This is a genomic window from Paenibacillus rhizoplanae (assembly GCF_042684125.1).
GTDB lineage: Bacteria > Bacillota > Bacilli > Paenibacillales > Paenibacillaceae > Paenibacillus_AQ > Paenibacillus_AQ rhizoplanae.
In genome coordinates, this window is record NZ_JBHUKY010000001.1 from 1 (window position 1) to 53345 (window position 53345).

Annotated in this window: 44 protein-coding genes; 13 read left to right on the forward strand and 31 right to left on the reverse strand. The window is 53.9% G+C overall.

Features of this window, described 5'->3' with window-relative positions; genetic code table 11:
* Positions 1 to 320: 320 nt before the first annotated feature.
* The gene (locus ACFSX3_RS00005) at positions 321 to 1106 is read right to left on the reverse strand and encodes a helix-turn-helix domain-containing protein (protein ID WP_036727103.1); all 786 of its coding nucleotides are present in this window, start codon (positions 1104 to 1106) and stop codon (positions 321 to 323) included.
* 224 nt (positions 1107 to 1330) lie between these two features.
* Here ACFSX3_RS00005 and ACFSX3_RS00010 point away from each other — a divergent pair, with 224 nt between their 5' ends.
* Together ACFSX3_RS00010 and ACFSX3_RS00015 are read left to right on the forward strand one after the other, a co-directional pair.
* The gene (locus tag ACFSX3_RS00010; RefSeq protein WP_209994564.1) at positions 1331 to 2632 is read left to right on the forward strand and encodes an aminotransferase class I/II-fold pyridoxal phosphate-dependent enzyme; all 1302 of its coding nucleotides are present in this window, start codon (positions 1331 to 1333) and stop codon (positions 2630 to 2632) included.
* Between the two features lie 158 nt (positions 2633 to 2790).
* Entirely contained in the window at positions 2791 to 2907 is a 117-nt protein-coding gene (locus tag ACFSX3_RS00015) for a YjcZ family sporulation protein (protein WP_209994562.1), read from the forward strand.
* A gap of 214 nt (positions 2908 to 3121) precedes the next feature.
* Here ACFSX3_RS00015 and ACFSX3_RS00020 read toward each other — a convergent pair whose 3' ends face one another.
* The 5 genes from ACFSX3_RS00020 to ACFSX3_RS00040 form a co-directional block, all read right to left on the reverse strand.
* Positions 3122 to 4342, reverse strand: coding sequence for an ABC transporter permease (locus tag ACFSX3_RS00020; protein ID WP_209994560.1), 1221 nt, complete (start codon positions 4340 to 4342; stop codon positions 3122 to 3124).
* A 1-nt stretch (position 4343) separates the two neighbouring features.
* The gene (locus ACFSX3_RS00025) at positions 4344 to 5090 is read right to left on the reverse strand and encodes an ABC transporter ATP-binding protein (protein ID WP_209994558.1); all 747 of its coding nucleotides are present in this window, start codon (positions 5088 to 5090) and stop codon (positions 4344 to 4346) included.
* A complete protein-coding gene (locus ACFSX3_RS00030; protein ID WP_209994557.1) occupies positions 5087 to 6577 on the reverse strand; it encodes a DEAD/DEAH box helicase in 1491 nt (496 codons plus the stop codon). The genes ACFSX3_RS00025 and ACFSX3_RS00030 overlap by 4 nt, the downstream gene beginning before the upstream one ends.
* 175 nt (positions 6578 to 6752) lie before the next feature.
* Positions 6753 to 7529, reverse strand: a complete 777-nt coding sequence (locus tag ACFSX3_RS00035) for an SDR family NAD(P)-dependent oxidoreductase (protein ID WP_209994555.1) — start codon at positions 7527 to 7529, stop codon at positions 6753 to 6755.
* 28 nt (positions 7530 to 7557) lie between these two features.
* Positions 7558 to 8013 (reverse strand): chemotaxis protein CheX, encoded by a 456-nt coding sequence (locus ACFSX3_RS00040; RefSeq protein WP_209994554.1) that lies wholly within the window; start codon positions 8011 to 8013, stop codon positions 7558 to 7560.
* A gap of 386 nt (positions 8014 to 8399) precedes the next feature.
* Here ACFSX3_RS00040 and ACFSX3_RS00045 point away from each other — a divergent pair, with 386 nt between their 5' ends.
* The gene (locus tag ACFSX3_RS00045) at positions 8400 to 9302 is read left to right on the forward strand and encodes a LysR family transcriptional regulator (RefSeq protein WP_209994552.1); all 903 of its coding nucleotides are present in this window, start codon (positions 8400 to 8402) and stop codon (positions 9300 to 9302) included.
* Between the two features lie 44 nt (positions 9303 to 9346).
* On the forward strand, positions 9347 to 10156 hold the full coding sequence (locus ACFSX3_RS00050; protein ID WP_209994550.1) for a histidinol-phosphatase: 810 nt from the start codon (positions 9347 to 9349) through the stop codon (positions 10154 to 10156).
* 127 nt (positions 10157 to 10283) lie between these two features.
* Here the strand turns inward: ACFSX3_RS00050 and ACFSX3_RS00055 are convergent, their stop codons facing one another.
* The 8 genes from ACFSX3_RS00055 to ACFSX3_RS00090 all read right to left on the reverse strand — a co-directional run bounded on the left by ACFSX3_RS00055 (position 10284) and on the right by ACFSX3_RS00090 (position 18208).
* Positions 10284 to 11024 carry an NADPH-dependent oxidoreductase gene (locus tag ACFSX3_RS00055; protein ID WP_379258597.1) on the reverse strand — a complete coding sequence of 247 codons (741 nt, stop codon included), beginning with the start codon at positions 11022 to 11024 and terminating at the stop codon, positions 10284 to 10286.
* A 343-nt stretch (positions 11025 to 11367) separates the two neighbouring features.
* Positions 11368 to 11910 (reverse strand): GNAT family N-acetyltransferase, encoded by a 543-nt coding sequence (locus ACFSX3_RS00060; protein ID WP_209994548.1) that lies wholly within the window; start codon positions 11908 to 11910, stop codon positions 11368 to 11370.
* Positions 11911 to 11961: 51 nt separating this feature from the next.
* A complete protein-coding gene (locus ACFSX3_RS00065) occupies positions 11962 to 12894 on the reverse strand; it encodes a metallophosphoesterase (protein ID WP_209994547.1) in 933 nt (310 codons plus the stop codon).
* Between the two features lie 58 nt (positions 12895 to 12952).
* On the reverse strand, positions 12953 to 13660 hold the full coding sequence (locus ACFSX3_RS00070) for a two pore domain potassium channel family protein (RefSeq protein WP_209994545.1): 708 nt from the start codon (positions 13658 to 13660) through the stop codon (positions 12953 to 12955).
* 99 nt (positions 13661 to 13759) lie between these two features.
* The gene (locus tag ACFSX3_RS00075) at positions 13760 to 14593 is read right to left on the reverse strand and encodes a DUF3891 family protein (RefSeq protein ID WP_379255206.1); all 834 of its coding nucleotides are present in this window, start codon (positions 14591 to 14593) and stop codon (positions 13760 to 13762) included.
* 273 nt (positions 14594 to 14866) lie between these two features.
* The gene (gene sdhB, locus ACFSX3_RS00080; protein WP_209994542.1) at positions 14867 to 15631 is read right to left on the reverse strand and encodes a succinate dehydrogenase iron-sulfur subunit; all 765 of its coding nucleotides are present in this window, start codon (positions 15629 to 15631) and stop codon (positions 14867 to 14869) included.
* Positions 15632 to 15669: 38 nt separating this feature from the next.
* Positions 15670 to 17412: a succinate dehydrogenase flavoprotein subunit gene (gene sdhA, locus ACFSX3_RS00085; RefSeq protein WP_209994540.1), complete on the reverse strand. Its 1743-nt coding sequence runs from the start codon at positions 17410 to 17412 to the stop codon at positions 15670 to 15672.
* 130 nt (positions 17413 to 17542) lie between these two features.
* Entirely contained in the window at positions 17543 to 18208 is a 666-nt protein-coding gene (locus ACFSX3_RS00090) for a succinate dehydrogenase cytochrome b558 subunit (protein WP_209994539.1), read from the reverse strand.
* A gap of 415 nt (positions 18209 to 18623) precedes the next feature.
* Between ACFSX3_RS00090 and ACFSX3_RS00095 the strand changes: the two genes are divergently transcribed.
* Positions 18624 to 19523, forward strand: coding sequence for a LysR family transcriptional regulator (locus ACFSX3_RS00095; RefSeq protein ID WP_209994537.1), 900 nt, complete (start codon positions 18624 to 18626; stop codon positions 19521 to 19523).
* A 114-nt stretch (positions 19524 to 19637) separates the two neighbouring features.
* On the opposite strand, the gene ACFSX3_RS00100 is transcribed toward ACFSX3_RS00095, so the two are convergent.
* The 6 genes from ACFSX3_RS00100 to ACFSX3_RS00125 all read right to left on the reverse strand — a co-directional run bounded on the left by ACFSX3_RS00100 (position 19638) and on the right by ACFSX3_RS00125 (position 28580).
* Positions 19638 to 21287, reverse strand: a complete 1650-nt coding sequence (locus ACFSX3_RS00100) for an ABC transporter substrate-binding protein (RefSeq protein ID WP_209994536.1) — start codon at positions 21285 to 21287, stop codon at positions 19638 to 19640.
* A gap of 66 nt (positions 21288 to 21353) precedes the next feature.
* The gene (locus tag ACFSX3_RS00105) at positions 21354 to 22253 is read right to left on the reverse strand and encodes a carbohydrate ABC transporter permease (protein WP_209994534.1); all 900 of its coding nucleotides are present in this window, start codon (positions 22251 to 22253) and stop codon (positions 21354 to 21356) included.
* 14 nt (positions 22254 to 22267) lie between these two features.
* Positions 22268 to 23227 carry an ABC transporter permease gene (locus ACFSX3_RS00110; protein ID WP_209994532.1) on the reverse strand — a complete coding sequence of 320 codons (960 nt, stop codon included), beginning with the start codon at positions 23225 to 23227 and terminating at the stop codon, positions 22268 to 22270.
* Positions 23228 to 24018: 791 nt separating this feature from the next.
* Positions 24019 to 26286: a helix-turn-helix domain-containing protein gene (locus ACFSX3_RS00115; RefSeq protein ID WP_209994531.1), complete on the reverse strand. Its 2268-nt coding sequence runs from the start codon at positions 26284 to 26286 to the stop codon at positions 24019 to 24021.
* 242 nt (positions 26287 to 26528) lie between these two features.
* A complete protein-coding gene (locus ACFSX3_RS00120; RefSeq protein ID WP_209994529.1) occupies positions 26529 to 27197 on the reverse strand; it encodes a potassium channel family protein in 669 nt (222 codons plus the stop codon).
* 12 nt (positions 27198 to 27209) lie between these two features.
* Positions 27210 to 28580, reverse strand: coding sequence for a TrkH family potassium uptake protein (locus ACFSX3_RS00125; protein ID WP_209994527.1), 1371 nt, complete (start codon positions 28578 to 28580; stop codon positions 27210 to 27212).
* A gap of 339 nt (positions 28581 to 28919) precedes the next feature.
* Here ACFSX3_RS00125 and ACFSX3_RS00130 point away from each other — a divergent pair, with 339 nt between their 5' ends.
* Positions 28920 to 30623, forward strand: a complete 1704-nt coding sequence (locus tag ACFSX3_RS00130) for a CPBP family intramembrane glutamic endopeptidase (RefSeq protein ID WP_209994526.1) — start codon at positions 28920 to 28922, stop codon at positions 30621 to 30623.
* A 90-nt stretch (positions 30624 to 30713) separates the two neighbouring features.
* Here ACFSX3_RS00130 and ACFSX3_RS00135 read toward each other — a convergent pair whose 3' ends face one another.
* From ACFSX3_RS00135 to ACFSX3_RS00150, 4 genes are all read right to left on the reverse strand, one after another.
* Positions 30714 to 35288: a discoidin domain-containing protein gene (locus ACFSX3_RS00135; RefSeq protein WP_379312475.1), complete on the reverse strand. Its 4575-nt coding sequence runs from the start codon at positions 35286 to 35288 to the stop codon at positions 30714 to 30716.
* Between the two features lie 365 nt (positions 35289 to 35653).
* Entirely contained in the window at positions 35654 to 37702 is a 2049-nt protein-coding gene (gene uvrC / locus ACFSX3_RS00140) for an excinuclease ABC subunit UvrC (RefSeq protein WP_209994524.1), read from the reverse strand.
* Positions 37703 to 37880: 178 nt separating this feature from the next.
* Positions 37881 to 38198, reverse strand: a complete 318-nt coding sequence (trxA, locus tag ACFSX3_RS00145; protein ID WP_036701616.1) for a thioredoxin — start codon at positions 38196 to 38198, stop codon at positions 37881 to 37883.
* A 240-nt stretch (positions 38199 to 38438) separates the two neighbouring features.
* Positions 38439 to 38885, reverse strand: coding sequence for a GNAT family N-acetyltransferase (locus tag ACFSX3_RS00150; protein ID WP_379255193.1), 447 nt, complete (start codon positions 38883 to 38885; stop codon positions 38439 to 38441).
* Between the two features lie 185 nt (positions 38886 to 39070).
* On the opposite strand from ACFSX3_RS00150, the gene ACFSX3_RS00155 reads away from it, so the two are divergent.
* Together ACFSX3_RS00155 and ACFSX3_RS00160 are read left to right on the forward strand one after the other, a co-directional pair.
* Positions 39071 to 39232 carry a YqzM family protein gene (locus ACFSX3_RS00155; RefSeq protein ID WP_173131770.1) on the forward strand — a complete coding sequence of 54 codons (162 nt, stop codon included), beginning with the start codon at positions 39071 to 39073 and terminating at the stop codon, positions 39230 to 39232.
* 207 nt (positions 39233 to 39439) lie between these two features.
* Entirely contained in the window at positions 39440 to 40813 is a 1374-nt protein-coding gene (locus tag ACFSX3_RS00160; protein ID WP_209994521.1) for a glycoside hydrolase family 43 protein, read from the forward strand.
* 104 nt (positions 40814 to 40917) lie between these two features.
* Here the strand turns inward: ACFSX3_RS00160 and dnaI are convergent, their stop codons facing one another.
* From dnaI to ACFSX3_RS00175, 3 genes are all read right to left on the reverse strand, one after another.
* Positions 40918 to 41877 (reverse strand): primosomal protein DnaI, encoded by a 960-nt coding sequence (dnaI, locus tag ACFSX3_RS00165; protein WP_209994519.1) that lies wholly within the window; start codon positions 41875 to 41877, stop codon positions 40918 to 40920.
* Between the two features lie 18 nt (positions 41878 to 41895).
* Positions 41896 to 43443 carry a helicase DnaB gene (locus ACFSX3_RS00170; protein WP_209994517.1) on the reverse strand — a complete coding sequence of 516 codons (1548 nt, stop codon included), beginning with the start codon at positions 43441 to 43443 and terminating at the stop codon, positions 41896 to 41898.
* Positions 43444 to 43633: 190 nt separating this feature from the next.
* A complete protein-coding gene (locus ACFSX3_RS00175) occupies positions 43634 to 43930 on the reverse strand; it encodes a YuiB family protein (protein ID WP_025707684.1) in 297 nt (98 codons plus the stop codon).
* Between the two features lie 270 nt (positions 43931 to 44200).
* Here ACFSX3_RS00175 and hemQ point away from each other — a divergent pair, with 270 nt between their 5' ends.
* Positions 44201 to 44959, forward strand: a complete 759-nt coding sequence (gene hemQ / locus ACFSX3_RS00180) for a hydrogen peroxide-dependent heme synthase (protein WP_209994516.1) — start codon at positions 44201 to 44203, stop codon at positions 44957 to 44959.
* 209 nt (positions 44960 to 45168) lie between these two features.
* Positions 45169 to 45219, forward strand: a complete 51-nt coding sequence (locus ACFSX3_RS00185; RefSeq protein WP_229521449.1) for a hypothetical protein — start codon at positions 45169 to 45171, stop codon at positions 45217 to 45219.
* 185 nt (positions 45220 to 45404) lie between these two features.
* On the opposite strand, the gene ACFSX3_RS00190 is transcribed toward ACFSX3_RS00185, so the two are convergent.
* Both ACFSX3_RS00190 and ACFSX3_RS00195 read right to left on the reverse strand, forming a co-directional pair.
* The gene (locus ACFSX3_RS00190; RefSeq protein WP_209994514.1) at positions 45405 to 45716 is read right to left on the reverse strand and encodes a hypothetical protein; all 312 of its coding nucleotides are present in this window, start codon (positions 45714 to 45716) and stop codon (positions 45405 to 45407) included.
* Between the two features lies 1 nt (position 45717).
* Entirely contained in the window at positions 45718 to 46911 is a 1194-nt protein-coding gene (locus ACFSX3_RS00195; RefSeq protein ID WP_173131751.1) for an NAD(P)/FAD-dependent oxidoreductase, read from the reverse strand.
* Positions 46912 to 47212: 301 nt separating this feature from the next.
* Here ACFSX3_RS00195 and ACFSX3_RS00200 point away from each other — a divergent pair, with 301 nt between their 5' ends.
* On the forward strand, positions 47213 to 48211 hold the full coding sequence (locus tag ACFSX3_RS00200) for an NAD(P)/FAD-dependent oxidoreductase (RefSeq protein ID WP_209994512.1): 999 nt from the start codon (positions 47213 to 47215) through the stop codon (positions 48209 to 48211).
* A gap of 128 nt (positions 48212 to 48339) precedes the next feature.
* On the opposite strand, the gene sda is transcribed toward ACFSX3_RS00200, so the two are convergent.
* A complete protein-coding gene (gene sda, locus ACFSX3_RS00205) occupies positions 48340 to 48483 on the reverse strand; it encodes a sporulation histidine kinase inhibitor Sda (RefSeq protein ID WP_173131749.1) in 144 nt (47 codons plus the stop codon).
* 327 nt (positions 48484 to 48810) lie between these two features.
* The gene (locus ACFSX3_RS00210) at positions 48811 to 49473 is read right to left on the reverse strand and encodes a YheC/YheD family protein (RefSeq protein ID WP_209994511.1); all 663 of its coding nucleotides are present in this window, start codon (positions 49471 to 49473) and stop codon (positions 48811 to 48813) included.
* 200 nt (positions 49474 to 49673) lie between these two features.
* Between ACFSX3_RS00210 and ACFSX3_RS00215 the strand changes: the two genes are divergently transcribed.
* Entirely contained in the window at positions 49674 to 49883 is a 210-nt protein-coding gene (locus tag ACFSX3_RS00215) for a hypothetical protein (RefSeq protein WP_209994508.1), read from the forward strand.
* A gap of 339 nt (positions 49884 to 50222) precedes the next feature.
* Entirely contained in the window at positions 50223 to 53018 is a 2796-nt protein-coding gene (locus tag ACFSX3_RS00220) for an O-antigen ligase family protein (RefSeq protein ID WP_209994506.1), read from the forward strand.
* Positions 53019 to 53345 lie beyond the last annotated feature (327 nt).

The window sequence follows — 53345 nt, forward strand, 5'->3', positions numbered from 1 at the left end:
TCATTGTACCGTTTTCGTTGTTCACCCATGGCAACACACCTCCGTGATCCTTATTATCCCTCCGTCCGTTAAGTGGCGTCTACTATCTATTCTAAACCCACAGATGCTCTTAAGTTAGCCCATACGCCTCCATTTCGGCCCCGATCAGCCTGATAACGGCCCCTGAGTCCGCAGCGGGTGGAATAAGTGCCTTTTCCGCAAAATAAGGTCCTCACGGTCCGCATAGCACACATTGGCACATCGAGCACCCATAGCACATCTAGCACATCTAGCACATGTAACACATCTACCACACTCAGCACGATACTCGCCCCGCCGCTTCAGCGGATCTCTGACGGGCTTTTCCCGGTATGCTGCTTGAATTGGCGGCTGAAAAAGAAGATATCCCGGTAGCCGAGCGCATCCGCCACCTCCGTGACGTTCATGCCTGCATACAGCAGCAGATGCTGAGCCCGTTCGATCCGTGCACGGATCACATAGGACTGGACCGAGGAGCCGGTGATCTCCTTGAACTTGATTGAGAAGTAGCGCGGGGACAGCCCTGCCCGGGCGGCCAGATCCTCTACCCGGTGCGCCGCCCCGGGATGCTGGCTGACATAGTTGGCGACCTCGTGGATCACCTCCGCCAGCTGGTTGCTGACATGGCGCTCGACCGGCCTCGCCTGATCCTGCCGCAGCAGATGAATCATGAGCTGCTTCAGAATCAGACGTCCCTCCTCCTCCGCCGCATAGGTCTGCACCAGGAACAGCCGGACATAACGGGCCAGCAGATGCTCGAATTCCACCGTCTCGCTCAGCTCATGGTAGAACGCCGGCACCTCGGTCACCTCCTCGGCAACATCGAAGTGAATATATGTAAGCACAAGCGGTTTTTGCGGATTATGTGTGGCGCTGGTGTAATCCCCCGGGCGGAACAGGAAGCAGCTTCCCTTCCCTACCTGATAGGGCACCCCGCCGCGCACAACCGTCCCCTCCCCGCTCCAGACGTAGAATAAATCGTAATTTTGCAGCGGCTTCTCTCTTTTTTGCCACTTCCAACCCGGTTCACAGACAATCTTCGCCAGGGCCGGGAGGATTACAAAAGAGGATGGCGATGCATGCAGCATATAGTTCCCTCCTAAACGTATAGCGTAAGCTTACTTTTCATAATACCTTGTCCGGTTCCCATTTGTACATCTTCTGCGCTCCTCATGGGGACGGGCTGCCGCTTCGATTCCAAAACTATTTATGAAAACGCAGCATTCCTCAGTGACGGCGGCAATCCGCGGTGTTATAATGTTAGGCAATGTTAGCGTATATATCCCAGAAGAATACCGGAAGGATGAAACTGATGAATCCACTGGCTGGACAATTGAATGACAGCATCAAGGCAGGCAATGAACATGTGTACGATATGCTCTCTAGTCTCGGTAAAGCAATCTATTTCCCCAAAGAGGGGATCCTGAGCCAATCCGCAGAAGCCACGGCTCATGCCAAGAAGTATAACGCCACCATCGGAATCGCTACCGAGAACGGGTTGCCGATGCACCTTGGTGTGATCCAGGATAAACTCTCCGCCTACAGTCCCAAAGACCTCTACGGCTACGCGCCTCCAGCAGGCAAGCCGGAGCTTCGCTCCGTATGGCGGGAGAAGATGCTGCGTGAGAATCCGTCGCTTGAAGGCAAGTCCTTCAGCAATCCTGTCGTAACGAATGCGCTGACCCACGGGCTTAGCATCGTTGCCGATCTGTTCGCAGAGCAAGGGGATGCCGTCATCTATCCGGACAAAAACTGGGAGAACTACGAGCTGACCTTCGGCATCCGCCGCCTGACCGAGACCGTTAATTATCCGCTGTTCACCGAGGATATGAATTTCAATAGTGAAGGTCTGCTGGATGCGCTGCTGTCCCAGAAGGACCGCGGCAAAGCCATCGTCCTGCTTAACTTCCCGAACAATCCGACCGGATATACACCGGGCATTAAGGAAGGCGAAGCCATCGTTGCCGCCATTCTGCGTGCCGCCGAAGAAGGCATCAATGTGGTCGTGGTCAGCGATGACGCCTATTTCGGACTCTTTTTCGAGGATTCAATCAAGGAATCGCTGTTCGGCAAGCTGGCGAATCTGCACCCGCGCGTGCTGGCGGTCAAGATTGACGGAGCCACCAAGGAAGAATTCGTCTGGGGCTTCCGCGTCGGCTTCATCACCTATGCTTCGGAGAACAAGGAGCTGCTGGCAGCCCTGGAGCAAAAAACACTGGGCATCATCCGGGCCACCATCTCCAGCGGAGCGCATCCATCGCAGACCTTTGTCCTGGACGCACTGAAGGCGCCGGAATTCGCCGCACAAAAGGAAGAGAAGTTCCAGATCATGAAAGGCCGGGCCAACAAAGTGAAGGCGCTGCTGGACAGCGGCAAATACGGCGATGACGTATGGACTTATTATCCGTTCAACTCCGGGTACTTCATGTGCCTGAAGCTCCTTACCGTACCTGCGGAAGAGCTGCGGCTTCACCTGATTCACACCTACGGCCTGGGAACCATCGCCCTTGGCGAGAGCGACCTGCGCATTGCCTTCTCCTGTATCGAGGAGGATCAGCTGGAAGATCTGTTTGATCTGGTCTATGCGGGTATCCGCGATTTGGAGAAAGCCTGATCATCAAGCTTTGACATAGGCAAGTAAGTAGCCCCGGAATCCCGGGGCTGATTTTTTTTGCCCGGTGCTATGGCATTGGCCCATACACGTTCTTCCCTCCGCACATACAATACGGTGTACTCAAGTACAACAAACTCACACGCGAAAGGGGAATGAACATGAGCGAAGAAGTTAGAGGCGGATACGGATACGGACACGGTGCATTCACAAGCACTGGAGCCATTCTGGTTCTTTTTATCCTGCTGGTTATCATCAGCCGTTCACTCTTTGTCTAACAGGGAGTGAGTCCCCTGGAGGGAGCCGCGCGCTCTCTCCGATCCACGTGTTATAGCATTCCCTGCTCCACCTGATATGAAGAGGGTACCTACCCCTTCTATACATGCTTGTCTTTGGAAAATGGCCTCAGACTCCGCATCCGCGAGAGCCTGAGGCCATTTGTTATAAGCGCACCCGCTTGCGGGTACGTATGGTCTGCTGCTGCAATCTGTTCTACAGATCGTCTTCATCCAGACGCGCTTCCTTGCGGGTGGAGCGGACCTTGAACAGATAGGCCAGCAGGAATCCGCAAGCGAAGGTGGCAAGCACCTCCAGCGGGCGCTGCCCTGCCTGAAGCAGGAGCGGTAATCCGGTCAGCAGCGCCAGGACCAGAAGGGCCCGGAATACAAACTGGATCGTTCCCTTGCCCTTGCTGCCCTCCGGCAGCGGGTAGACGGTCAGCCAGAACGATTCGCTGTGCAGCTTGCGCAGCGCCGTCAGCTGAATGCCCATCAGGAAGAGAAAGAATACATAGATGCCGCTGCCGAGATAGCTGCCTTGCATCATCCAGACCAGGAACAGGTCCAGCACAGCCATCCGCAGGACGATGCCGAAGACGTCGCCCCGGGCGAAGCTTTTGGTCAGGAGGAACCGGTACGCTGAATCCCGCTGCCAGCTTAGGCCACTGCCCCAACGCGACAGATAACGGCGGGCATAGACCCGCTGCTCGCGTCCCGGAACATCGACGAACCAGCCGAGGACCATCAGCGCCCGCGTTCCCTGGTTCTTCTCCATGGTGATCAGGCGTTCCCAAGGAACAGCGTGCCGGCCGGGGACGGCCAGCGCGGCCACATAGGCTGCGGCCAGAATCAGAATGAAGATCAGGGCGCGCATCGACGGCTGCCATAGCCATGCGGCTATCATTAGACCGCCCACTGCCCAGCGCAGCAGGTTATAGCCTGCCGCAGCGGGGCGGGAGAGCATCGCCGTCTCCCGCCATAATCCGTAGCTGGATAACAGCTTGACCAGTATCAGCACCAGCAGGGTGGCTAGCAGCCCCCTGGGAGACTCCTCGGTGCGTATGTACAGCGGCCATAATGTAATGAGGATAAAGGCCAGTCGCAGAATCTTCCACACATTGCCGCTGACCCAGGACGGGGCGAAATACTCTCTCATCCGGTGGCCCTGCGGCAGCAGGAAGATCGTATCCGGGGTCTGCAAATACGTCCGGAAGCTGCTGTGTACCGCCGCAGGAACCAGCAAGACGAACATAATCCAGCGGATCGGTATGTTAGGCGGAATATCGCGCAGCAGCGCCGTGTACCAGGCGGAGAAGATAATCAGCACCAGCAGGAACACCATGGCGACACCGCTCTGAATGATATATCCCATATAAGGGACCAGGCTTCCTGTGAACCGGCTGCGCCGCTGCCGGCGCAGCTCCTTCAAATCCATATCATTTCCCTCCCTGAACCAGCTCGTAAAACAGCTGCTCCAAATTCAAGCCCTGCAGCCCGGCCTTCGCGGTCATCTCGGCCAGCGTTCCCTCCGCGATCACCATTCCGCGATGCAGCACAATGAACCGGTCACAATAGTTCTCGATGGTGGAGAGAATATGCGAGCTGAGCAGAATCGACGCTCCGGACTTCTTCAGCTCCAGCATGAAATCCAGCAGGGAGCGGATACCCAGCGGGTCGAGTCCGAGGAACGGCTCGTCGATTACATACAGAGCCGGACGCGCCACAAACGCGCACATAATCATCACCTTCTGCTTCATACCCTTGGACAGATGGGAGGACAAGGTATCCATCTTGTCCTCCATATTGAAGAGTGCAGCCAGCTGGCTGGTGCGTGATTCATAATCACTGCGTTCCACGCCATACGCTCTGGCAGTGAATTCCACATGCTCACGGACCGTCAATTCCTCATAGAGCAAAGGGGATTCCGGCACAAAGGACAGCGCGCTGTGATAGCTCTCGGGATCGCTGCCCCGCGTCTTCCCTTGTACAGTAATCTCGCCCTTATGCGGGGACATCAGCCCCAGGATATGCTTCATCGTGGTGCTTTTGCCCGCACCGTTCAGTCCGATTAACCCGACCATCTCACCTGGCTGCACCTGCAGGCCGATATCATGCAGCACCGGCTTGTTCAGGCTGTATCCTCCGCTTAAACCCGTAATTTGCAATACGGGAGCTGTATTCATTGACCGTCACCTCTCGGGGTTTTGTCCTTGAGCCACTTCGGGGCTCCCTTATTCTTGCGGTTCTTGTCCCGCTCCGCCTGGCTGCGGGCCTTGCCTGCCGGCCCCGCCGCGCTGCGCGTGCTCGCGGCAATCCCCGGCCGCTGCTCGCGCCGCGCCGTGATCCCACCACCGCTGCCAGCCGCTGCGCCAGGCTGCCCGGCCGGCGCTTCGCCGCCCGTCCCTCCGCCTGCCGTTCCAGCCGCCGAGGTCCGCACTTGCGGCTTGCCGGTGCGCGGCGCTGCCATGCCGCCGCGCGGTTCAGCCCCTTCGCGGCGCTCCTTCGCGCCGCCGCTGCGCAGCTCGGCGCGCTCGCCTTCCGCCAGCGCCTTGCCGAAGGCCATCGCCCGCTCGTCCAGCTGGATATCCAGCTCGCGGGCGAATTTGCGCATGATGAACGTCTGCTGCTCCGTAACGATCGTTACGGATAAGCCGCGTTTGCCCATGCGCCCGGTCCGTCCGGCACGGTGGACATAGTGCTCGGAGTCAAAAGCAGGATCGAAGCTGATGACAAGCATCAGATTCTCAATGTCAAGGCCCCGGGCCGCTACGTCGCTGGCGACCAATACCTTGAGCTTGCCGTCCCGGAAGCGGGTCAGCACGTTTGCGCGCGTCACCTTGTCGGCATCGCCGTACAGCGCTGCGGCCGGAAGGCCCAGGTGGTTCAGCTTCGCTGTCACCTCGGCAATATCATCGGTTGCGTTCACGAAGACAAGCGCCCGGTCCGGCTTGTAATGGCGGATCACCCGGCGCAGCATATCGATCTTGTTCCGCTCCTCGCACACCACATAGTGATGCTCCAGGCTCTGGGCGGTCATCACGCCGGGATCGATGCCCACCTCTGCCGGATTCTTCATCTCCCGGTTCGCCAGTAGACGGGTCTCCGGTCCAATCGTGGCCGACAGCATAACCAGCTGCCGCGTACGCAGCGCGCTGCTGACGATCTTCGTCACTTCGCCCGCACCGCTAAGCTGGAACATCTGATCTGCCTCATCGAGAATAATCGTGCTCACCTCATGCATCTTGAGCTTGCGCAGTCCAATCAGCTCACGTATGCGTCCCGGGGTGCCGACCACCAGTTGCGGATGCTCCCGCAGCTTGTCAATCTGGCGCTTGATCGCCGCCCCGCCGATCAGTCCTATCGCCCGGATGCCCCGGTGTGCCCCGTAGCGCTCCGCTTCACGGAGGATTTGCATCGCCAGCTCCTGGGTTGGGGCCAGCACCAGCTTTTGCACCGATTTCGAGTCGGGGTTAATCCCTTGCAGCAGCGGCAGCAGATAAGCCAGTGTCTTGCCTGTTCCTGTCTGGGATGCGGCCAGAACATCTCTTCCTTCCAGCAGAAGCGGAATCGTCTGCTCCTGTACAGGGGATGGTTCGGTAATGCCGAATTCAGACAATCGGGCAGCAAGGTCTTCCTGGATGCCGATAGCCGCAAAAGAAGCTTTATTCATAATAGGGTTTCATCCTTTTCACTTAAGATAATATGTTCATTATATGCCAAAAAGGCCTCTCCACCAAATGGAAGGCCATAAAATCTAACTCCGAGCCGTATTTAATACGGTCACTCCATCCTGTATGCTCTAGGGGGACAAGTCGTTCACGCCACAGCCGGTAAATATGATCTGTTCATTTTTTGTTCATCAGGTTATAGGTCAGCTTGTCTGCCAGCCGCGGGAACAGGCCATAGAGCCGGATGCCGAAGCCCGCCAGACCGGGCAGGTCCACTTCCTCTTTGCCCTTGTCCATCAGCTTGACGATCTTCGCGGACACATGCTGCGGCGTCATCATGATCCGGCTTACGCTTCGTTCATAATTGCCTGAAGGGTCGGCGGTCTTGAAAAATTCGGTGGCGATAGGTCCGGGGTTCACAGCCGAGACAATAATACCGCTCCTCCGCAGCTCCTGGCGGAGCGCATTGGTGAAGCCGAGAACAGCATGTTTGGTGGCCGTGTAGGACACCGAGCGTGCGGTTCCGATTTTGCCGGCCATAGAAGCCACATTCACGATCTGACCGCTGCCGCGCGTAAGCATATGAGGAACGACAGCCTTGGTGCAGCGCACAATTCCCATATAGTTAACATCCATCATATCGGCGAACTCTTCAGACTCCATCTCTGTAAAAGCCGCAAACTTGCCGTAACCGGCATTATTGAGCAAAATGTCAATTCTTCCGTATTGCTCCAGGATCTCCCCGAAGGTACGCTCCACCGCCGCCTCATCGGTCACATCGCAAACGAACAGTCCATAAGCGCCCTGGATGCCCGCTGCAGTAGTCTGCAGCTTATCCTCCGAACGGGCCAGGAGTACGGGAACCGCCCCGCGCTCACTGAGCATTTGGGCCGTAAGTGCGCCAATTCCGCTGGAAGCGCCTGTAATCACCACAATCTTGCCTTGTAATGCCATGGAATAGATTCAACTCCCGATTATCCGCCTAAGAGATCATAACCTGAATATCCAGCTCCCCGATGCCCTCCATCAGAAGAGGAATACTTAGCGCTTTGCGCGGCAGTATGGACATGCTCTCCCACTTCATCAGCTTCGGCGGGGTAATGTCTACGGACACCCCTTGATTGGAGAGAATAGTACTGGCATTGCCGCTAATCATATTGCCAAGCTCCGATATGGCACTCTGCCCCATCTCATCCATCTCCGTAATCACATAACCGCCCATCATGGCCGACACCATCTTAAGTGCCACCGGTTCGGCAATCCCGAAGATAATATTCCCGGTGAGCTGACCTGTCATTCCCACTTGAATCCATATATGATTATCGATCAGTTCAATATCCTTAATCCCCAGCATACCGGTGGACGGCGAGACTTGGATCACCTGTTCAATTACAATGCGCGCAGACTCTAGAAACGGATTGATTACTTCTGCTTTCATGAAAGTGCTGTCCCCCTCGACCAGTCTTTAGTCATATACCAAAAGTCCTAAGCAATAAAATTTATTATACTTCATATATCGGCATTATTCACCAAAAATTAATGGTCTTGTCGAATGATTTCTGAAGATAGTTTGGACGGCAACATTGCCCTCCCGGGAGGAATCTCCTATAATTTAATCAATAAACGTAAGATCTGCGGCGTCACACCCTCCGAGTGCAGCACTCACAGCGACCCTTTTACCCGTCTACCTTGTCAGAATCCGCAGCCTGCAGACTCTCATTCAGGAAGCAGACATGTGCGTATACGTCTTTCGGAAAGCTGCGGCTTTCCCTATTTGTACAAATAAACGGCGGCACCATCCGGTAGCCATAAGGGGGCAAGTCCATGAATATCAGCCAGCTCGAAACACTGATCACCATCTCCAAAACCATGAGCTTCCGCAAGGCGGGCGAGCTGCTCAACCTGACACAGCCGGCGGTCTCGGCCCAGATTAAAAGCCTGGAGGAAGAATTCAAAACCCAGCTTGTTGACCGGAACCAGCCGGTGACGCTGACGGACAGGGGCAAAGTTTTCCTCGCCCACGCGGAACAGATTGTCGGAATCGTAGATGAGCTTAAGCAGCGCCTTGCCGATCTCGAAGAGAATCCCCAAGGGCATATTATTCTCGGTACGACCACCTCCATCGCCATCCAGATTCTCCCCCGGGTGCTCTCCTATTTCCAGGATCAGTTCCCTGATATCAAAACCTCGATCTCATCCATGTCCTCCTCCCAGATCTACCAGCAAGTCGAGAACGGGATTGTGGATGTCGGTATCGGCTATCTGATTGGGCGCAACCCGGGGATGACGACCTCGGTCCTGTATTATGATACTTTTGAACTGGTTGTCTCGCCCCGCCATCCGCTGGCCCAGGTCAAATCGGCCGGGATTGAGGCCCTAGGCAGAATCCCGCTCATCCTGCTCTCACCAGATACGGTCGGCCGGAAATTTGTCGATGAGGTGCTGGCGAGACACGGTATTCAGCCGCTGGTGATTATGGAGCTGACCAGCAGCGAGGAAGTGAAGCGGATGGTTGAGCTTGACCTGGGCGCGGCGGTCATCTCCAAGCAGTCTGTCATGGCCGAGGTTAGACTTGGCACACTCCGCATCGTCCCGATCATTGAGCTGGAGGTGACCCATCCCGTAGGTGTCATTACCAAATCCGGCAAGTATGTCAACTCTGCGATGAGACAGTTCCTGAGCGACCTTAAGGGAATGCCCGAGACCCAGTTTATCGGCTCAGAGTAACCTTTACCCATTCTGCCATATTGGCCTAAGGAGATGTTCCCTGTATGAATTTTGACCTGCACACTCACCATTTCCGCTGCGGTCATGCTGACGGCAATATCAGAGACTACATTGAAGCCGGAATAGCGGCGGGGCTGGATGTCATCGGTATTTCCGACCATTCGCCTTACTTCGGAAGCCCGGACGAGCAGGCTTTTCCGCGTATCGCCATGGCCAAGTCCGAGCTGGCCTATTATGTCCAGGAAGTTCTGTCTCTGCAACAAGAGTACGAAGGACGCATAGATGTCCTGCTTGGCATGGAGTCGGATTATTTCCCGCAGCATGCGGAGCTGTACCGCAAGACCTTCGCCGCATATCCGTTCGATTATGTAATCGGCTCAGTCCATCACGTAGAAGAAGTCAGCATCTTCAACAAAAGCCGCTGGAAGGGGCTTGGTACGGAGCAGCAGCTTGCAGCCAAAGCGGAGTACTACCGGCTCATAGCGGAATCTGCGCGCAGCGGCATGTTCCAGGTTCTCGGTCATATTGATGCCATGAAAGGGAATTATCCCCCCTTCTCCGAGATTGCCGCTCCGAAGGAGATTGACGAAGCCTTGCGCATCATCGGCGAATGCGGGCCAGCCATTGAGATCAACACCTCCGGTGGCACCAAGCTATGCGGCGGCTGGTATCCCTCCGATGAGATTCTGGAGCGGGCCCTGCATTTCGGCGTTGAGGTCACCTTCGGCTCAGACGCGCATAAGCCTTCCCGTGTGGCCGATCAGCGCAATCAGGTCGCAGCCAGGCTGAAGGAGATCGGATTTCAGTACTGGGTCTATTACAAGCAGCGCGGGAAGATCAAGGTTGCGCTGTAGGCAAGTAAGTGGGCGGGAATTCTCCGCATACAACCAGCACCGCGCAAACAGGCAGCGTAACGGGACACTCCCCGCCACGCTGCCTGCTACTGTGGTGCTTTTTTGCGCTGTACACCTAATACTACACTTATTCCTTATTCAGATTCTCACAGGTGAAGCCCTGCTGCTTCAACGTATGCTGCGCATCCCCGTACTGCGGATTCAAGGCATAGAAGCGGGCAATCGTACTGCTCCAGTCCCTTTCCGTCAGTCCCTGCGCCTTCAGCGACTCACGGTGGGCCGCATTATATTCTTCGATCAGGCCCTTCTGATCGGGATTATAGACTTCCTCGTGATATACAGCCGCGATAGGCAGGCGTGGTTTCTTCGGCTGCTCTCCCGCCGGATAGCCAATGCAGAGGCCGACCATCGGGAATACATACTCTGGCAGCTGCAAAAGTTCAATCACCCCTGCCGTGTTGCGGCGCACGCCCCCAATCGGAATAATCCCCAGCCCCAGCGACTCGGCGGCAGCTACTGCGTTCGATAGTGCAATGCCGACATCCGTAGCCCCAACGAGCAGCGCGTCTATGTCCGCAGCCGTTTCAAACGGCTGGCTTTCCAGCTCCGCCGCAAGCTTGGCCCGGTGAAAGTCCATGCAGAACACCAGAAATACCGGTGCTTCCGCCACATGCTTCTGGTTACCGCTCAGCACCGACAGCTGCTGCCTGCGTTCCTCGCTGCGTACCGCAATCATCGATACCTGCTGGCCGTTCACCCAAGACGGCGCTGCCTGGGCTGCCTCAATAATCGTCTTCAGCTTCCAAGGCTCCACCGCCTGCCCGCTATATTGCCGGAACGAACGGTGGTTCATAAGTAATCTAATCACATCATTCAAAGGTTCATTTCCTCCCCATCTATACTTAACTTACCCATGTACCGTATACCATTTAAACTATCATAGCCCATTCCCCTTGGAGACTGCCAGCACACAATGTTTATACCGCAAGTGGGGTGGCTACGAATTCAGGGGCACTTATGCTCCTCATTCGCTCGTCCAGCCCACTTCAGGCCAATCCAATGGGATTTATCCCTTTCATCGGGAGCCCATGCCCGCACACGCCAAAAAAAATGGACCCGAATCATCGGGTCCCAACAGCAGTTATATTTTCAAAAGGGGGTCATGTACTTAGTTTAACCGCTCTCTGTTAGAGTTTGATAACGGCATTATTTCAATTGTGTAACAATGTGAAGACTTTCATTACGTCGCCCGAGCCGTCTGCCATCGGCAGGGTCCGCTCCAGGGTCAGGCCGTTCCTCAGCATGACTTGGGCGGACCGGTGATTATCACCCCGGCAGCGCCCCTCGACCCTCTTCAGTCCCAGTTCACCGAAGCCATAGGCCAGCAGCAATCCCAGTGCCTCAGTCGCATATCCGCGACCCCACCATAACGGATTCAGCATATAGCCCAGAACCGCCTGGCCCTCCTGCCGGTTCCAGTTCTGCAGGGAGACTGAGCCGATCAGCTCCGGCTGGCCTAAGATATAGATTCCTGCATGTAGCGCGCCGGGATCATAGCCGTGCAGCATCCGGTTCACCAGCTTATCCAGCACACCCTGCCGGGAAGTAGATCCGTGGCGCAGCTGAATATGCGGCTGCACCTCCGGGTGGGAGAGGAGCGACTTCAGCAGCGCTCCGTCGCCGGACGCCATATTCTTCAGTTCCACCCTAGAGCCTTGTAGTGACATTCCCATGATCATCTCATAAGTGCTCATGAACTTCTCCCTCTTCTTCTCCCGCCTATGGTGCCCCTCTTTTGCAATCCGCTACCCCCGGCGCAAAGTTAGCACGGTAAGCTCCGGGCGGCACAGGAAGCGCAGCGGCATCAATGTCTCGCCGAAGCCCCTGTTCACATACACTGGCATGGCCTTATTCTCTGTATAATACAAGCCGTCTATGTATTTCTGAGATCCGTAGGGCGTGAACGGCGCGCCGACCAGCGGCAGGCGAATCTGACCGCCGTGGCTATGCCCCGAGAGCTGAAGGTGAAACGGGTACGCTTCCGCCACATCGGCGTAATCCGGCTCATGCATCAGCAGCACCGTGAAGATGCCGTCCGGAATATCCCGCACTGCTGCCTCCGGGTCCGGCTTGCCGTGCAGCATGTCATCCAGTCCTGCTACAGCAATCATCGCTCCGCCTTGCTTGATCAGATAGGACTCGTTCCGCAGGACGCGGAATCCGGCCTCCTTCAGCAGACGGGTCAGCAGCTCCGTATTCTTGTAATCGTGATTCCCGAGGATGGCATACTTCCCAAGCGGGGCTTCCAGCTCTGCGAGAATGGGGACCGAGTCGGTCAGATCTTCAGCATAGCTGTCTACGATATCCCCGGTGAAGCAGATCAGATCCGGCTGTGCTTCCTTGATATGCTTCGTCAGCCGGGCCAGATCCTTCGCATCCTTGTTGAAGCCCAGATGCACATCGCTGAAATGGACCAGCCGGGTCCCGGCGAACGCAGACGGCAGCTCCGCAAGCGGCAGCTCCCGGCGGGTCACCTCTAACCAGTTCGGCTCCCCCTGCCAGGCATAGCCGCCGGCGAGGAGGCCTGCGCCAACTACCGCTCCCGCCCCGCGGGCCAGGAACTGCCGCCGGGTCATCTTGCGGCCTCCCCGGCCTTCCGGCTTCGGTGGCCCTGTTCCCGCGCCATCCGCAGCAGCAGGAACCGTACGCTCGGGAGAGCCTCCGAACGATTTTTTCATAGGGAGATTCTCCTTTCTATCCTTGCAATCTATGCGGTTAATATCACTAATGATTTCCTTACGGACCGTGCGGGTCCATCTCATCCTGCTTCTCCGATACCGCTTCATCCACCTTGTCATCAATATCCACTTCTATCGCTGCTTCAACCTCTTCTTCCGTACCGGGTCCAAGGATTTTGCGGAACAAGCCCAGCATGGACAGCGCATAGGCGACCGTAATGAAGCTGAAGCAGATCTGCATAACTACAACCAGCCTTGAGGTATTGTCTATGGGAGCTATATCCCCGTAACCGACTGTCGTAAAAGTAGCCACACTGAAATAAAGGAACGTAATCAACTGGCTAAGCAGATCCTGGCCCAAGCCTTCTCCCTGGAACGAGGACTGTCCAAACAGCTTATATATCGATGTATATACGATTGTAAAAAAAAGAATGCAGGTGAACGCAGCGATGCTGATCCGGACCAGCGTCTGCTGCAGCCTGACTTCCTTGCTGTTGGAATCCCTGATTTCATGGAATATAAACAGAATATAGAACAGGACTGAAGCCAGGACAAAAAACAGAATCAGTCCGCGCAGTCCCCGGTTGCCAGGCACAATCGTACCCAGATCGATCAGGTTCAGCAGGTCCTCCGCCGAGATCAGCGCATAGATCAGAATAGGAGCGAGCAGCACGCCTCTGCCCATCCAGTTCAGCTTCAACCGGGCAAACCTCAGTACCAGCAATACGATAACAATGATATTGAAAGCCCAGATCCACCATGCCATGGCCTTTTCGCTCCTGTTCTATGCTCCCGGCTTCCCGCCGTGAAGGTCCTTATCCGGTCCTGCCGATACTCGCAGAGCAGCGGCTTGCCCGGACTTATACTAGCCCTTAGTGTGCTGACCGGCTCCGGTCTTAGCATGCGAATCTTCTTCCGGTCCGCTTATGACTCTGATCCGGCATTCTTCCTCAGGAGCCTCGCGGTAGGCGCGGGCAATTCCCTTATCCTTAATGTCCGCCCGGCTGACCCAACGCTGCTTGAAGCTAACTTCAACCTCCTGCGTGAACGGGAACGGAGTCAGGGTCAGCGTAGCGCTATCCTGCCACTCCGCCTCAATGGCACGGCCGGAGGTGAAGCTGAACTCCTCGCTGCCGGAGAAGCCGTCTGCGAACCAGGGATGCTTCTCTGATTCGGCGCTGCCCGGCTTGCTGAGCGCCAGGAACAGCGACAGATCATCGCAGAATTGCAGCAGTCTCGCGTCATAATACAGCTCGCCTTCTTCAAGCGGCTTGCTCTGCTCCAGCGCCCGGTGGATGCGGGCTCTACGGTCTGCCTCACCCTCCAGATATTGTGTCAGCTCCGGGCACTCCTCACCCGACACCTCAATCAGACGTTCAAAGTGCGAGCTGCACAGCAGCGCCCCGTATGGCGTCTTCGCTTCCACCTCATCGATTCCCCGTCTATAGAAGGTCAGCTTCGGCACAACCGGAAAATCGAGGAAGCTGTATGGCATTCCCTCCGCATCATTCCAGAACGGTGTCTCATCCAGATCAATCCAGCCCCGGTCATGGTTGCTTACTGCCCACAGTACCTCAGCCCGGCGGCCTTCCGCGGGCGTATGCTCTTCCTTGAACCACTCAGCAAATTCTCCGGCCAGCAGCCCGTGCTCATGCTGCTTCGTCATTACAAGCATTCCATCCTGTTCCCGACAAATCACAGTCATTCCTCCCCGTTATCCGCTGTCAGGCGGTTTTCTTCAGCTATGTAGATTATAACATATTCACCTATATTTATCGGAACCTGCGGACGTATGGCTATTCTATGCAGCTTCAGGCTCTTCATTACAGGCTGTCTACACATGTACCCTTTTTCCAGCCGACCAGAAACATCCGTACCTGCTACTGCTAAGCGCAGCCAAACAGGCCACCCAGGAATTATACCTGAATGGCCTGCTACGATTCTGCTTATAGCAAAAGGGTCTAGAATGCCGTCAGACACCCAGCCAGCGCTTGAACATATGCTTCGTCGTCTGCTTGTTGATCTCGGCAATAGAGGTTGTGAGCGGAATGCCCTTCGGGCAGGCCCGCACACAGTTCTGCGAGTTACCGCAGCCGTCGATGCCGCCGTCTTCCATGAGCGCATCGAGGCGATCCTCAGCGTTCATCTCACCTGTCGGGTGAGCGTTGAACAGGCGCACCTGCGAGATGGCTGCCGGCCCGATGAAGTCGGTCTTCTCGTTAACATTCGGGCAAGCCTCCAGGCAGACGCCGCAGGTCATGCATTTGGACAGCTCATAGGCCCACTGGCGCTTCTTCTCCGGCATACGCGGTCCCGGACCAAGATCATACGTGCCGTCAATCGGAATCCAGGCCTTGACCCGCTTCAGAGCATTGAACATCCGGCTGCGGTCAATCACCAGATCGCGGACGACCGGGAACGTCTTCATCGGCTCAATGCGCACCGGCTGCTCCAGATTGTCGATCAGCGCTGCACAGGCTTGACGGGGCTTGCCGTTGATCACCATCGAGCAGGCGCCGCAGACCTCTTCGAGACAGTTGGATTCCCAGCACACAGGAACCGTATTATCGCCTTTTGCATTCACCGGATTCCGCTGTATCTCCATCAGCGCACTGATTACGTTCATCCCCGGACGGTAGGCAAGCTCGAACTCCTCCGTATAGGGGCTGGTCTCCGGTTCATCCTGGCGGGTAATAATAAATTTCACATTTTTGGGAGCTGCTGCTGTTTCCGCCATGTCAGTTACCTCCTAGAAAGTTTGGTTAGTCTAGCCGGTCAATCCTTCGAGTAATCCCGCACGCGCGGAGGAATCAGCGATACATCGACTTCCTCGTAGGAGATCTGCGGGCCGTCCGCTGTCCAGGCGGCTTTGGTGGTTTTGAGGAATTCCTCATCGTTACGCGTCGGGAACTCCGGCTTGTAGTGTGCGCCCCGGCTCTCATTGCGCAGCAGCGCTCCAAGCGTCATGGCCTCCGACAGCTCCAGCATGTTCCACAGTTGGCGGGTGAACGCTACGCCCTGGTTGCTCCAGCGCGAGGTGTCGCTCATATTGATATTCTTGTAGCGTTCCTTCAGTTCTTTGATTTTGCCGATCGTCGCTTCCAGCTTCTTGTTCTCACGCACCACGGTCATGTTCGCCGTCATCCATTCGCCAAGCTCCTTATGGATCACGTAAGCATTCTCTGTGCCAGTCATTCCCAGCAGCGACTCATATTTATCGGTCTGTGTCTTGTGGAAGCTGTCGAACACCGTGGAGGAGATATCCTGCACCGATTTCTTAAGGCCCTTGATGTATTCCACAGCCTTCGGACCGGAGACCATCCCGCCATAAATGGCAGAGACCAGGGAATTCGCTCCCAGACGGTTGGCCCCGTGGTATTGATATTCACATTCCCCTGCCGCGAACAAGCCGGGAATATTCGTCATTTGATTATAGTCGACCCACATGCCGCCCATCGAATAATGCACAGCCGGGAAGATTTTCATCGGAATTTTGCGGGGATCATCCCCCATGAACTTCTCGTAGATTTCAATAATGCCGCCCAGCTTGACGTCAAGCTCCTTCGGGTCCTTATGCGACAGATCCAGGTAGACCATGTTCTCGCCGTTAATGCCCAGCCCCTGATCCACACACACATTGAAAATCTCACGGGTAGCAATATCGCGCGGCACCAGGTTACCGTATGAAGGATATTTCTCTTCGAGGAAGTACCACGGCTTACCGTCCTTATAGGTCCAGATCCGTCCGCCTTCACCGCGTGCCGATTCCGACATGAGCCGCAGCTTGTCATCGCCGGGAATCGCCGTCGGGTGAATCTGAATGAATTCCCCGTTCGCATAATGCACACCTTGTTGATACACGGCGCTTGCCGCGGTTCCTGTGTTGATGACCGAGTTCGTTGTTTTGCCGAAAATAATCCCCGGACCGCCGCTGGCCAGAATGACCGCGTCCGCCGGGAAGGTCTGAATCTCCATCGTCTTGAGATTCTGGGCGCTGATGCCGCGGCAGACCCGCTCGTCATCCAGAACCACCGAGAGGAATTCCCAGTTCTCGCTCTTGGTAACCAGGCCTTCCGCTTCCCAGCGGCGCACCTGTTCATCCAGCGCATACAGGAGCTGCTGGCCGGTAGTCGCACCTGCAAAGGCTGTGCGGTGGCGCTTCGTTCCGCCGAACCGGCGGAAGTCGAGCAGCCCCTCAGGGGTACGGTTGAACATTACGCCCATCCGGTCCATCAGGTGAATAATGCCTGGTGCCGCTTCGCACATGGCCTTCACCGGAGGCTGGTTGGCCAGGAAGTCGCCGCCGTAGACGGTATCGTCGAAATGCTCCCAAGGCGAGTCACCCTCGCCCTTGGTATTCACGGCGCCATTGATGCCGCCTTGCGCGCAGACGGAATGTGATCTTTTGACAGGGACCAGTGAGAATAGATGTACATGCGCGCCGGATTCAGCGGCCTTAATGGTAGCCATCAGGCCGGCCAAACCGCCGCCCACGATGATGATATCGGCTGATGCCATGATTGTTCCCCTCCTAAAAGTTTTGCGGAAGATCCGCTTCTTAGAGATAGCTATGCAGCAAAACTCGCTTCGGAAGCATAGGCTTAAGTGGTGTCAGCATAAGTTAATCGCATCCACACACCTGTATATTCTAAATAAAACTGCGCACTGACTGCATCGCCGTAGCGGCAGTTTGGAATTCATCGTTACGGAAGGTAACCAGCGACAGGACGAACATGAAAGTAACGAGAACGAAAATACCTAGGCAAAGTACGGACGATACTCTCTGCGAACGCGGACCCACCGTGATTCCCCAGCTGATCAGGAACGACCAGAGACCATTGGAGAAGTGGAAGCAGGCGGCCACGATTCCGACAATATAGAGAGTCATCAGCAGCGGCTGGGTCACAATGTTATGCATCACTCCGCCAAGTTGATCATGCTCCACCTTGCCGAGCGCTACCTGGACGCGGGTGTCCCACAGATGCCAGACAATGAAGATGAAGGTAACGACTCCGCTGATCCGCTGCAGCGTATAACGCCAGTTGCGCTCAAGATTGTAGCGGTTCAGGTTCGGCTTCGACTGGTACGCGATGTACAGGCCGTATACTCCATGGTACAGGAGCGGCAGCCAGATGCCAAACAATTCCAGGAAGAAAACCAGCGGCAGGCTGTTCAGCCAGAGCACACTGTCTGTGAAACCGGAAGCGCCACCCTCTACTGCTGCGAAGTTCGTCAGCATGTGCTCAAGGAAGAATGCCCCGAGCGGGATAACGCCGAGCAAGGAATGAATCTTTCTGGAATAAAAACCTCTCATGCAAAGTGTCCCCTTTCCATATAAAACAGCGTTTTCACAAGTCTTTTTAAAGAGCATACACCGCCGGGAGTACAGTTGAAACAGGGCAGCGGCAGGCTTAATTTACCGGCTAATAGTCTGTTTTCACCACTATCCATTGTTTTCCCGGACTTTGCTGAATAATTCACAATATGTGAATATCTTGTGTCACATTTCATGTTACTCTTTTTTTGCTTATAAGGGAATTGCAATCTAATTATTAATCGTTATACAATAAACGCATAAGAATATTTTTTATCTGATAATAATTCTCATTTAGCTTCATTAATAACTGACAATCCAGGGTTGTCTTCCGGCACATTTGGAGAAGCCCGGTTCATCGGCAATGCTTTTTATCACAGATGAATGGGAATTTGGATGAGAGGAGCACGATGAAATGTACGATGATTTAGATGCTTTTGCTGCGGTGGTGGAGCACTCCAGCCTGAACCGGGCCTCGCGCCAGCTCAACCTGTCCCAGCCGGCCCTCTCCCGCAAAATCTCCAAGCTGGAGGAGCGGCTCGGCGTCGCCCTGTTCAACCGTTTCGGCAAACGCCTGGAGCTTACAGAGGTAGGCCGCCTTACCTACACCTATGCGCTGGAGCAGCGTCAGCAGCGTTCCAAATTCCTGGAAGCGTTATCGAAGTTCAAGGAGGGCGAGCCGCAGCTCGTAACTCTGGGCGCCAGCCTGACCACACTGCAGACAACCCTGCCTCCCCTGGTAAAAGCGTACACAGAGAAATATCCGGCAGCCGAGCTGAAGCTCATCACCGGGAAGACCCATGAGATGGTCACCGCCGTCAGCGAAGGCAAATGCGATGTCGCCATCATCGCCTCCCAGGTCCAGGAGCCGGGGCTGCGCTGCATCCCGCTGTTTGAGGACCAGCTCCGGCTGGTCGTCTCCGAGCAGCATCCGCTGACCCTGACGCCGCGGCTCACGATGGAGCATCTCTCCCGGCTGCCGATGATTCTTTTCTCCAAGGGAACCTGGTACCGCCGGACGACAGATGATCTGTTCCAGCGCTGCGGGGTTGATCCCGATGTACGGATGGAGATCGACTCCTTCGAGGCCATCGTCCGTCTGCTGCCGACCATCAAGGCTGCGGCCCTGCTGCCGAATTCGTATCTGCGCCCGGAGCTGCTGAATGGCGGGGGGCTGGTCTCCCTGCACATCAAGGAGCTGGAGCAGACGCAGCGGACCACATGTCTGGTCTACCAAGGCAGCGGTGGACTCAGCACGGCAGCGCGCTGCCTGGTGCAGGTCACGGAGGATGTCTTCCTGAACAGCCGCGAGTAGCGGCGGGGAACACAGCAATCACCCGGCAAGCCTCCGTAATACTACGGATGGGCCTGCCGGGTGAGGATACTGCCGGGTAATTCTTTTGCTATACTGAGCTTGGCTTACACCGAATTAACGGAATTTCCCTGCATCAATTGCTGCCTGCTTCTCATCGAGAATCTCCTGGTAGCCTGCCTCCAGATACGTCTTCTTGGCGGCTTCATACGTAGCATCGAATTCAGCTTCCGGAGCGAGCACCACCTTCACATACAGCTCCTGGAACAGCGTGTTCAGATCCGCCTTGTATTCGTTCACCTTCTCCAGCACCACATTGAACAGGGCGTCCGGTGTACGGAATTCGGCAACCTCGTCATAATACTTCACCAGATCATCCGCCAGCGGCTCATAACCGGCCGGTGCCCAGTTGCGCAGGTTGGCCTTGCGGGTCTTGGCTTCATCCGGGTACTGGGCAATTTCCGTCACCAGACCCCAGTAGTCCTTGTTATTGTTCTGTGCCAGCACCGCTTCGCCCTTATAATCCGGGTTCTTCAGCGCAATGCCGTCTGCGTCAAGCGTATAGTTCTCCCCTTCGATCCCGTTCTGGAACTTGAACAGGTTCTCCGGCTGGCTAAGCCATTCCAGATACATCCACACGGCTGCGCGTTCTTCCGGCTTAGATTCATAGTTAATCCCCATGATGAAGCCAAACGGCCAGTAAGCGCGTCCCTGAGGCTTATTGCCTTCTGGAACCCCGGCATACGGAGGAACTACCGCAAATTTGGCATCCGGGTTATTCTGTAGCGTAGCCGCAAAGACATCGGTGTTATTCGCCAGATAGAAGCCGAAGTTGCCGGTTTTGCCTGCCACGAATTCAGCCTTAATCTTCGGCTCATCATTGCGCAGATAGAATTCCTTATCAATCAGTCCATTATTATACTGATAATTGAGGTTACGCAGGTAAGCCTCAGTCTCCTCCGTAGTCAGATCGGCCACACTGAGATCGGAATACAGCGCACGATACTTCGCATCCACCGGCCATTTGCGGAACGGATAATTGAAGTTGAAGAAGTTCTGCAACAGATTGCCGCCGCTTACGCCGAGTCCGGCTTCCTTCCATTTGGCCAGCATCTCGTTGTACTTCTCGAGCGAGGTCAGATCCTCAACCTTCATGCCTACCTTTTCCACCCAGTCCTTGCGGATAATGTTGACGAAGTTGTCGGCTTCAGGACGCGCAGCGAAGAAGAAGGTCTTCTGATCATCCACGGTACCATACTGTTCAATCGTCTCACCCATACTTTTCCAGTAGGTCGGCGCATAATTTTGAATCTCTGCATAGTCGAGCGGCTGCATCACATCCTCACCATAATAAGTAAGCGCTTGCGGCATATCATAGTGGAAAATAATATCCGGAGCCTTATGCGAAGCCAGGAGCTGTTCGAAATCCGTTACTTCTTTGGAGCGGGTAATCGGCACATAGTTAACCTCTATATTATATTTGTCGCCGAACTCCGCCTGCACCCAGCGGGTATAATAGTTATCGGACACGTTCCAGCCTTCATAGGCACGCTCATAGACCGGAATGTCGAGCGAGACTTTTTTCTCGAAGCCCTTGGAATAATCCGGATAGGCCCCTTCGGCCTGGTTCGTAGCAGCGGCTGTCTCAGCCGGCTTATTGCTGGATTCGGCCGTATCCTTAGTATTATTCCCCCCGGAGCACCCGGCCAGCAGGCCGGCCGTCATGACGGATGCCATCATTAACGAATACACGCTTCTTTTACTCATCGCAATTCCCCCATTTTTTTGAATTTTCGTAATTCCAAAGAATGACTATATACCAGAGACGCAGGATTACTCCTTGACGGCTCCGAGCATAACACCTTGAACGAAGTATTTCTGGACGAACGGATACACACAGAGAATAGGCAAGGTAGCGAATACAACGACTGACGCCTTCAGGACTTCGGGATTGCTGAGCTGCACCTGGCTGGCCTCCAGCTGGAAGCTTTCACTTGCCTGAATGACCAGATAATACAGCTTGAGCTGAAGCGGCCGGAGCGAGGTCTCATGCTTGATATAGAACAATGCGTCCTGATAAGCATTCCAGCGGCCCACCGCATAGAAGAGGGCGAGTGTCGCCATAATCGGCTTGGATAAAGGCAGCACAATGCTGAACAGAATCCGGAAATGTCCGGCACCGTCGATCCGCGCAGATTCCTCCAGACTGACGGGAACCCCGCTGGTCAGTGAGGTTTTCATAATCAGCAGATTGAAGGCGCTGAAGGAGAGCGGCAGCACCAGTGACCAGATGGTATCCATCAGCCCCAGATTATTGATGTTCATATAGTCGGGGATAATGCCCCCGCTGAAATACATGGTGAACAGGAAGATGAAGGTGATCACCCTGCGGCCCTTGAACTGGGTCCTGGACAGCGGATAGGCGGCGCAGATGGTCAGGATCATGCCCAGAATGGTGAACAGCACAGTCACGATGACCGAGATGTACAGGGAACGGAGGATGCTGGCATCCGCGAAGATTTTTTTATACGCTTCAATGGTGAAGCCCTGCGGCCACATAAAGACTTTATTGGCAATGACGTAGGAGTCAGAGCTCAGCGATTTCGACACAACATGAATGAACGGCAGCAGGCAAAATAGCGAGATGATAATAATGACGAGACGGATCAGCGTTTCCCAAATATCGATACGTGCTTTATGGGGTGCGGCAGTGCCTCCGGCTATTGCTTTCATGGTTCCTCTCCTTTCTACAAAATCCCATCCTCGCCAAGCTTCTTGGCTACGCGGTCCGCGGAAATGACCAGAATAATTCCGATGACGGACTGGAATAATCCGATGGCGGTCGCCCGGCTGAAATTGCCGCTCTCGATCCCCCAGCGGTACACCAGGACGGGTATGGTAGTGGTGTACTCCGTGGTCGCTTTATTTTGCAGCGCATAGATACGCTCGAAGGAGCCGTCCATTACTTTGCCCAGCGCCATAATCAAGAGCGTCACAATCGTTGCCCGGATCGATGGAAGAGTGATATTCCACACCTTTTTCCAGCGGCCTGCCCCGTCTACCGTAGCAGCTTCATACATCTCCGGGTTGATCCCGCTCATCGCCGCCAGGTAGATAATCGTGCCCCAGCCCATGCTCTGCCAGACCCCGATCACGAGATAGCTGATCAGCCAATTCGTATCCTGCTGCAGAAAAGGAATCCGGGTTCCTCCCATCAGTTCTATGAGGTTGTTGACCACTCCGCCCCCCTCACTGAGGAGCTGATAGGCGATGGCTCCGATAATGACCCAGGACAGGAAGTGGGGCAAATAGAGCACCGTCTGATTGATTCTCTTGAACCGTACGCTCTTGATCTCGTTCAGCAGCAGAGCCAGCACAATCGGCATCGTGAAGCTGAAGCACAGGTCAAGCACGTTCAGCAGCAGGGTGTTGCGGACGGCCCGGATGAAATCAGGCTTGGCGAACAGGTCCTGGAAGACCTGCAATCCCGCCCATTCACTGCCCCAGAAGCCTCTGGCAATCTTATAGTCCTTGAAGGCGATTACAAGTCCGGTCATCGGCAAATATTTGAATACGATGACAAAAGCCAGCGGAAGCATCACCAGCAGATAGAGCTGCCAATCCCGCTGTAAATAATAGCCGAACCCCTGTTTTCTTCTTAATAAAGGACTGTGATTTGTTTGTGAAGCGCTTGCAGCTTTCAACATATTCACCTCCTGCGTTGAATTCTTCTTGCCGGTTGCCGGCTTATGTTCTCCGGCCTGGTTCCTATGCTACTGCCTTTGCCGGGGCATGAATATCATGAGTATTGATGATCACCTATCACAATTGATTCACAAATGATTGTTGCCCGGCGCCGAAGGCCTCAGCCGCAGGAGAATAATCAAAACTGATAGGCATTCCCAAAATTAATAAAGCGTTTTCATTTATGGGTTCAGGTACAAACCGGATAAAAATGCATGGTGAGGGAGAGGACAGGGGGATTGGGGAGCGGTGAGGAGATATTTGGAAACGATCAGGGAGCAATTAGGGAGCAATGAAAATTATTAGGGAATGATTAGAGAGCTACTGTGGCTCACACCGCCTGCTTTTAACTAAATTTAATAGGATTTATACACTCCTACTTTCCACGGATTCAGGGGCACTTGTGCTCTTCATCCGCTCACTTCGGCTCCATCAGAGGGATTTATCCCTCTCATTTCCACCTCCCGCCCACTTTCGGCTCCATCAGAGGGATTTATCCCTTTCATTTCCGCATCCAGCCCACTTTCGGCTCCATTAAAGGGATTTATCCCTCTCATTTCCGCCGCCTGCCCACTTTCGGCTCCATTAAAGGGATTTATCCCTCTCATTCCTGCCGCCTGCCTACTTTCCAAGGACAAGCCGAAACAACGCAGTCCTTGAAAGGAGTTACCATTCCGCCAGGGATGGATTTCCATGGGTTCCTATGGGTTTCTATGAGTTTCCATGGGCTTTATGCTCATCTATCTATGGGCTTCTAAGAACTCTTACTCTTCGCTGACTTGTAGCCGCTCGGCGGCATGCCTTCATACTTGCGGAAAAAGCGGTTGAAGCTCTGCACATTGGCGTAACCGACCTCTGCGGCAATCTGCTTGATCGTCAGCCCCGAATCCAGCAGCAGCTCCTTGGCCTGCTCGATCCTTAGCTGGTTGACGAAATCAATCATGCTGCTGCCGGTCTGCTCATATACAAGCTTGCGCATATAGGAGTAGCTGATGCCTATCTGCTTGGCCATGTCCCCGAAGACGATCTCTTCCCGGTAGTGCTGCTTCAGGTACTCCATGATCCGCTGCGCATAATTGGTCTCATGAGCACTGCGGTCCAGGCACTGTACAATCTCACAGTAAAAATCATACAGGTACTCCTCCAGCTCATCCAGCGTATCCATCGCGGCGAGAATCGAATACACGTTGCCCCGGCCCATAATCATCCGTCCAGTCCCAAGGTGATTCTCGCGTAGATGCTTGATCGTCGCGCCCATCAGCTGATAATAGATGAACATAATGTTATCGTAGGAGATATTGTCCTCTGCCGAGATCTGGCTGCGGATACTCTGCAGCTCCTTGAAAATTCCCGCCAGGTCGCCGGCATCCAGGAAATTCAGGATTCGCCGCTCGCTGCTCTCAGAGTCAACATACTTGCGGCTGTTATCCTCCTCGTCATGCCAGTACATAATGCTTCCGGCTCCCTTGATCATCCGGCGCTTGATCACTTCCATCGCTTCAAAGAGCCGCAGCGCCACCCGCTCGGGAGCATCCGCCAGTTCACTTACTCCAACCGTTACCGAATGCTCCAGAAGTTCGAGTGACTGGTCCCGGACTTCTTCGAGCGCCTGATGAACAAGACTGCCGTTCTCCTCCCCCTCTTCCGGGGCATAATTCAGTACAATCACCATACAGCCTTCATTATGGTAGACGCTGCGGGCGACAATTGCATCCGGGAACAAGCTCTCATACTTCGCACTCAGCAAATACCGGTGATAGCTGCGCGTCTCGACATTGGTATGGCCCACGTATCTTCTATACTGGTCGATGGAGACCACCACCACTATGTAGCAGGCATGCGGAAAAACCTCCGTGATCCGCGCCGGAATCTCACCGCGCAGCAGACGGTGTACGGCCAAACTGCGGGTATCCTGTTCACGCTCCTGCAATAGCTGAAACAGACTCTCTTCCTCCTCCTGCATCCGTTTAAAAGCCAGATCCAGGAAGGCCAGCTCATTCTTGTTCACTACGCCCACATCAATCTTCGAGCGGATCGTCTGCACCAGCTGCCTCAGGGGCCTGGATAGCCAGGTGGCAAGGAAGATGGCCAGCAGCGTCCCCAGTACAATGATCGCCCCGGTCAGCAGAATAATATTCCCCTGCATCTCTCTGGATTTGGTCATCAGCTCATCCATGGAGCTCCAGCTTACATTCCACCACCCCGACAAGGAGGAGCGGCTCCAGGCATACACCGTCCGTTTGCCCTCCAGCTTGCGGAAGGTGTAGCCTTCACTGGCTTCCTGATTCAGAATCTCCTGTAAGAACGGCAGCTTACGGCTGTCGGAGAGCAGCATGGACCGGTCATTGAAGGAGATCACCGTACCCGCAGCGTCCAGCAGCAGGTAGTTGCTGTCGCCCACCTCGGTAGCATGCAGATATTTGCCGATCTGGCTCTCCTTCATGTTGACGACAATCACTCCCCGGGTGGTGGTGGACAGGCGGTTGAGGGGATACACATAAGATACAACGTTCTCGCCCGACGCAAGCTTACGTGGCACCCACACCCCGCTAATCCCCCGGCGCCCCTTAAGCGCTTCAGTAATCCATCCGATAGGCTCATAGCGGGCAAGCGTCGTGATGCTGCTGTCGGTAGAGAAGACATAATCCGAATCCTCCAGGACAAAGAATGAAGAATACACACCGTCCACCCGGCGGTTCAGGTTCAGCAGCTCCTTAGTCACGGACAGCGCCAGACTTACATTGTTATAGTTGGCGTTAATCTCATCGTAGGTCTCGAAGCTGCGGATGCGGTCAAAAATATTCGTCGCCGCCAGACGCGACGTATCCTGGGCCAGATTAGCAAGCGCGTTCTCGTTCAGCCTGCGGTTGGCATTAAGCCCGGCCAGCGTGGATTCCCCGATAGCTGCTTCAGAGTTCTGTATAATCTGTGACCCGCTATACCAGGTCAGGACGGCTGTAGGAATAGCCATAATGCAGAAAAGAATCAATGCCAGCTGCAGGATCATCGGTGTTTTTTTCATCACATATCCCCCTAAGGATTTCTATGTTACCGCTTACAATATTTTTATTTTATCATTTCAGGATACATTTTACATATGTGTATAGGAAAATTTTTCAACCCCCGCTTGGCATGTTACAGGCTAGTGTACAGGCGCTCTGATGTGCGGATGCAGGCTTACGCCGAAACAACAAAAACGCCTGGATGTATAGCCATCCGGGCGTTTTTAGCTTTCTTTTATCGGGATAGGCTGGCTGGCAGTCCTTACTCCGCATTCACCGCTTCATCCTCGAATTCCTCGATGCTGTGATTGGAGCCGATTACCACCATGATATCCCCCTGATGCACATGATCATGCGCGGTCGGGGCAACGATGATGCCGTCCTCGCGGTTCAGGGCAATGATGCTGCAGCCGTATTTGGCGCGGGTATTCAGCTCGGAGAGGCTTTTACCGTTCATGCAGGCAGGCACCGTCAGCTCAACGACCTTGTAATCCTTGGAGATCTCGATATAATCAAGCAGATTCGGCGTCACCAGCTGGTGAGCCACGCGGATACCCATATCCCGCTCCGGGAAAATCACCCGGTCCACCCCCAGCTTCGACAGCGCACGGCCATGCAGAATGGAAATGGCTTTGCCGACCACCTGCTTGACGCCCAGCTCCTTGAGCAGAATCGCGGCCAGAATACTCCGCTCCATATTATCGCCGATCGCCACAATGCCGCAGTCGAAGTTACGCACCCCGAGCGAACGCATAATCCCTTCATCCGTAGCATCCGCCATGACGGCATGCGTCAGCCGTCCGGTCATCTCCTCCACCCGCTCCTCCTGGTGGTCAATGCCAAGCACCTCGTAGCCCATAGACATCAGCTCCAGCGCCAGACTTGAGCCGAAGCGGCCCAGGCCGATTACAACAAACTGCTGTGGTTTCATGATTTGATTCCCCTATCCAATTATCATTTTGCCTTCCGGATATTTATATAATAATTTCCCCTGTCTCGGACCGAGCGCATACGCCAGCGTCAGCAGTCCCAGCCGTCCGGCGAACATCGTCAGGCAGATCAGAATCTTGCCGACCTGCGTCAGCTCCGGGGTCAATCCCAGACTCAGTCCGACATTGGCAAACGCTGAGATTGTCTCGAACAGAATCATCAGATATGGCAGCCCCTCTGTGGTTGAGAGCATCATCGAGACCGTAACGATCAGCAGCAGCGCCAGCAGCGTAATGGTCAGTGCCTTGAACACGCGCTCCTGAGCCAGCCGGTAACGGAAGAGCACGATGTCTTCGCGGCCGCGCAGCATGGAGATTACAGCTCCGATCATCAGCGTGAAGGTCGTGGTTTTGATGCCGCCGCCGGTAGAGCCCGGGGAAGCCCCGATGAACATCAGAATCACGATGAAGAACTGAGTGGCTTGACGCAGCCCCGTGATATCCAGTGTGTTAGCTCCCGCCGTACGCGGTGCAACCGATTGGAACAGGGAGGCCCATAGCTTGCTCCCGAGGTTCAGCGGTCCCAGGGTCCGCGAATTAGTGAACTCGAAGATGAAGATGACCACCATTCCGGTCACAATCAGTCCGGCTGTCATCGACAGCACCACCTTGCTGTGCAGCGACAGCCGCCGGGTACGGCGGAAGTCGGCCAGATCGGAGATGACGATGAAGCCGATTCCCCCGGAGATGATCAGGAACATAACGACCAGGTTAATGACAGGGTCTCCGACATAGCTGATTAAGCTATGATCATGCCCGCCGAACAGATCGAATCCGGCGTTATTGAACATCGACACCGCATGGAACACCCCATAGTAGACCGCGCGGCCAAGCGGCATTTCCACCGCCCAGCGGATGGACAGGAGAAGCGCTCCCGCAGCTTCAATAACCAGGGAATAGAGCAGCACCTTGCGGATCAGCCGCACAATCCCTTCCATCGAGCTCTGATTCATGGCTTCCTGAAGAATCAGCCGGTCACGCAGTAAGATTCTGCGCCTGAACACCAGCGCAAACAGCGTAGCCATCGTCATGAACCCGAGCCCGCCGATCTGGATCAGCACCAAAATGACCGCTTGTCCGAAGCCCGTAAGATGGGTCCCGGTATCCACCACAGCCAGTCCGGTCACACAGGCGGCGGAGGTGGCCGTGAACAGCGCGTCCATGAAGCGGAGCGGCTGGCCGGGTACGCTGGATACCGGAAGCATAAGCAGCAACGTGCCGATGAGGATGACCGCAGCGAAGCTCAGCACCAGGATTTGCGGAGGAGCTAGCTTCAGGAATCGGAAGCCGGTGATCTTGGAAGACGGTGACGCCAAACTTCTCATCCTTTCAGGGTTCCTTATTAGAAGTTACGAATCGATCAGTATCAGATAAGCATACAAAATTATATACGTTATTGCCAAACTTCACAAAGACTCATTTTGATAAGCCAAGTGGAAACGGCTTTGCCGTCATTTTAAAGAACGGCACCGTATCAGCGAGAAATAGAAGGATAAGTATCGTGTGCAACATATACATTCTTATATTTGGACAAAAATAACAAGCCTTTAAGCATAAGCCCGGACTTCTCCACGTAAAAGGATAATAAGGCATTTCTTTGTACCTGCCCGGCAAGTAATACTATAATAGATGGATGAGAGCATTTTATTTCAAGGAGGCGTTCCATGAATCCCGTCGGCCAGCCCCTGCATCAGCGGCCCCTTACTACCAAACTTATCCTTGCTGGAATTCTCGGACTGGTTCTATTTGTCATGTTCCAGATCGCTCCCCAGCTCCTCTCCGGCTCAGGCGGGGATACAGCCCTTCTCAGCAAAAGCCAAATCCGGGAGAAGGCCGCCGCATTCGCCGCTGGGCAGCTCGGACACGAAGCCGGAGGCCAGGATGAATGGGTCATTCTGTACAAAACGGACTCTTCCTTCTACGGCTATATGTCCCGCGAGAAGCTGCTCCCGGACTATTCCAAGAATAAGCTGGATCAGCGCTATCCGTTCGATGTCTACCATGCGGTGCTCTATACGTCCGGAGAGGCGGCAGCCCGGCTGGCAGTCGATCTCAATATGTATACCGGCGAGCCTGTGGCTTTTGCTATTGGCGCCGATGCCGATGCTGCGGCCGGACAGAATTACGGTGAGCGGCCTGCGGCAACAACCAAACGTACCAGTACAGCCAACCCTGTAAGCAGCATACCGGACCTGAGCCTGGAGGCAAAAGAAAGCCTCGCCCGCCCCTGGCTGAAGCTATGGGGGGCCAATCCCGCCAAGCTGAAGATTGAGGCTAACGCCGGTGGCTACGGGCTTGTCTATTCCGACAGCTCCGTCACCATAGGCGAATTACCGCTTAAGTATCAATTCAATTATCTGAACGGCGAGGTCTCTTATTTCCGAGCCGGATTCTCGGCTCCCGCCTGGCATGATACTTATGTGGACGGACAGACCTCACTTGCCAAGAAGCTCACCTTGTTCGGATACGGTCTGCCTACCCTGCTGCTGGGTATCCTGGCGATGATCTACGGCATTCTGCGCAGGAAGCATACTTCATGGAAGCGCGGAATTTTCCTGAGCTCCGTCCATTTCCTGATCATGATGGTCAGCAGCTACAATATAGTGTCCGAATCTGGCAGCGGCAGCGCTGAGGCAAGAGTTACAGCAGTAGTCATGTTCATCATCTACGTTCTGTACAGTCTGCTGATGTCGCTCCTGCTCTACTTCTCCCTGGTCGGAGGGGACGGCTTGTGGCGCTCCGAGGAGAAGCTGAATCCTTGGCCCCGGGCCTCCGAGCCCGGCTACGGCCACTATGTACTGAAGAGTATTCAGGCTGGTTATATCTGGGCCTTCATCCTGCTTGGCGTGCAGACCGTCATGTTCATCATTCTGTCCTATACGCTGGATAACTGGTCCACCACTGACGCCAGCCAGTCGCCTTACAATATGAAATATGCCTGGCTGTTGCCGATTGTAGCCTGGCTTGCCGGTCTCTCGGAAGAGGCGGTCTACCGTCTGTTCGGTATCCGTATGCTGAAAAAGCTCGTCAAGAATACGCTCATCGCTTCACTGATTACGACCCTAATCTGGGCGCTCGGACATACGCTCTACCCGATCTATCCGGTCATCTCGCGGCCGATTGAGCTGACGGTGATCGGCCTCCTGTTCAGCTATATTTTCATCCGGTACGGGTTCATCGCGGTGATGTTCAGCCATGTGGTATTCGACAGCATCCTGATGGGGGCTACGCTGATCTTCATGAAGGATACGGTGAATATCGGAGCCGGTATCGTCACGATTGTTCTACCTTTCATCGTAGGTTACCTGGTCTACCGCTTCAACCCACCACGGGGGCCGGAGCTGGAAAAGCCGGTTCGTCTTCAATAAGCACATGCAGCGGCTGCGCCTCCTGATCCGGGATAGCGCAGCCGCTGCTGTATAGTTATGCTGTCCAGACTAACTTGTGCATTCTGTGCACTAATAGACGGACAATTCCCATAAAGAGTAGCCATATTGTGTGCCGCGCTGCGTCCCGTTCACTTTCACGTACCGCGAGCTGACCGGGGTGAAGCTGATATCGTCGATGTCTCCGTCCCCGGCTGTCGACGTATACGCCGTTGTCCAGTTCGTGCCGTCTGCTGAAGTCTCAATTGTGTAGGCTTTGGCGTATGCCCCCTCCCAGTTCAGCAGGACGCGGCTGACCGTCTGGGCAGAGCCGAGATCCACCTGAATCCACTGCGGATCACTGAAGGCCGACTCCCAGCGGGTGCCAAGATCTCCGTCCACAGCACCGGCAGCGGGCTGCTTCAGATTCTCCGAAGCGGTCACCGCCTTGTTCAGCGCAAGGTTCACAGTTGGCGTTGTGCCGCCGGTAATCACCTGCTGCACAAAAGCATCATTGTATCCCTCAGCAGTGACTGTAATCGTGTAAGTCTTCGCCGAGGGGAACAGCTCAGTGTTCAGTGTGATCGTACCCGCTGCCACAGTATAATTCGCTGCCGCTGCGGTCACTCCATCCACCTTCACCGCAGTAATTGCATTTCTCCAGGCCGCATTGTCCGTGAACGTCAGCTCAATCGGCTGACCGGCGGTGTTCTGGGTGGTATCGGCTGTCAGTGCAGGCGGAGCGGTTGGCGTCACGGCCCCGCCGCTGCCGTACACTTCCAGTTCCCATAAGGAATAGCCGTACTGCGTGCCGCGCTGCGTCCCGTTCACTTTCACATACCGCGCATTGACCGGAGTGAAGCTGATATCATCGGCAGCCCCGTCCCCGGTTGTCGTCATATACACCGTGGTCCAGTTTGTACCGTCTGCCGAGGTTTCGATCGTGTAGGCTTTGGCATACGCCCCCTCCCAGTCCAGCAGCACGCGGCCAACCGTCTGTGCAGAGCCAAGATCCACCTGAATCCACTGGGGATCACTGAAGTCTGATTCCCAGCGCGTGCCCGGGTTCCCGTCCACAGCTGCGGCAGCGGGCTGCTTCGGATTCTCCGAGGCAGTCACCGCCTTGTTCAGCGCAAGGTTCCCTGTTGGCGTTGTGCTGCCGGTAATCACCTGCTGCACCGAAGTATCACTATATTTGTCCGCAGTGACTGTAACCGTGTAAGTCTTCGCCGTAGGGAACAGCACAGGGTTCAGTGTGATTGCACCGGCTGCTACGGTATAATCCGTTGCGGCCGCCGTCGTTCCATCCACCTTCACCGCATTGATTGCATTTCTCCAGGCCGCATTGTCCGTGAACATCAGCTCAATCGGTTGGCCGGCTGCGTTCTGGGTGGTATCGGCTGCTAGGGCAGGAGGAATAAGCAGTGTATCGGTGGTTACCTTGGTAGGGTCCACCTTCACCAGCTTCTTGGCTTCGACTACAGCCGAGCCTGTCGCTCCTCCGCTGTTGCGGAACGTAACGGTAATTGCCGCATTCGTCGGATTCCAGACCAGCGCACGGTAGGCGGAACCTTTTTTATACACCGTTGCACTGTAGCCGTTCTCCGCCCAAATGTCCTTGGTGCGTGATCCAAGCGTGGCCATATTGTGCACGAACCAGTACGTGTTGAACAATTCGTTCTGTTGCGGCAGTGCCGGATTCCATTTATTCAGCACAGCCTGCGGATCGCTCAGAGCCTGAATCGGCCAGACAATATGGTACCAGTCCGGTTCCGGCCCGCCGTTATCGGCCACGAAGCCGCTGTATAATCCAGCCGCCTTAGCCGTATCGAACCCGTAGCTGGTTAAATATTCTGCTGTAGGCAGCCAGTGAATGCCATAGATATACACCGGATTCCCGTTGAAAAAGGTGCCGAAGAAATTCGAGCTTCCGTAAATCTGACCCACCGTTTTATGCGTATAGCCCGGCAGCCAGTTATCCTGGTCGTAGTTGAACCAGTACTGCTGTACTGCTCTAAGCTCCGTCGTGAAGCCCATAATGGACGCATCGCGGAAGGCCGTGTTGCCGGTCAGTGTGCTCCACATATACTGGCCGACCCAGCCGAACAGTGACTCTCCGGCCGCTTCTTGGTTATTTCCGCTGTCATTGTCGGCATAACCGCCGGCCCAGGAATGGCCTTCATACGGGTCGAAGTTGCGGAAGTAAGGATACTTCGGATCCGTCTTCGACGGATTAGCATAATCCCGGATCAGCTCATCGACCATCCCGCTGAATTTGTTCCTGAAGTCGGTATCATAGGTGGCGAGCACGGCGGATGCAAAAACATAATAGCCATACGTGAAATGATGGTCCGTGATGCCAGAGTTCGCACCGAACTCACTGTTTTTATAGATCAATGTTCCCCAGTCGGAGTTGTAGTCGAAATAATAATCGGTTTCCCCCGAGGTGTACGTATACCAGTCTGTAAGCACCGTCTTCATCCGGGAAAGGAACAGATTCTTGTAGCTCTCATTGCCGATCTGATCGGCGATCAGCACACCCATGGCCAGCGGATGCAGCTTCTTGCCCTGCCAGTACGCATCGGCCTGCATCAGATTGGTGGCGGTGTCCGTATCCAGCAGCACCAGGTAATTCAGAAGATCCTGACGGGAATAGGTAGAATCGCCCGGCTCGGTGAACTGCGGCACAATGCCGTGGAATTTATCCGTAGTGGCGAACGAATTGCCCTCTGTCACCTTCATCGTTCCGCGGATGGACGGGAAGGAGACAGCGGTCAGCGGTGTTGTGGTCACCTTCCACTGGTGGGGAAGCTGTGCCATCAGCGTGGTATTCGGGAAGCCCGAACGCTTGAGTTCTGTCACCGCATTGAAGGTGGTCGTGACATCAGAGGTCGTCTCGTTGAAGGTATAGGCCACCTTCGTATCCGTCACGAAGGCATAGCCGTGCTGGTAGAAATAATTCAGATTGGACGGTGCCGGAAGAGCCGACAGGGACAGGTAATTCTGGCCTCCTCCCAGCTGAATTTTGAGCTTGGCGCCCACCCGCTTGAAGGTTGTACCGGCCGGAGCATACAGACCATAGTGTCTGGTTACCATTTCAGGCGTTGGCGCCCCGTTGGAATTGGTGACCGCAATGCCGATATGGTCTGCAGTCACGGTGTCGCCGTCTGCAGCCAGAATCGTAGTATTGCTGTCATTAAAGAAGCGGGCCCCGGCCGGCAGATACACTTCAGGACTGGACGGATCGCTGAACTGCGAATAGAGGTAAGGCGAGCCTTTGACGAACGTTGTCTTCAGCTTCTCCGCAGCGCCATCGCTTAACACCGCAGTCGCCGACCAGTCGCCGTAACCGGTAATCCGATTCGACATCCCCGAAGTATTAATGTTGCCGGCCATCAGGAACAGGTCCGAGCTTCCCCCCGCTTCCTGCGCCTTGCCGTCGGCGCTTAAGTAGCCTGCACCCGGGTTCAGAATACTTAGGCCCTGCTTGGTATATTTCGATTTGAGCGGAAGCGTGATAATGCCGTTACCGAGCTGATTGATCATAATGGACTGCCACCAGTCATTGGAAGGCAGCGGCGCAGTCAGCGCATCCGATTTGTACAGCGGATATTTAGGCTGGGGTACCGAGAGGTCATTCGCGGCATGGCTGCCCTGGCCTACGGCCACTGTGGTCAGCGCCGGCAGGGCCGGAATGTTATAGACCGGCTTGGGATCGCCTGCCACATAATCATAGGCCTGGAATTCAAAGATCGAGTACCCGAAGGAGGTGGCTCTGCTGATGCCCTTCATCCGCAGATAGCGGCCGCTGGCATAGACGGGAAGATTAAGTGTGCCCCCGTCGCCGTGAAGCTCGCGGTATACCGTAGTCCATGAGCTGCCGTTATTCGAGACCTGAATATCATAGATCCGGCCGGCAGCGGCCTCCCAGTTAATAATAATCCGGCCCAGCGTGCGCACACTGCCAAGGTCAACGCTCAGCCATTCATTATCGGTAGCGTTGGAAGACCAGCGTGTGCTCAGGTTACCGTCCACCGCTAGTTCCGGCAGGGTTGAGCCGGGAGGGAGATAGTCGGCCACCTGATAGGATGAAGCTGCCGCAGACTTGTTCAAGGCCACATTCGGCCCCAGAACCACCGGAGGAGGATTAACGCCGCCGGTGCCATATACCTCGAACTCATAGAGGGAGATACCGTATTGCGTCAGGTTTCGCTCCGTAGCAAATACCCGGACATACCGGCCGGTGCCACTGAGCGTGAGCTCATCCACACCGCCATCACCCGTAGTTGTGGAGTAGACATCACTCCAGTTCAATTCGTCAGCGGATACCTGGATTTTGTAAGCTTTGGCGTATGCCCCTTCCCAGCGGAGCACAACGTGGTCTACCGTTGCAGTTGCCCCGAGATCCACATAAATCCAGTTCGGGTCCGTCCCCCATGAACTGCTCCACCGGGAACCTGTATTGCCGTCCACCGCCAAATCCGGGGTATTATTGCCCTCCGTGCCCGATGCATACGCCGGCCGGTCTGTGGAGAGCAGATAAGAGTCCGCGGCATATGCCCGTCCGGGCGGAAGAACCTGCACGAGACTCAGCAGCATGACGATGCTTAGAATAAGAGCGGTCCCGCTGATTCCCCTCTTGCGTCTTAAAGATTTTGAATATACCATTCCCTTTATCCTCCTCTTTACGATTGGATTGCAGCTCTTCAGCCTGTAAACCTGACTTTTTCCGGAGTCCATTTCCCGGAGTCTGCATCAGCCCCTTTACCCTGGTTCTGGAAGTTCACACCTTTCACACAAGCGCTTTCATAGATTCATAATAAGCGTACCCCTTACCGAAACCGGTTGCAATTGTTAAAAGCGACGATTTATGCAGAATATAAAGATTTAGCTAATTGTGCAGCGAAAGATTACGGAACTTCACCACAAGGGGATGTAGCGGGATTTCTGACGATACCCTCCATTCCTGACCAAACCCAAAGAAGCCGGCCCACATGGGGCCGGCTTCTGGTCCGTTACCGTTCAAATCTACTTTAGATTGACGGCTCCTCGTCCTTCAGCGCCTCCAGAATCTGGCCGGCCAGCTTCTCGCCGATGGACAGCACCTTGAAATCCTCAATGGAGGCTTCCTTGATCTTCTTGAGCGAGCCGAAATGCTTCAGCAGCAGCTTCCGGCGCTTATCCCCGATGCCCGGAATCGAATCCAGCTTCGAGGTGACCATCGACTTGCCGCGCTGCTCCCGGTGGAACGTAATGGCGAACCGGTGAACCTCATCCTGGATACGCTGCAGCAGGTAGAACTCCTGGCTGTCTCTGGCAAGCGAGACCGGCTCAGCGGAATCGCCGATCAGCAGCTGGGCGGTTCTGTGCTTGTCATCCTTGACCAGACCGCAGACCGGAATGAATAATCCCAGCTCATTCTGCAAAATATCGATCGCCGAAGAGATCTGGCCCTTCCCTCCATCGACTACGATCAGATCCGGCTGCGGCAGATTCTCCTTCAGCACCCGTTCATAACGCCGCCGGATCACCTCACGCATCGTCTCATAATCATCCGGCCCTTGTACGGTGCGGACCTTATACTTGCGGTACTCTTTGCGGGCAGGCTTGCCGTCGATGAAGACCACCATGGCCGAGACCGGATTGGCCCCCTGGATATTCGAGTTATCGAACGCTTCGATCCGGTTCAGCGAGTCCAGCCCCAGGCTCTGCCCCAGACTGCTGGCCGCCCCGGAGGTACGCTCTTCATCCCGCTCAATCAGGCGGAACTTCTCATTCAACGCGACCCGGCTATTCTGGCAGGCCATGCCGATCATCTGCTTCTTCAGCCCGCGCTGCGGCACCAGCACCTTGATGCCCAGCCATTCCTGCAGGGCGGCTGCGCCTCCAGCCGCATCCACGGTCCCTTCGGCTACCGCCTCCTGCTCCTCCTGCCCCTGCACAGCGTCATCAGCCGCTGCCAGAGCAGCCGCAAGTGCCTCACCTGCGCTGACCGTCTCACCGGTCTGCACACCGGCCTCCGACTCATCCTCTGCGCCTAAGGCTGCCATCAGCGCCTGTCCGCTCGGCATTCCCCCAGCCTCCGGTCCGCCGCTTCCCTGACCAGCGGCGCTATCTGCTTCCGGCGGAAGCATTCCGGCACTTGCCATATCCGGCAGCAGGATCTCCTGCGGCAGCGCGGGATTGTCGCTGTAATACTGCGTCACATAAGACATGAAGTCACTGTACGCTTCCCCGTAGAACGGAAAAGCCGACGAGTGGCGCTGAATCATTTTCCCCTGCCGCATATACAGAATCTGCACACACATCCAGCCCTTGTCCACCGCGTAACCGAAGACGTCACGGTCCTTGGTGTCAGCCGTATTGATCTTCTGCTTCTCCATCACGGCATCGATGTGCTGAATCTGGTCGCGCAGCTCCTTGGCCCGCTCGAAATACAGCTCCTCGGCCGCCTCCTGCATCTTCTTCTGCAGATCCTTCCTCACCGCATCATGCCCTCCGCCGAGGAACGACGAAATGTTCTGGATAATCTCCTCATAAGCAGACTTCGGCACTTCCTTCTCGCACGGCGCCAGGCACTGGCCCATATGATAGTACAAGCAGACCTCCTTCGGCATTACCCCGCATTTGCGCAGCGGATACATCCGGTCCAGCAGCTTCTTGGTCTGCTGAGCCGCGTAGCTGTTCGGATACGGGCCGAAATATTTAGCTTTATCTTTCAGCACCCGGCGGGTAACCTCCAGGCGCGGATGAGCTTCGTTGGTGATTTTCAGATAAGGAAAGGTCTTGTCATCCTTCAGCAGCACGTTGTAACGCGGCATATGCTTCTTGATCAGATTACACTCCAGAATGAGTGCTTCCATATTGCTCGATGTCACGATATATTCGAAATCCACAATATTGGCGACCAGCCGCTGCGTCTTCCCGTTATGGCTGCCGGTAAAATAAGAACGCACGCGGTTCTTCAGCACCTTGGCCTTGCCTACATATATAATCGTACCCTCTTGATTCTTCATCAGATAGCAGCCGGGCAGATCAGGCAGCAGCGCAAGCTTGTTGCGGATATTATCCATATAATCCATAAGTTCTCCCCCACCTGTTACTACAGCGTTATACGGTAAGTGTAGAATAGAATGTACTACAGATTCAAGCCTTAATATAGAACATCCGTTTGTATTGGACACACAAAGCGCCTTCGGTAGACCGAAGGCGCTTTGTGTGAAGGGGCCGCAGGCCCCGGTTACAGCAGGTTATAATCAATTATTGATGTTTGGCTACGATATTCTTAAGGGAGTCCTTGGAGTTCAGTCCTACGACTTTGTCCACAGGCTGGCCGTCTTTGAAGAAGATCAGAGTAGGAATACTCATTACTCCAAAACGGGAAGCTGTCTCAGGATTCTCATCGACATTCAATTTAGCGATCTTCACATCGTCACCCAGCTCGGTGGACAATTCCTCGAGAATAGGGGCAAGCATTTTGCAAGGGCCGCACCAAGGTGCCCAGAAATCTACTACTACAGTACCTTGACCTTCCACTTCGTTCACGAAGGATTGGTCAGACACGTTCACGATAGCCATGATATTGTTCCTCCTCAAAAAGTTTTGTTGAGCTTAAGCTGTACGAAATAACTTCCGCTTCTCTAGCCTGAGCCAAGTCTGCCGAAATTACTCCGAGAATATAGCGGGATAAAATGCTTCATGTAATATGATAACCAAATTATCATTTACCGACACATCCCCAGTATAACATAAATACAATGCATTTGTTATATATTTCGAGAAATTATATTGCATAAAATTAATTTGTCTTTTAACAATTCAGACTTTGTCCCTGAGATCCAGCTTCATAGTCCATGAGGTACCGGCTGTCCCGACATACTCGAAGCCGAGCTTGTTATATAACCGGACGGCCGCCTGATTCTCCGGATCAACACTGAGCGAAAGTGACGGGTAGCCATCGGATACAGCTTGCTGTATGATGCCCTCCATAAGCCTGATTCCCAATCCCTGCTGCCTGTAGTCAGACCGTATAGCCACACCTAATTCCGGCGTCTGCGCATCCACAAATCCGTAGCCCTGGTTCGTCTCGTCAAACAGCCTGTACCAGGCAGCACCTGCGGGCTGATTGTCCACCAGTGCGATTACCGCCCTGTCACCTTGTCTCCCCCAATGTTCGTTGTACTTCGCAATCCCCGAAGAATTCAGCAGCTCACTTCTGGGAGGCTTCCCTTGTTCAATATGAATGGACTCATAATGCATATCCATAAGAAAATCATACTCCTGCGGTTCCATTGGTCTTATATGTATCATAAAATCACCCTTCTTATCTTTACATCTCCCCTGCATCTTCGTATACTTGAAGAAAGCGCATTAATTGTCAATGACTTCTCTCACATGTATAACTGTAACCCACTTCATGCAGTCATGCAACAGCAAGGAGGAAGAAGCGAATGGACGTCAATGTCAACGCACAGGTCCGTGACCCGCGGGAGCATATCAATGAGGAGCCCCGCAATGATCTCGGTGATCTGCTGGTCGGTTTCTTCGGAATGACCGGCTTCATGACCGTGGTCTTTTTCGGAATGGTGATCATCAAGTTTTTGTCTGAATAGCTGCGTAGTTGCAGTGTCCGGTATTCTTCGCCCAGGCATGGGCAGGATGCCGGGTTTTTTTGCGTTCATTTTGCGCTCCAGCGGGAATTGCTGAGAATAACATAAATTTACAATTTCATAAAAAGAAAACACATTTTTGTTTCGCAGGAGCCGTGTTACTCTGTATGCGAAAGCGCTTTTATATAATAAATGAAGGAGGAAGGAAGAATGAAAAAGCTTGTCAGCCTTGCTGTCGCAGGCTTGTTGGCATCGTCGCTATATTCCCCGGTATCGTTCGCCGACAACCCTGTTGTGCAGACCCTCTATACGGCGGACCCGGCCCCGCTTGTATACAATGACACGGTATACCTGTACACCGGACATGATGAAGACAACTCGACCTACTATACGATGAACGATTGGAGGGTCTACTCTTCCAAGGACATGGCGAACTGGACAGATCACGGGTCACCGTTATCCTACAAGGCGTTCAGCTGGTCGAGCGGAGAAGCTTGGGCCAGCCAGGTCATTGAGCGCAACGGCAAATTCTACTTTTATGTCACGGCAAAAAGCACTTCGCTCGGTCGGCCCGCCATTGGCGTCGCCGTCTCGAACAGCCCGACCGGCCCGTTCGTGGACGCCATCGGCAAACCGCTTGTCTCCAGCAGCTGGGGCGATATTGATCCGACAGTATATGTAGACAGTGACGGCCAGGCCTACCTCTACTGGGGGAACCCGACGCTGAAATATGTGAAGCTGAACCCGGATATGATCTCCTACAACCAGAGTACAGGTATTGTTCAGGTGCCTATGACCACAGAGAGCTTCGGTGTGCGAAACGGCAATGCTGACAGACCTACCCTCTACGAAGAAGGACCCTGGTTCTACAAACGCGGCAGCTTATACTACATGGTCTACGGCGCAAGCGGCATTCCCGAGAATATCGCCTACTCCACCAGCTCTTCGCCTACCGGCCCGTGGAAGTACCGGGGAATTATCATGCCCACGCAGGGCGGCAGCTTCACGAATCACCCGGGCATCATCGATTTCAAAGGGCGCTCCTATTTCTTTTATCACAATGGCGCGCTGCCTGGAGGAGGCGGCTTCACCCGGTCGGTGGCGGTAGAGCAATTCACCTACAACGCGGACGGGAGCTTCCCGATCATCAACATGACAACCGCCGGGCCGCAGCCCATCGCCACGCTCAATCCCTATGTCAGAACACAGGCCGAAACCAGCGCATGGGCAGCCGGGGTAGAGACCGAGACCACCTCGGATACGGACGGGGGAATGAATGTCGGCTTCATCGATCATGGCGACTATCTCAAAATCAAAAATGTGAACTTCGGCGCCGGAGCCGCAGCCTTCGAAGCACGGGTAGCATCGGCAGGCAGCGGCGGCAATATTGAGCTGCGGCTGGACAGTCCGACTGGAACACTGGTCGGCACCTGTGCGGTCCAGAATACCGGGGGCTGGCAGAGCTGGGTGACCAAGACCTGCACGGTCAGCGGAGCAAGCGGGACTCATGACCTCTATCTGAAATTCACAGGCGGCAGCGGGTATTTGTTCAATATGAATTGGTGGAAATTCAGCGCCAACTAAATCTAAGCATAGCGAAAAGGGACCCCGGCCAGATGATGGCGGGGTCCCTTTTTGCGTTGAAAGTAACTTACCTTGCAATATGCTTAATGCTACTACTGTACCCCTTAGCCTCTGGCACTGCCACGCTGGTTCTCCCCATGCAGGGGAATGACGTCCACGAACGGGGCGATCCGGTCCATCAGCCGCTGGCCCTTGTAGACCTCTTCGCCGTCCTTGCTGGTGATGCTGAGATGCTTCTCCAGCCCATCCAGCGGATAATTTGAGGTGTAGAAAGTCGGCTTGCGGTTCATCCGGTAGTTCAGGATCGCTCCGAGCACATGGTCACGTGCCCAGGGATTGAGATTCTCGGCTCCGATGTCGTCGAAGATGAGCAGATCACAGTTCTTCATTGTATCTACCATTTCCTTCAGCTTCTGGTTGTCCATCATAATCAGCTTCAGTTCCTCGATGAAATCCGGCATATAGACAATCACGCCACTGTAGCCTGAGATGGCAAGCTCATGGAGCAGATAGCACATCAGGAAGGTTTTGCCGGTACCGAAGCTGCCCTGCAGATAAATGCCCCGCGAAGTCAGGCCCTCTGCACGTACTGTTGCTATATAGTCAAATATCTTGTTCACGGCTGAGGCCCGCCGGGGGTCCTTGCCCATAATATCCATCTCATCATATCCGCCGTTCAGTACCCGCTCATCCACATAGAAGCTGCGAATCCGCTTGCGGACATTATCCTGATTGTCCTGCGCAATCTTGAGCTTGCACGGCGTCTTGCGTTCATAGAGGTCTGTTACACCATTCACCGTCTCCACCGTAAGCTTGCTGTAATGCCCCTGGAAATCATTCGGGCAGTTCGCCAGGCCGGGGCAGTTCTTACAATGCCGGTCCTCCTCAACATACTGGTATAACCGGCTCAAGTGCAGCCGCAGCCGGGACTCCTCCAGCTCGGGATGCTCAGCCTGAAGCTCCTTGACCAGGGGATGGTTCAGCAGGGTCTGCTCCAGGTCACGGGAACGCTGGCGCAGAGCAGGGTTATTCATCGAACGCAGCACTTCGCCCATGGACTCCATCGCTGCACCTCACTTTCTTCAGGGCGTTCTCAGAACGCCTTTTTTCTTGCTGGCCTTAATCTCGGCCGCTTTCTTCATCATCGCCGCGAATTCTTCTTCCGATACGGTTCCGGCACTGCCGTCATCAAGCACAATCGGAATCTCCTGCTTGCCGGAACGGCCGCCGCTCTTCGTATACGAACGCTGGCGGGTTCCGGGGGTGCCTGTACCGGAGGAGGCGGAAGCCGCCCCCTTGCCCTTCACCTTCGACTGGTCGCGGATATAGCGCACGGCCTTCTCGTAAGTATTCACCTGCTTGACCAGCATATTGGAGGCAATCGCCTCCACGAAGTTGCGGTTCATCCGCTGATCGCCGCCGGAAGCCACCATCGTCATCAGATAATGGATCAGTACATTGATCACTTCGCCGTTCAGCTTATAGTTCAAATCAATCTTCTCAAAGATATCCATGAGCTGTCCCGGAACCGCCCCGGGGAAGAACGTCTGCAGCAGGCGTGTATAAGGCTCGTTGCGCAGCATCATATTATATTGGTGAATGTCACATTTGGACAGAAATTGCGGAGGCACTTCTACATAAAATTCCATTTCGACCGATTGTTCCACCGGCGCGCCGGAAGGATCACTCCCGTCAGCGGCAGAACGCAGTGATACCACCTTGGCCGCGGCGATCTCTCTTTTCTCCTGGCGCTTCAGATCCTGGCGGAAATGCTGGCTCGCCTTGTACTGCAGTGTATCCAGAATCACCTCTCCGTCCGGCGTGAAGACATCATCCTCATCCAGCAGACGGCACACATCCTGCGGTCCAAGCTCATATTTGCGGGCCACATAATTAATGACGCCCATCTGATTATGGTCAAAACGCAGCTTCTCGACATGCGCACGGTTAACCGATTCACGCGGAAAGCGCAGGATAATATCGCTGTAGGCGATATTCGAATCCGCCTCTTGGTTGGTGCCGGGCTGACGCACAGTAGCTACCTCGGCCAGAGCCTGCTCCAGCTCATAGTCGATCACATGGGTGTTCAGCTCAAAAATATCATAAAAGGGCAGTGAAATATTCTCTTTTCCCATCGACCGCCCGCTCCATTCCTCCGGTTCCCGATGCCAGAACTGCTCGCGCAGCGACAACACTGCGAACTTACCGATCTTATCCCGGAGCAGCAGCGTCAAATGCTGGGTTGCAAAAAAATCAGCCGGCGACAGCGGCGGCATTAACTCGTACTCGTACATATAATCATCGTTCTCCGCGGCATACAGCCGGCAGGTCTGCAGCAGTCCCACCGCTTCCAGCCGGGAAGCCTGGTCTACCATATATTTACGGCCCTTCTCGTTGGGTTCAACGCCCAGGGTCATAAAGAGCCTGCGCTGCTGCTCCACCCCGGAATAACCGATAGATTCAGCCGGAATATGCTCGAACAGCAATCTGTACAGGCTGATGGCGAACGCGCCTACCATCGGCTGATAGACAGAGCCCAGCATCCGTCCGTCCAGATGGCTTAGACCGAATTCGCGGGAAACGCAGTACCGATGATGTTCAGTGAAATGATGCAGGTTGCTCATACGCATCTGCGGATACCTCCCCCTCTTCTATACGATATACGAAATCATATAGATTTCTATTCTATCACAAAACACCCGGCCGGAAATGTAAAATAAAGAGGAATCCTTGCTGATTCTGGCGGAAAAAGCAAGAAAAAACGGCTTCTCCCCGGTAGGAGATTAGCCGTTTCTTGCTGTACTGCCCTTCAGGTGGCGCTTAGAACATTTTGTATCCGCCCAGCCGCAGCTTCTGAATGGTCCAGCCGCTCAGCACCGCTCCGGCAAGACCGGCTATGCCGGTAAGATAATCCACGATGTGGAAGGTAGAGAGGTGCTCCCATAAGGACATCGCGCTCCGGTCCCAGATGGAGTAGACCACCACCGGCAGAATGACAATAACGAAGAGATAGGCGGGAAACCAGGTGGTCTTCATTAGCATATTAAGAATGAAGCCAATGCCGAACATCATCACAAAGAATAAAACGGCCAGAACAAACACCGGAATAAATCCCATCGTACCGCCATCCCCTCTCTCTATAAAGAACCGCACACCCAAGCTTATATAATAGTAAGTTTACTAGAAAAAATGTAGCGAAGCAATGAACATTATCGCGCGGAATACCGGGATAAGCCTTAATGGGGGCCTCAGCGTTTGCTCTCTACCGCCCGCTGCGCTACAATGCAAATAGCACCCGACCTATGTTCATACATATTTAACGTATGCGAACAGAGAAGATTTTACGCGAAGGAAAATACACCCGATAAATTATAAGGAGTGAACAACTTGAACGAAGCCGCTTTGACACTGGAAGGCTGGTATGCGCTGCATGACTTCCGCTCGCTGAACTGGACAGCCTGGACAGCAGCCGATGACGAAGAACGGGCAGTTGCCCTGGAGGAGCTGCATGCCTTCATGCAGGAGTGGGGACCTGTCGAGGAAGCGAAAGAGGGCAGCTCTGCCGCCTATTCCATCGTTGGCCAGAAGGCTGATTTCGTGATGATGTTTCTGCGGGAGAGTCTGGAGGCGCTGAATGCGCTGGAGACCGCTTTTAACAAGATTGCCTTTGCCCAATATACGACCAAAGCCTATTCCTATGTCAGTATCGTTGAGCTCAGCAACTATGCCGCAGGAGGAAGTGCCGGTGACGGCAGCGATCCGATGCTGAACCCGCATGTGGCCGCCCGGCTGAAGCCTGTTCTGCCGCAAATGAAGCATATCTGCTTCTACCCGATGAACAAGAAGCGCGAGCTTGCCGACAACTGGTATATGCTGGATATGGACAAACGCCGCGAGTTAATGCATTCGCATGGCCTGATCGGACGCAGCTACGCCGGCAAAGTGAAGCAAATCATCACCGGCTCCGTCGGCTTCGATGACTGGGAGTGGGGCGTGACGCTGTTCGCTGAAGATGCGCTGCAATTCAAGAAGCTGGTCTACGAGATGCGCTTCGATGAAGTGAGCGCCCGCTACGGCGAGTTCGGCCCCTTCTATGTCGGCAACCTGCTGACCGAGGAATCGTTCGAAGAGTTGCTGAAGCTGTAACAGCGGACTGTAACTTATACTAAGAGGGAAGGCATCCACTATGGAAACCCTTCCCTCTTTTAAATTTATCTATCTTTAATACCTACCCAGACAGGCCATTGGAATGGAATAATCGCATAAGCAATGGAAGGCTTACAAGGGCGGTCGGCTAATCTCCCGGAAGGGAGGTGAGGCTCATGGAGGTTTATCAAGCGTTGTCTCTGATGTTCATGTTTGGCATGTTCATTATTGCTCTGCTAAACTACCTCAAAAAGAAATAGACCGCCCTGGTCAAAGGAGACGGTCTATTTCTTGACTACTTTTCCGAAAGCCGCCGCCCTTAAAAGCGGCTATTGCCACCCGAGAGCCGTGTTGCAAGCACGGCTCTCTTTGCATTGTACGTCTTTTCTACTTCCACTATACCACAGGTGGATTTAAAAAATAAATATATACAGCTAAAAACTGCTTATAGCGAAGGGTCTCCGCCGTTCACTTTGCCGTCTTCGTCTTTGCCTGCCGTATCCTCTTCGTCTTCGTCTTCATCCCCGTCACGCAGGCTCTCCAGATATTCAGCCGTCGCCCGGTCACGGGCGCGGCCCTTATCCTTCAGGCGCTCAATGGCCGGGAGAATGAGAATGTCGATTTCCTTCTGGATATTGTAGGCCAGATCATACCGCGTCTGATCCTCCAGATAAGAGCCTACCTCAATCAGAGCATTATAGCGGTCCAGCTCCTCACGCGTCAATAGTCCGCGAACTTGTACGCTGCAGTGGCGCATCTTAGAGGAATCTTCCTTTTTTGAGTACCAGCGGGATGCCGCCGATGATGAGCAGGTAGCGCATATCGACTACCTTCTTCAATTGCGCTGCCGTCCAGCCTTTGTACGTCTTATCGCCGACTACGGCAATTCCCTGGCCCTTACCCAGCGAAGCTACGGTTCCCTTGTTGCTGAAGGCGAACTTCTTCGGCTGCTGGCTGCGGATGGCCGCTACGAGATTATGTGCACAGCACTCTCCCTGCTGCATAGCAATCTGTGCCGTCGGAGGGTACGGACGTCCTTCCGGATTAATCATAAGGGAGCCGTCACCAATGATGAAGATGTTCTCATGTCCCGGAGCCCGCAGATATTCGTCTACCTTCACCCGTCCGCGCATAGCTTCGAATCCGGCAGCTTCGATTAGACGGTTCCCGCGGATCCCGCCGGTCCATACGATTGTGGAGGCTTTGATCTCTTCACCTGTGGCCAGAATCACGCCGCCAGGCAGGCATTCCTTGATCGCTACGCCCATTTTGAAGGTTACACCCTTCTTGGTGAGTACGGTCATGGCATGCTCAACCAGTTCCGGCGCGAACCCCGGCAGCGCCGTAGGCGCAGCTTCTATATTATAGATGTTGACCATGCTTGGATCGACATCAAATTCTTTGCATAGTGCAGGAATACGGTCAGCCAGCTCCGCTACAAATTCAATCCCGCTGAAGCCCGCACCGCCAATGACGAAGTTGATATGCTCCTGTGCATTATTCTCATTCTTGTATTTGGCGAACTGGTACTGGATATGCTCCCGGATCAGCCGCACAGAGTTGATGCTGCGGATGGTCAGGGCATATTTGTCGAGTCCCGGAATCCCGAACGTTTCAGGCTCACCGCCAAGGGCAATCACGAGGTAATCATACGAGAGCGTTCCATCCTCCAGAATAACCTTCTTCTGCTGGGTGCGAATCTCCTGCACCGAGGATTTGACAAGATCGATCTTGAACTCATCGATTAATTTGGAGATAGACACGCGTGTATGCTCGATGCTGTCCGTGCCCGCTGCAGGCATATGCAGATGGGTCGTGAAATAGTGATATTCATGGCGGTTAACCAGGGTTACATCGGCTTCATTATAATTCAAAGCTTTCTGTAGCCGCTGGGCGGTCAAAATCCCTCCATATCCCGCGCCTAAAATAACGATTTTGGGAATACTGCTCATGTTCCGGCTCCTTCCAACAGGTGAATCTGTCTATGTGTTATTTTTTGTTAAAAAATCAGGTTTCTTTTGTGAATTTATACACTTAAATTCAGAAGAATTTCCAATAAAACTTAAAGGATTTCTAAAATAACCATATCCATTGTAAACCTTAGTATCGTTTTAATCAAATATAATCATACAACAAAATGTCACAATTTTCATTGAAATCAAAGCCTTTGCAAGGCAGGTGTCACTATGTTTATAATGAGTAGGTACGCTTGTATGGCATTTTGAAACTATCAACTCGGAGGTGTAGTATTTCATGACAATAGAGCAAACCGTTCCTATGAGCGATATGCTAATTATAGGCGGGGGACCAGCCGGTATGTTTGCCGCATTTTACGGCGGTATGCGTCAAGCTTCAGTAACCCTTATTGAGAGTATGCCCCAACTTGGAGGGCAGCTTGCTGCTCTGTATCCTGAGAAATATATTTACGATGTCGCAGGCTTCCCTAAGGTCACCGCACAGGAACTGGTGGATAACCTTTCCCGGCAGATGGAGCTGTTCCAGTCCGATATCCGTCTGGAGGAGAAAGTCGTATCGGTTGTGAAACAGGAGGAGCGACACTTCATCGTCACCACTGACAAAGCTGAATATCACACCAGAGCCATCATCATCACCGCAGGGGTAGGCGCATTTGAACCGCGTCGTCTGGAGGTCCCCGATGCACAGCGCTTCGAGAAAGCCAACCTGCATTATTTCGTCAGCGATCTGAATGCTTATAAGGATAAGAAGGTGCTGATCAGCGGCGGCGGCGATTCTGCCGTGGACTGGGCGCTTATGCTGGAGCCCATTGCCGAGCAGGTCACACTGATTCACAGACGGGATAAATTCCGTGCGCATGAGCATAGTGTAGAGAATCTGATGAATTCCAAGGTGAACGTTATTACGCCATCCGAGATTACCGGGCTGCACGGTGAAGAATTCATTACCAAGGTCACCTTGTCCCATATCAAGACCAAGGAAACTCAGGAAATCGAAGTGGACAGCGTTATTGTCAATTTCGGCTTTGTCTCCTCCCTGGGACCGATTGCCGAGTGGGGAATCGAGATTGAGGGCAACTCCATTGTGGTTGACTCCCGCATGGAGACCAGCATCCCGGGAATCTTCTCCGCTGGCGATATTACCACCTATCCGGGCAAGCTGAAGCTGATTGCTGTCGGATTCGGAGAAGCGCCTACTGCCATCAATAACGCCAAGGTGTATATTGATCCGGAAGCGAAGCTGTCTCCCGGACACAGCAGCAATCTTAAGCTCTAGAATTTATCGCTTATTGATAATAAAAGGGTATCCTTTCAGGTTGATTCCACCTCAACTTGAAAAGATACCCTATTTCTTGGTGCTTGCGGTTTAATTAATTCCAATGCTGCAGAAATGTGCTCTGATCTTTAATGAAGAACCGCATGGACTGGAGAGTGTAAGTTCCGTTTGCGAATTTCAGCGAGAAGCAGGGCGATGAAATCATGCTCTAAATGCAGCTCTATAGCTCTGTGATAGGAGTCCAGCAGCATCTCATCCGACAATTCAACCATAACGTTCACCTACCTTTCCTTTATTTGGATCTGAATCTATCATAGCAAACTATCATTTTTCGAACAAGCGTTCTCATTATCCACAAGCTGCTGTGGAGATCCTGTGTATAATATGTTAGTAAGGGTTATATTGTCAGGAATTCCGCAGTGGACTATGGGGATAACAGTTATACACAGGGCTGAAACCTTACATCTCCACAAAAAAACTTTTTTAGAATGTTCATAATTGGCTGGGATATTTCTTGTTGTATTACCTCGGATTTCAAACAACTAAACGCAATATTAGCCTATTACTGTATTTATCGTCAAATATAAAAATTTTATTAATCATTTTGGTCTTGTATTTACTTCCAAAATCCAAATCTTCCCCCGATGATCCACGGCATAATCGAAGCCCAGTTCACCGATCCCCGGAAAATGACGCTCCAGCAGCTCGATACAGACTATAGTCAGCCTGCGCATCTCCGCCTTCTTGGAAGACGTCCCCACTCTCGGCAGTGATCTTCGCAGTCCCTGACGGCAGCTAAGCATTGTACCCCCTTTGCAGAGATTCGTAACGAACAATCCCGGCCGGGCTACTCTCCCTACCATAGAGCGGAACTCCCAGTGATCGCCGACCTTCACCACCTTGACCCGGTAATCAATCGGGCGCCCGGAGATCCGTGCAAGGGAGATCCCCTGCTGAATCAAATATTTCCGTTTCACCTTGAATCTGTCCAGTGCCTGGCGCATGGAAGTGAAGTCTCCATAGATACGTGTGTTCTGCATATACGTGAAGCCGTACCCCCTATGATCCCGGAACACCTTGATGACACCATATCCTCCTCCGCCTACAACCGGCTTGATGACAACATTACCGTAGCTTCCAAGCATCGCGGACAATCCGGCAGCACTATATTCCCGCGTTCTCGGAATGTAACCGGCAACCCGTGAATCGCTAAGCAGCGCCGCCGTCTTCAGCAGCTTGCTTGCCAGTTCTCTCCCCGCCATTATTTGCCCTCTCCTTTCGCATTCCCAGCCTACCCTATAGATTACTCACGAAAGGCCGTGCCCTCCTGTATGATTGTCCGTGGTATAGCAGTCCACAGCAAAAAAAGGGCATATGGCTGCGGGGCCTTATGTCCCTGATTCATTTGACTGGAAAATCATTAAAATACGTTGTATTATTGCCTGAAAGGGAGGGTTTCCTAATGGCAGAGTTTTTTGAAATCCTGTATTGGTTTGCGATGATCGGCATGTCTGTTGTACTGGCAGGAACGACGATACTCGTCTGTGCGCTTGGCTTCAAATTCATCAAAGACCGGCGTAGGGTGCTCGGTGCCGGCTGCATCGCCTTTTCCCTGGGGGCCTCCGCCCTGATCGTATTCATGATTAACCTGAAATTCATTCTCGCCGTCTGAAGCTTGTTCCCGGCAGCAGTGGCCCAGGAAGCGTATCGCCTAACTCCTGTCTCCACTGCTGCCTTCGGGCGGAACTCTTAAGCGTCCATTCAAATGATTCATAGATTCGCCCCGTTACATTATTCTATGAAAACTGCGGCAGGCTGGCCTGTGCAGACAGACTGCTTCATTCGCTGAGCAGGTTCCGGCCTATTCCCCACCTTTTTGCTCTCTCTCCCTCCTGCAAGACACTCCAATCTTTGAAATTTCCGTTCAGACAACAACTTTTTCACTTTATATCCGTAATATGTATGTGCAATAAATTGGAAGACCCAATATTTTGAAAAAGGAGATTCTATCGTGTCTAAACCTGTATACGGCAAGCAAGCTTCTTCATCCAAGGTTATCGAGAAAAGCCCGGGAGCAGCTTGGGCGCTCTGCATTGCATTCATCCTGTTCCTGGGCTGGGCACCCTTTCAGGTTGGACTATTCAACGGGATGAGATCAGAATTTGAGAAGCCCATTTATGTAGCTGCATTGCTGAGCGGCCTGCTCCTGCTGGCCTGTGCGATCCTGTATTTCAAAGCGTTCAGGCTGGAGGGACAGCGTGATCTGCTCACCGCAGCCGCCCTTCTGCTTCCCCTGACCTACGCTCTGTCACTGCTGGGTGCCGCTTCACATTATATGGCAATGAATATGCTGTTCACCCAATTTACCTATGCCGCAATTTTCATTACCAGTATGTATCTGCTCCGGCAGAAGCGGCTGAATTACACCATCCAGCTAGGTGTACTCACCATAGCATATCTGATCGTCGGCTTCGGTCTATTGAACTGGCTCGGGAGCTGGAAGCTTGCCGGCAGTCTTGTAGGCTGGTTCTCACCCACTGTGGTTGGGGGCAGGTACGGCGACGCAGTGATGACCGACTCGAACGGGCTTCGCCTGACTTCCATTTTTCAGTACGCCAATACATATGCAGCCTTCCTGATGGCGTTTCTGTTCGTGGCCGTATTCGCGCTGATCCGCTCCCGCAAATGGACTGGGCAGCTGATGCACGGCTTCATGCTGGTTCCAATAATAGTCTCCCTGCTTCTCACCTTATCCCGCGGCGGACTGGTCCTGCTGCCGGTGGTATTCATTCTCCTGCTGCTCTTCCTGAAGCCGGTGCAGCAGATTCTCTGGACCCTGCATCTTGCTATTGCCGGCGTGTTATCCCTGCTGATTACGAATCCCGTCACCAGCCTGGGTCTGGAGCTGAACTCGGCATTCACCTCTTCGGCAGCCCTGAAGGGCTGGGGCTACCTGCTGGGGGCATCGGCCTGTACAGGCGCTCTCTCCCTCGTTGTCCAGCGTTACTTGGCCCCTTGGCTAAGCCGTAAGCTGGGCAGCACGGAATCACGCCGCTGGAGCGGAGTGTGGCTTCCCCTGGTGTCTGTGGCTGGCGTCGCGGCGATCGCCTTCTTATTCATCGGCACCAGTGCTCGCAATGTGCTGCCGGCGAATATCGGGACACGGCTGGAGAATATCAACTTCAGGCAGCACAGTGTCCTTGAACGTTTTACCTTTTACAAAGATGCAATGAAAGTAGTCAAGGATTATCCGGTATTAGGAACGGGAGGCGGGGGCTGGGCATCGCTCTATGAGCATTATCAGAACAACCCTTACCTGAGCCGCCAGGTTCATAACTTTTTTCTGCAATATCTGATCGAAGTGGGAATCGTCGGTTTCCTTGTGTTCATGGGCTTTATTCTGTTTATTTTCAGCAAATACATCCGAGGGTACGTGAAACGGGAGAACGACGACTACAATAACGGTTTCTTCTACCTCATTATTGCCTTGTCTATTCTGGTCCACAGCCTGCTGGATTTCAACTTAAGTTATGCGTTTATGGGTATCCTGGTGTTCCTGTCTCTGGGGGGCATGGCTGTTGCCATGGAGAGCAAGCCGCTCCGGCTTCAGTGGAAAAAGCTCTGGGTTAGGGCAGGCTATTACGGACTGCTGGGGATCGGCACCGGATATCTGCTGTTCCTGTCTCTCGGGTACATCAGTTCAAGCTCTGAAGCTTATGCAGCCAAGAAGCTGATCCAAGTGAGCCAGTCCTATGAGGAGATCAAAGCTCCTTTGGTAAAAGCACTCAAAACCCGTCCGAATCACCCGGAATCCGCCACTTATCTGTCTCTGCTGGATCAGAAGGTGTATGAGCAGACCAAGAATGAGCAGTTCCTGGACGAGGCCTATGCGGTTTTGACCCTCGCGCTGAAGGATGAGCCGTATAACAAAGAGCTGCTGACCCAGCTCGCAGGCTATTATGACCTGAAGGGCCAGAGTGATGAGGCCTATCATGTCTATCTGGACAATGCGGACAAGTTCATGTGGGACATTAACTGGTACGACCAATTAATCAGCCGCGCTTCCCTCCTTGGATTGCAGGCCTACGCCAAGCAGGATGAATCAGGGCAACAGAAGTATTTCGATTCGGCATTAGCTGTGTATAAGCATATAACCGATGGTATAGAGTACCTGAAGAGCCTCCCTCCCGAGCAGCTTCAGGGCCGGGAATTCTTCGTTATCTCCACTACTGCCCTGAATGCAGGCCGAATCCAGCATATGACAGGTGATGAGGAAGCTGCACTGACAACGATCAAGCAGGGCTTCATCAATGGATATGAGGACCTGACGGACGCTGGACGCCTGTGGACTACAGAATGGTACAGCGCAGTCATAGGCCGGTCCCAGGAGCTGGGAGCCGCAGCATTGAAGCGGGCACAGGAGGCCTATTCCCTGGGGAATAATGATCTGGGGGATCAGGAGACACTGGGTAAGAACCGGTATTTCAAAACCGGGCTGGACGCTTATGCCCACGCGGCTGCAGACCGGGATGCGCAGCAGCAGGGAGTCACAGTAACACCGGAACTGCTGCTGAACACCGGGAAGATTCAATATATGTCCCAGGATATGCAGGCCGCAGAAGCCACACTGAAGCAAGGTCTCAGTGAGGACTACAGCAATCCTATCAATCGCGAGCTTGCCCGCTGGGTTCTGGCGGTTCAGCAGCGGATGCAGAGCGCCCAGGATCAGGCGGTCTATCAGAAGCTGATCGCCGCCGATTCTGAAGAAGCGGCGAAGATTAATGAAGTGGCGGGGATGCCGCTGTAACCGCACCATAGCAGTTATCCCTTAAATAACAGCAAAGAGAGCGCCTGCCTGCGGCAGTGCGCTCTTTGCTGTGTGCGGGGGCCGAGCCGCTATTTCATGGCCATTGGCTTGGCGGCTGATCCTCCCTTATTTTTGCTAGATTTACTCTGTATTTCTTGTTCTAATTGTATTTCCTACAATAGATACCGCTAAAATTCATCCAAAAAGACAAACTATTGCACTTCGGAGACAATTTCATAATTAAAAACCCTTGCTATACCTGGTTTTTTTGAGCATAGAAAAAGGAGTACCTCCCCAAATTCTCGAAGTTATAGGTGACGAAACCAA

Bases quoted from the DNA above. Each gene is read 5' to 3' on its own strand.
- ACFSX3_RS00170 (WP_209994517.1), bottom strand. From the start codon at position 43,443: ATGCGTATGAGCAACCTGCATCATTTCACTGAACATCATCGGTACTGC.
- uvrC (WP_209994524.1), bottom strand. From the start codon at position 37,702: ATGGATTATATGGATAATATCCGCAACAAGCTTGCGCTGCTGCCTGAT.
- ACFSX3_RS00125 (WP_209994527.1), bottom strand. From the start codon at position 28,580: ATGAGAAGTTTGGCGTCACCGTCTTCCAAGATCACCGGCTTCCGATTC.
- ACFSX3_RS00210 (WP_209994511.1), bottom strand. From the start codon at position 49,473: ATGGCGGGGAGAGAACTGGCAAGCAAGCTGCTGAAGACGGCGGCGCTG.
- trxA (WP_036701616.1), bottom strand. From the start codon at position 38,198: ATGGCTATCGTGAACGTGTCTGACCAATCCTTCGTGAACGAAGTGGAA.
- ACFSX3_RS00025 (WP_209994558.1), bottom strand. From the start codon at position 5,090: ATGAATACAGCTCCCGTATTGCAAATTACGGGTTTAAGCGGAGGATAC.
- ACFSX3_RS00195 (WP_173131751.1), bottom strand. From the start codon at position 46,911: ATGAGCAGTATTCCCAAAATCGTTATTTTAGGCGCGGGATATGGAGGG.
- ACFSX3_RS00050 (WP_209994550.1), top strand. From the start codon at position 9,347: ATGAATTTTGACCTGCACACTCACCATTTCCGCTGCGGTCATGCTGAC.
- ACFSX3_RS00150 (WP_379255193.1), bottom strand. From the start codon at position 38,885: ATGGATATGCATTATGAGTCCATTCATATTGAACAAGGGAAGCCTCCC.
- ACFSX3_RS00120 (WP_209994529.1), bottom strand. From the start codon at position 27,197: ATGAAACCACAGCAGTTTGTTGTAATCGGCCTGGGCCGCTTCGGCTCA.
- ACFSX3_RS00045 (WP_209994552.1), top strand. From the start codon at position 8,400: ATGAATATCAGCCAGCTCGAAACACTGATCACCATCTCCAAAACCATG.
- ACFSX3_RS00135 (WP_379312475.1), bottom strand. From the start codon at position 35,288: ATGGTATATTCAAAATCTTTAAGACGCAAGAGGGGAATCAGCGGGACC.
- ACFSX3_RS00175 (WP_025707684.1), bottom strand. From the start codon at position 43,930: ATGGGATTTATTCCGGTGTTTGTTCTGGCCGTTTTATTCTTTGTGATG.
- ACFSX3_RS00105 (WP_209994534.1), bottom strand. From the start codon at position 22,253: ATGAAAGCAATAGCCGGAGGCACTGCCGCACCCCATAAAGCACGTATC.
- ACFSX3_RS00110 (WP_209994532.1), bottom strand. From the start codon at position 23,227: ATGTTGAAAGCTGCAAGCGCTTCACAAACAAATCACAGTCCTTTATTA.
- ACFSX3_RS00095 (WP_209994537.1), top strand. From the start codon at position 18,624: ATGTACGATGATTTAGATGCTTTTGCTGCGGTGGTGGAGCACTCCAGC.
- ACFSX3_RS00065 (WP_209994547.1), bottom strand. From the start codon at position 12,894: ATGAAAAAATCGTTCGGAGGCTCTCCCGAGCGTACGGTTCCTGCTGCT.
- ACFSX3_RS00035 (WP_209994555.1), bottom strand. From the start codon at position 7,529: ATGGCATTACAAGGCAAGATTGTGGTGATTACAGGCGCTTCCAGCGGA.
- ACFSX3_RS00005 (WP_036727103.1), bottom strand. From the start codon at position 1,106: ATGCTGCATGCATCGCCATCCTCTTTTGTAATCCTCCCGGCCCTGGCG.
- sdhA (WP_209994540.1), bottom strand. From the start codon at position 17,412: ATGGCATCAGCCGATATCATCATCGTGGGCGGCGGTTTGGCCGGCCTG.
- ACFSX3_RS00115 (WP_209994531.1), bottom strand. From the start codon at position 26,286: ATGAAAAAAACACCGATGATCCTGCAGCTGGCATTGATTCTTTTCTGC.
- sdhB (WP_209994542.1), bottom strand. From the start codon at position 15,631: ATGGCGGAAACAGCAGCAGCTCCCAAAAATGTGAAATTTATTATTACC.
- ACFSX3_RS00130 (WP_209994526.1), top strand. From the start codon at position 28,920: ATGAATCCCGTCGGCCAGCCCCTGCATCAGCGGCCCCTTACTACCAAA.
- ACFSX3_RS00190 (WP_209994514.1), bottom strand. From the start codon at position 45,716: ATGCGCCACTGCAGCGTACAAGTTCGCGGACTATTGACGCGTGAGGAG.
- dnaI (WP_209994519.1), bottom strand. From the start codon at position 41,877: ATGGAGTCCATGGGCGAAGTGCTGCGTTCGATGAATAACCCTGCTCTG.
- sda (WP_173131749.1), bottom strand. From the start codon at position 48,483: ATGGTTGAATTGTCGGATGAGATGCTGCTGGACTCCTATCACAGAGCT.
- ACFSX3_RS00015 (WP_209994562.1), top strand. From the start codon at position 2,791: ATGAGCGAAGAAGTTAGAGGCGGATACGGATACGGACACGGTGCATTC.
- ACFSX3_RS00030 (WP_209994557.1), bottom strand. From the start codon at position 6,577: ATGAATAAAGCTTCTTTTGCGGCTATCGGCATCCAGGAAGACCTTGCT.
- ACFSX3_RS00070 (WP_209994545.1), bottom strand. From the start codon at position 13,660: ATGGCATGGTGGATCTGGGCTTTCAATATCATTGTTATCGTATTGCTG.
- ACFSX3_RS00010 (WP_209994564.1), top strand. From the start codon at position 1,331: ATGAATCCACTGGCTGGACAATTGAATGACAGCATCAAGGCAGGCAAT.
- ACFSX3_RS00160 (WP_209994521.1), top strand. From the start codon at position 39,440: ATGAAAAAGCTTGTCAGCCTTGCTGTCGCAGGCTTGTTGGCATCGTCG.
- ACFSX3_RS00020 (WP_209994560.1), bottom strand. From the start codon at position 4,342: ATGGATTTGAAGGAGCTGCGCCGGCAGCGGCGCAGCCGGTTCACAGGA.
- ACFSX3_RS00155 (WP_173131770.1), top strand. From the start codon at position 39,071: ATGGACGTCAATGTCAACGCACAGGTCCGTGACCCGCGGGAGCATATC.
- ACFSX3_RS00215 (WP_209994508.1), top strand. From the start codon at position 49,674: ATGGCAGAGTTTTTTGAAATCCTGTATTGGTTTGCGATGATCGGCATG.
- ACFSX3_RS00040 (WP_209994554.1), bottom strand. From the start codon at position 8,013: ATGAAAGCAGAAGTAATCAATCCGTTTCTAGAGTCTGCGCGCATTGTA.
- ACFSX3_RS00060 (WP_209994548.1), bottom strand. From the start codon at position 11,910: ATGAGCACTTATGAGATGATCATGGGAATGTCACTACAAGGCTCTAGG.
- ACFSX3_RS00200 (WP_209994512.1), top strand. From the start codon at position 47,213: ATGACAATAGAGCAAACCGTTCCTATGAGCGATATGCTAATTATAGGC.
- ACFSX3_RS00090 (WP_209994539.1), bottom strand. From the start codon at position 18,208: ATGAGAGGTTTTTATTCCAGAAAGATTCATTCCTTGCTCGGCGTTATC.
- ACFSX3_RS00100 (WP_209994536.1), bottom strand. From the start codon at position 21,287: ATGAGTAAAAGAAGCGTGTATTCGTTAATGATGGCATCCGTCATGACG.